Raw genomic sequence first — 56,999 nt, 5'->3', positions numbered from 1 at the left:
CCTGGAGCGCGCATGGTGGTCATGGTAGCAGCGGCGCCCGGACCCACTGGAGCAGGGTCACGCGCGGTGTACGGCGACGAGGAGTGTCCGGCCGGAGAGGATGCAAGGAGGCGATGTCGCCGGCCGGACGAGTGGATGGCGGCTAGATGGGCTGCGCCATGGTCTTGAGGACGTGGTTCGTGGCGGAGACGTTGTCGAAGTCTTCGAGCCGACCCATCTCCCATTCGCCGATGGCCAACGAGGTCTCCACGATCAGCTTGCACCGCTCGTATCTCCGTTCCGTGTACTCGGCGAAAGCTGCCTCGTAGTCGTCGTGGCGGGTCAGGCTGTCGGCGAGGACGACGCCGTCCTCGATCGCCTGGGCGGCGCCCTGTCCGAGGTGGGGCGTGATCGCATGGACGGCGTCGCCGAGCAGCACGATGCGTCCCTTGTGCCACGGGGCTGAGGCGATCAGGGTCTCTTCGGGACGGAGAACGATGTCGCTGTTCTCGTCGATGTAGTTGTCGCGGATGCGCGCGGTCAGTCCGCCGAACGGCGCGAGGTGTGCCTTCAGCACGGCTGCAAGGTCGGCATCATCGGGGCGATCTCCGCGTTCCATCTGCGCGTTGTAGAAGAGGTACGCCAGGTCCGGTCCGATCGGCACGAAGCCGGCCATGCCTTCCGGTCCCGCCTGCAGGATGATGCGGTCGATCTCGGGCTCGCGCGGGATGTTCACGCGGAACGCGGACTGTCCGATGTAGCGCGGCTGGATGTCTTCGTCCAAGACATAGGACCGCACCTGCGAACGCACTCCGTCTGCGCCGACGACGAAGTCCGCGCGCAGTGTGCTGCCGTCGGTCAGCGTCACTTCGACGCCGTTGTGGTCGGGGGAGAGGGTCGTGAACGTCGTGGAGTACCGGATCTCAGCACCGACCTCTACGGTCCGATCAGTGAGGATCTCGTGCAGCTGCGGTCGGGTGAGCCCGTTCATCGGTGGGAGATCCGACCCCTCGATGCGCGTGCCGGGCATCTCATGGAGGAATTCGCCGTCGACGTCGTACATGCTTCCCCATGCCTGTGCGGGAAAGCCGACTGCCATGCACGCCTCCGCGCATCCGATGGCCGCCAGAGCGCGCAGCGCGTTGGCCGGTTGGATGATGCCGACTCCGTAGACAGAGGAGTGCACATTGGCGTGCCGTTCGATCACAGTCACGTCGTAGTCGGCGGTGCGCAGCGCGATGGCGGCGGACAATCCGCCGATGCCTCCGCCGACGATCAGGACACTTCCACGGCTCATTGCTTTCCCCACGTCTTCGTCAGGTCTTGGATCCCGCATCGATGCGGGGCGGAGTCATTTCCGAGTCGCCACGCTACGCCGGGAACGGTGTGGCGACGAGGCTTCTCGTACAACATATGTGTGCATATATATGTACTTGTCGCGACATGCTTCGCGACTATACGTTTCTGACGCTGGACCGCGACGTGGCGGTCAGTCTCGCATCGGCGGTCCGACCGCTCGAGCGAACCGGAGCTGCGAAGGTGCAGGAGCGAGAAGTGACATTCCAAGAAGTCGCGGATGATGCCCCCGAGGGGAGTGCCGCCGGCGTCGACCCGATCCTCGCGCTGGTCGGGGTGTCGAAGGCGTTCGGCGGCGCATCGGCTCTCCGCGATGTCAGCTTCGACGTGCGGCCGGGCGAGGTCCACGCGTTGGTCGGCATGAACGGCGCCGGCAAGTCGACGTTGGTGGGGGTGATGAGCGGCGCGATCGTCCCCGACGAGGGCATGATGACCCTCAAAGGGCAGCTTCTGCACGCCCTGACTCCCCGACGAGCGCGACAGCACGGCATCTCGACCGTCCCGCAGAAGCGGGACCTCGTCTCCCATCTCACCGTCGCGGAGAACCTCTTCCTCGGTGCGCTCCCGCGACGGGCCGGCATCGTGTCGTGGCGCCGCGTCGAGCGCGAGGCACGTGCCGTCCTGGACGCCGTCGGTGTCGCCATCGATCCCCGACGACAGGCGGGGGCGCTCTCGACCGCGGAGCAGACGATGGTCGAGATCGCCCGCGAGGTGCACCGCGGCGGAAAGGTGCTGATCCTCGACGAACCCACCGCGACCCTCGGCGGCGCGGCGGCAGAGGAGGTTCGGGCGCTCGTTCGTCGGCTGCGCGATCAGGGCCGGGCCGTGGTCTTCATTTCGCACCACCTCGATGAGATCCTCGAACTCGCCGATCGGGTCACCGTGCTGCGCGACGGCCGCCGGCGACTGACCGTCGACCGCGCACACCTCGACACCGCCTCGCTCGTCTTCGCGATGGTCGGCGATCATGTCGATACCGAGCGGTCGGAGAGTGCTCGCGCCCCGGGCGAAGTGGTGCTGCGCCTCGCCGGGCTCACGGTGCAGGACCGACTCGACGGTCTCAGCCTCGAGGTCCGCGCGGGCGAGGTCGTCGCGGTGCTCGGCCCCGCCGGGGATGGGCAGACGGTGCTGTTCGCCGCGCTCGCCGGACTGACTCGACCGGATGCGGGGACGCTCAGCGTGCACGGATTCGACGTGCCGTGGGGCAGCATCCGTCGATCGCTCGACAGCGGTCTGCGCTGCGTCACGGGGGATCGTCTCGCTCGCGGGCTGGTCGGCGAACTCACGGTCGACGAGAACATCACGATGGCCCAGGACCGCCTCGCGCGCCGCACCTGGGTCAGCTGGCGGGGGCTGCGCGCCCGCGCTGCCGACCTGCGCCGTCGCTTCGGCGTCGTGACCCTGCAGGACAACCCGCCGATCGGGCGCCTCTCGGGTGGCAATCAGCAGAAGGTGCTGTTGGCGAAGTGGCTGGAGAGCGCCCCGAGCGTGTGCCTCCTGGAGGAGCCGACCAACGGCGTCGACGTCGCCGCGAAGGCCGACATCCATCGGCTCATCGATGATCTCGCACATCGAGGTTCGGCCGTGCTGCTGACCTCGTCGGACGTGCACGAGGTGCTGCGCCTCGCCGATCGCATCGCCGTGGTGAGCGCCGGACGCCTGATCGCCGTGCGCGAGGTGGACACAGTGACCCGCGACGAGCTCGTCGCGCTGACCGTAGGAGATGCCACGTATGACCGGAACTGAGACCCGCGAGCCGATGACGGCCGCACTTGCCCTGCGCACCGGGCCGGCACGCTGGTGGTCGCTCGGTGGCCACGGCGGACTCATCCTCGTTCTGATAGTCGTCGTGGTGATCACCACCATGGGCTCGGATGCCTTCCTCACCACGAACAACGTGCTCAACGTGCTCCGGCAGGTGAGCGTGGTGACGGTGATCGCCGCGGGCCTGACAGTGCTCATGATCTCCGGTGGCATCGACTTCTCGATGGGGAGCAATGCCGCCGTGACGATGGGGCTCGTCGCCCAACTGCTCGCCGGGGGCACGGACGCCGTCTGGGCGATCGTCGCCGGGCTGGCGACCGCCACCGGCATCGGTCTGGTGAACGGTCTCGTCATCACTTTCACTCGGGTCGCGCCCTTCGTCGCCACCCTGGCCACGGCCACGATTCTGGACGGACTTGCGCTGTTCATCATCAACGGCATGAGCGTCTCGTCCGGTGCGGCCTTGACCGCTTTCGGCAGCGGGGCGCTCGGGGGGATCCCGTATCTCCTCCTCACCGCCGTCGTGGTCTGCCTGGTCCTCGGACTCGCGCTGCGGTACACCGCATTCGGGCGCAACGCCTTCGCCATCGGCGGCAACGAGGACGTCGCCCGGCTCAGCGGCATCCCGGTCGTGCGCAGCAAGCTCCTGCTGTACTCCCTGACGGGTTTCCTCGCGGGCGTGGCCGGATTGATGCTGCTGGCGCGGCTCGGCGCGGCGAGCCCCGGGGCGGGAGGTCTCACGCTCGAGCTGCAGGCGGTCGCCGCCGTCGTGATCGGCGGCACCTCGCTGCAGGGCGGCAAGGGGACCATGGTCGGCACCGTTCTCGGCGTCCTCCTGCTCGGGGTGGTGGCGAACGCATTGAATCTGCTCGGCGTCTCGAGCTACTTCCAGCTCATGTCGGTCGGGGCCGTCCTTCTTCTCGCGGCGATCGCGAACTCTTGGCGTCGGCACTCCCGCTGACGCACTCCCGCGTGGCGCCCGAGGCCCGCGCTTCCTCACATATGAAAGGCACGTCAATGATCAAGAAGGATATGAAGACCGCCGCGGCGCTCTTGTTCACGATCGCGTTGAGCACGTCGCTCATCGGCTGCAGCGCCTCGAGCGACACCCCGGCGGCATCCGGTGAGCCGGACGCCGGTGACAGCGTGACGATCGGGTTCATCAACGGGGCCAACAACGAGTGGGGGACGTGCCTGCAGAAGGGCGTCGAGGACGAAGCATCGGCCGAGGGCGTCGACCTCATCGTCGCGAACTCCGACACAGACCCGGCCAAGGAGATCGCCAACGTCGAGGACATGATCTCGCGTGACGTCGACGCGATCGTGCTGAACACTGTCAGCGTCGACGCACTGGCCGGCGGCATCGAGCGCGCTGCGGCCGCCGGCGTGCCGCTGTACCTGGTCGCCGTCGTACCCGAGGATCTGACCGACATCCTGGGCGCGACCGTCGTGGACCTGGGCGGCGTCGGAGCAACGGCGGCCGGGTGGATCGGCGAGGATGCCGGCGACGCCGACGTCACCGTCGGCGTGATCGCCGGCGCTCCCGGTGCGGCATCCGACTATGTGGTCGGCGGCTTCACCGGCGCCCTCCCCGCGACCGTCGAAGTCGTCGCGAACCAGCCCGGCATGTTCAACCGTGCCAAGGCCCAAGAGGTCGCCGAGAACATGATCCAGGCCGATCCCGACCTCGATTACGCCTTCGTACTCAACGAGGACATGGCCTTCGGCGCCCGCGCCGCCTTCGACGCCGCGGGGCGCGCCGACCTGCAGATCGTGACGCTCAACGGCACCGAGCCCGGACTGCAGGCCGTCGAGGACGGACAGTTTTCCGCGACGGTGTCCGACTCGGCCTTCCAGCTGGGAGCCGAATCGCTCGGCCACACGATCGCACTGCTGGCGGATCCGAACGGCGAGAAGATCTTCCAGAAGCCGACGACGCTCATCACGAAGGACAACATCGCCGACGCGACGCCGTTCTGCGGCTGATCCGTCATCGCGAGGGGCTCGGGTTTTGGCCCGGGTCCCTCGTGCTAGGCGTCGCGGCCGGCGCCTTCCGACGGGGTCACGGTGAACAGGGTCGGGGCGCGGAAACCGGATGCCGCGAACGCCGCGGTCGCGGCATCCTTCACCGTCTCGACCCGATCGTGGGGGACGAGGGCGATCGCGGCACCGCCGAAGCCGCCGCCGGTCATCCGTGCGCCGATCGCGCCCGCGCCCATCGCGGCCTCCACCGCGGTGTCGAGCTCGGGGACCGAGATCTCGAAGTCGTCGCGCATCGACGCGTGCGAGGCGAGCAGGAGGTCGCCGATCGCCGCCGGACCCTGCTCCCGGAGCGTCTGCACCGTGTCGAGCACGCGCTGGTCCTCCGTGACCACGTGGCGGACACGGCGGAAGGTGACGTCGTCCATCACACCGCGCGCCCGGGGGAGGTCCTCGGCCGACAGGTCGCGCAGCGCGGCGACGCCCATCAGCTGCGCACCGCGATCGCACGCTTCGCGGCGTTCGCGGTAGCCGCCGGTGGAATGGGCGTGCTGCACGCCGCTGTCGATCACGAGCAGCTCGAGACCGGCTTCGGCGAACCCCAAGTCGATCACGGTCGCATCGAGCGACCGGCAGTCCAGGAAGATCGCGGCATCCGCCCGTCCGAGCATCGAGGCCATCTGGTCCATGATCCCGGTGGGGGCGCCGACGGCGTCGTTCTCCGCCGTGCGACCGACCTGTGCCAGGGCCACCGGATCCAGGCCGAGGCCCCACGTGTCGTTGAGCGCGGCTGCGGTCGCGCCCTCGATCGCAGCCGAGGAGGAGAGTCCGGCGCCGACGGGTACGTCGGACGCGATGGCGATGTCCACTCCGGTCAAGGACGCGGCATCCGCTCCGGATGCCGCGATCAGCGCCCACGCGACACCGAGCGGGTACGCGGCCCACTCCGGTACCTCGTCGGTCGGGAACGGGCCGGTCAGGCTCGCGAGGGGCAGCTGCACCGGCTCGGCGGCGAACGTCGAGGCCACGCGGATGACGCCATCGGCCCGCGGGGCGAGCGCGACATGCGTGCGACGGTCGATCGCGAAGGGCAGCACGAAGCCGTCGTTGTAGTCGGTGTGCTCGCCGATCAGGTTCGCCCGCCCGGGGGCCGACCACGAGCCGAGCGGCTCGGTCGTGGTGAGTCCGGACAGCAGCGCGCGCGCGACGAGGGCCGCGCTCACAGGGGCACGCCCTCGACGGCGGCGCGCAGGCGGGCAGCGGATGCCTCGGGCGGGATCTCTGCGGTCCACGCCCACATCGCGGCCTCCGAGCCGGCGAGGAACTTGAGCTTGTCGGCGGCGCGGCGGGGGCTGGTCAGCTCGAGGCGCAGCCGGGTCGTGTCGCGACCGACGCGAACCGGCGCCTGGTGCCACGCGGCGATGTACGGCGTCGGCGTCTCGTACAGGGCGTCCACGCCGCGCAGCAGGCGCAGGTAGAGCCCGGCGAGCTCGTCGCGCTCGGCGTCGGAGGTCTCGGTGAAATCCGCCACGTGCCGATGCGGCATCATGTGGACCTCGAGCGGCCAGCGTGCCGCGAACGGCACGAACGCCGTCCAGTGCTCGCCCGCGAGGATCACGCGCTCGGACGCGCGCTCGAACTCGAGCATCCGTGCGAGCATGTCGGGCCCGGTGGCGGCGATCGAGTCCAGCATCCGCTGGGTGCGCGGGGTGACGTACGGGTAGGCGTAGATCTGGCCGTGCGGATGCGGCAGCGTGACGCCGATCGCCTCGCCCCGGTTCTCGAACGGGAACACCTGCTCGATGCCGGGCAGCGCCGACAGCGCGGCGGTACGGTCGGCCCAGGCCTCGATGACCGTGCGGGCGCGCACGACGGACTGGGTGCCGAAGGACCCGGTGCTCTCCGGGCTGAAGCACACGACCTCACAGCGGCCGACGGAGGTGCGCGTGCGCCCCAGGCCGAGGGCGGCGAGATCGTCGAGCCCGCGCGGGGGATCGGGGGCCGCCGGCGCGGCATCCATCGCTGCGGCGAGTGCAGGGCCGAACGCGGCGGAGCGGTTCTCGAACACGGCGACGTCGTAGCGCGACGGGATCTCGGACGGGTTGGTGGGCGTCTGCGGCGCCAGCGGGTCGAGGTCGGCACCGGGGAGCATCACCCGGTTCTGCCGGGACGCTGCGACCGTGATCCAGTCGCCGGTGAGCACGTCGAGACGCATCGTCGCGGTCTCCGGGCGGGCATCGAGCGTGCGTGCGTCAATGGCACGCTCGGCCGGGAGGGTCGTGTCGCGGTCGTCGAAATAGATCAATTCGCGTCCGTCGGCGAGGCGCGTGGCGCGTTTGACGACACCGGCGCCGAGAGACTGCGAGTCGAGATGAGGCATGTTCACGTCAACACGATATCAACAGCGCTGTGTTAGCGTCAACAACGGAGAGTTCAGCACACGGGAGGGCGCACTGTGGGGTCGAAGATCGAAGAGCCGACCGAAGTCTCAGCGGAGCGCCGTCGTTCGGGCCGACCGGACAAGCGCGTCTCGATGGCGGATGTCGCCGCCGAGGCCGGGGTCTCCGGGCAGACCGTCTCGCGCGTGGTCAACGACAGCCCGCGGGTCGACCCCGAGACGCGCGTCCGCGTGGAAGCGGCGATGGAGATGCTCGGCTACCGCCCGCACCGGGCCGCGCGAGCCTTGCGCACCGGTCGCACACAGACCATCGGGCTGATCGTCTCCACGCTCGCCACCGTCGGCAACTCGCGGATGCTGCAGGCCGTGGCGGATGCCGCATCCGCGCGCGGCTACGCGCTCGTGGTCATGACGCTTGCGGGCCCTGATTCGGTCGTGGCGGTCTTCGAGCGGCTGCGCGATCAGGGCGTGGACGGCGCGATCGTCCTGAACGAGGCCACCGCCTTTGCGCGCGATGCCGGTGCGCCCTCCGGCATCGAAGTGGTCGTCGTGGACTCTCCGCCGGACAGCCGATTCGGCATCGCCCAGACCGATCACTTCACCGGGGCCGTCGATGCCACCCGGCACCTGCTCGATCTCGGGCATTCCACCGTGGTGCACGTTGCCGGGCCGGCGAGATCGTTCGCAGCGGCGGAGCGCGAGCGCGGCTGGCGCGCCGCACTCGGCGATGCGCCCGTCCCCGCGCTGCTGCGCGGCGACTGGAGCGCCCGCTCCGGCTACGCCGCGGGGCTGCAGCTCGATGCCGACGCGACCGCGGTGTTCGCCGCGAACGACCAGATGGCCCTCGGTCTGCTGCGCGCGCTCGCCGAGCGCGGGCGACGCGTACCCGAAGACGTCAGCGTGATCGGGTTCGACGATCTCGAGGACGCCGCCGACTACCGGCCGCCGCTCACCACCGTGCGGCAGGACTTCGACACCCTCGGTGCCGCGGCCGTCGAGATGCTCGTCGAGGCGATCGAGGGAGCCCGGACGCCGGCGTTCTCCAGCATCCCGGCATCCGTCGTCATCCGAGCCAGCACCGCGCCGCGCTGACACGCGGCGCGGCCCGCTCAGGCGTAGGCGGCCTGCCGTGCTTCCCAGCCGCTGCGCACCATCTCGTCGACCGAGTAGCGCATCTTCCAGTCCAGGTCGCGCGCGGCCAGAGCGCCCGAGGCGACGATCCGGTCGGGATCCCCGGGGCGGCGCGGGGCGCCCTCGGGGATGAACGGGATGCCGGTGACCGAGGCCATCGCGTCCATGATCTGTCGCACCGACAGCCCGTCGCCGGAACCCAGGTTGTAGGCGGCCTCGATGCGCTTGCCTGTCACCAGGCGCTGCGCCGCGGCGACGTGGGCGAGGGCGATGTCGGCGACATGCACGTAGTCGCGCACGTTGGTGCCGTCGGGGGTGGCGTAGTCCTCGCCGTTGATGCGGGGTGTGCGGCCCTCGATCAGCGCCTCGAAGACGAGCGGGAACAGGTTGTGCGGGCTCGTGTCGTACACCGACGGGTCGCCGGAGCCGACCACGTTGAAGTAGCGGAGGGACGTGTGTCGCAGCGGATGCTCCGACTCGGCCGTCGCGATGCCCTGGTCGCGCAGCAGCCACTCGCCGATGAGTTTGGACTCGCCGTAAGGGGAGGCCGGGGCTTTGGCGGTGTCCTCGGTCACGAGGGCCACGTCTGGGGTTCCGAACACTGCGGCGCTGGAGGAGAACACGATGTTCGCGACACCCGCGGACTCCATCGCCGCCAGGACCACGCGGGTGCCCTCGACGTTCTGCGCGTACGTGTGGAGCGGCCGCTTCACCGAGACGCCCGCGTACTTGAAGCCGGCGACGTGGATGACACCCTGCACATCGTGGGCGCGCAGGGTCTCCTCGACCGAGGCCTCATCGAGGATGCTGCCCTCGATGAACGGCACACCATCCGGCACGAAGCTCGCGTGACCGCTGGACAGATCATCCAGCACCACAGGGGGCAGTCCCGCCGCCGCAAGGGCCCGAACGATGTGCGCTCCGATATAGCCGGCGCCGCCGGTCACAAGCCAGGACATGGTGCTCCTCTGGGGACGATGTGCGAGCGCCCAGGGTATCGCGTGCGCATCGACGGAGCGTGCAAAGGCCCTAGACGACCCCGGCCTCGTGGAGGTTGCGGATCTCCGCCGCGTCCAGCCCCAGGATCCGACTCAGCACCTCGTCCGTGTCCTCCCCGTAGCAAGGCGCGTGCCGGTCCTTGGTGCCGCCGATGTGGGTCGGTGGAAGTGCACGAAAGCATTGACACGTCCGCCGCGGATGCGGTCTACTTCTTCTAGATAGGAAACTTTACTAACTTGGAGGTCGGTCACATGCGCTTCAACTCACATCGCACGCACGGTGCGATGCTCGCCGTCGTTGCTGTCGCAGCGGCCGCCACCCTCGCGGGCTGCTCGAGCGGCAGCGACCCGGACGCCGTGACCATCAGGGTCGCCATGGGCTCCTCGGGTGATGCCGTCGATCAGGGCTTCGAGGTGCTCAAGGAAGAGTACGAAGCCAAGTACCCCGGGCGGACTGTGGAGATCATCATCCAGGAGGATGACGTCTACCAGACCACCGGGCTCGCAACGCTGCTGTCCAGCCGCGAAGCGCCCGACGCGTACTTCGAGTGGTCCGGCCCGCGCATGCGCGGGCACGTCGCCGACGGCGACGGGGCCGACATCAGCGACGCCCTCCAGGGCGAACTGTTCGCCGGCCGCTTCGACGAGAACGCGTTCAACAACATGGACGTCGACGGGTCGGGCATTTACATGGTGCCGTGGACCGGAGACGTGACCAACGTCGTCTGGTACGACGTCGACGTCTTCGACGACCTCGGACTGGATGTGCCCGCGACGTGGGACGAGTACCTCGAAGCCAATCAGGCGATCCTCGATGCGGGTCTGCTCCCCATGGTCGAGGGCAACAAGGACCAGTGGCCGGTCGGGAGCATCGCGTCGCACATCGTGTCCCGCATGGTCGGTGAGGAGCAGTACGCCGCAGTGATGGACGGCGACGCACCGATGAACTCGCCGGAGATGGTCGCGGCACTGGAGAAGCTCGCCGAACTGACCCCGTTCGTCAACCCGAGCATCAACGCGCTCGCCGACGATGAGGCGATGACCCAGTTCTTCCTGCAGAAGGCGGTCACCCACCAGATCGGCAGCTGGCTGATGGCGGATGCCGGAGAGAACGCGGGTGACCTCAACTTCGACTACTTCAACCTGCCCGCCTTCACCGATGGCGCCGGCGATCAGGAGAGCGTGCTGGGCATCTCGACCGGCTTCATGGTGAACGAGAAGTCCGCCTACCCGCAGGAGACGCTCGAGTTCCTGGCGCTCCTGGCAGATGAGGACGGTACGAAGATGTGGGCCGAAGCAGGCCTCGCCCCGATGACCATCGACCCGTTCAAGGGCGTCGACGCAGACCCGCGCACGGTCGCCCTGGCCGAGATGATGGGCACCGCGAGTGCGCTCGTCGCCCCCGCCGACAGCGGGCACGACATCGAGATCGCCGCCGCGTTCTACGATGCCGCCGCCTCGGTCATCGGAGGCACGGCGACGCCGCAGGAGGCCGCAGACACCGCGCAGTCGCGGATCGACTCCGCCAACTGATCACGGGGTGCGGGGCGGGGCGGGCGACGTCTCGTCCCCGCCCCGCACCGTCTCGAGGAGTCCTGTTGTGAAACCCACCCGTCCCTGGTCGCCCTATCTGCTGGTGGCGCCCGCGATACTCGTCTTCGGGTTCGTGGTGCTCATCCCGGCCATTGCGAACACCTTCCTGAGCTTCGCGAGCTGGTCCGGCACCGACGCCATCCAGTTCGTCGGGCTGGAGAACTACTTCCGCGCCTTCCGCGACGAGATCTACCTGATGGCGTACCGCAACACGTTCGTCTACATCCTCCTGACCCTCGTCCTCGAGGTCGTGGTGGGCCTGCTGCTGGCGGGTTTGGTGACGATGGCCGGGCGCCGGACGACGTTCTACCGCGTCGCGTTCTTCGTACCCGTCACTCTGCCGATGATCGTCATCGCGATCCTGTGGAGCTTCGTCTACAGCGACGACATCGGCCTGATCAACTCCGGTCTGCGGGCATCCGGTCTGGACTCGCTGACGCGCGTGTGGCTGGGTGACCCCAACACCGCGCTGCTGGCCGTGAGTGTCGTCTCCGGCTGGATCTATGCCGGGTTCTACATGGCGATCTTCTACGCGGCGCTGCAGCGCATCCCCAAGCACCTCATCGAGGCCGCAGTCCTGGACGGCGCGAGCCAATGGCGCGTGTTCTTCAGCATCAAGGTGCCGATGATCCGCCCGATGATCGAGGTCGCGGTGCTGCTGTGCATCACCGGCGCCTTCCAGAGCTTCGACCTCTTCTACGTGATGACCAACGGCGGGCCCGATCATGCGACCGAGATCATCACGACCTACCTCGTCGAGGTCGTCTTCCGATACCGAGACCTCGGCTACGGCGCCGCGCTGTCGACGATCATGACCGTCGTCGTGGTCGCCATCGCACTCGTGCTGGTCAAGATGCGCACGAAGGGTGGGAGCAATGACATCGAGTACTGAGCGCCGTCCCCAGCGCCGCCGCACCACGCAGGTCATCGCCGTCGCGGGCAGCAGGACGCTGTACCACACGGTGATGATCGTGCTGTCGTTGATCTACATCGTGCCGCTCGCCTGGATGGTCATGTCGTCGTTCAAGACGAAGCGCGAGATCTTCGACTCGCCGTTCGCGCTGCCGGCCGAGCCCGACTTCAGCACATGGGGCAAGGCGTGGGAACGGGGGGACCTCGGCGGCTACATCCTGAACAGCGTCATCGTGACCGCCGCTGCGGTGACGATCATCCTGCTCTGCGCGCTCGCGGCCGCGTACGCGTTCAGCCGGTTCGAGTTCCGTTTCAAGACGCTGCTGCTTGCCCCGTTCATCCTCGGCCTCCTGCTGCCCGTGCAGTCGTACCTGACGGCGCAGTCGCGCATCTTCGATTCGGTCTACCTGCTGAACACTCGCTGGGTGTTGATGATCTCCTACGCCGGGCTCGGGCTCTCACTCGCGGTCTTCCTGCTGAAGGGATACCTCGACACGATGCCCAAGGAGATCTTCGAGGCGGCACGCGTGGACGGCGCCGGAGACTTCCGCACCCTGGTCCAGATCGTGCTGCCGCTGATGGCTCCCGGCATCTCGACCGTCGCGGTGTTCTCGGTGCTGTCGGCGTGGAACGAGTTCCTTCTCGCGATGCTCTACGTGCAGGATGACTCGTTGCGCACCATCCCGGCGGGGCTGCTGGCCTTCACCGGGCGGCACGCGACCGACTATCCGATGCTGTTCGCCGCGCTGTCCCTGGTCACATTGCCCGTGATCGCCGTGTACACGGTGTTCCACAAGCAGGTCATCGCCGGCGTCACCGAGGGTTCGGTGCAGTGAACGGGGCGGCTCGACGCGCCCGGGCGCTACAGCCCGCGGCTCATCACCAGTTCGTCGCGACCCGACGCGGACGGTTCCGCGGCGAACCCGAGGTGCTCGTAGAACCCGATAGCGCGAGTGTTCGCCGGAGACACCCCGAGGTGGACGCCGCGCGAGCCCGCCGCCGTGAGCGCGTCGAGCAGGGTGCGGATCATGGCGCCACCGCGCCCGCCGCCCTGCACGTCGGGAAGCATGTCGATGTGCAGGTGCGACGGATACGCCCTCACGAGGTCGGCGGGACGGGACTGCGGGTGGTGCAGGTGGTGCACGATCTCGCGGTCGTGCGGGTTCGCACGCTCGGGCAGCAGCGGATGCCGCTCCTGCAGCTGCGGCCACCACGCGGTGGCCAGCACCTCCTCGAACGACGCCGTGTCGAGCACGCCGAGCACGTAGCCGCGCGCTCTGTCGTCGTCGGCGGCGTAGACCCAGGCGAATTCGGGGGAGTGGTGCAGGTAGGGGCCGACGAACACCTCGCCGAGCAGGCGCGGATCGTCGAACACACCGGTCGCGTCCGCTCCGTCGGCGCCGGTGCCCAGACAGACCGCGTAGAGGTCGTCGGTGTCTTCGTCGCGCAGCCGGCGGATGCCCATGTCTCCCCGTTCCGAATCGTCGTCGATACGACCCCCAGCGTAGTGAGGGCGGGCTGATGCGCGGTCTGGATGTCGCGGTGGACGGCGGCCAGTCGGGTGTGCGGGTGCGAGTGACCGGAGTCACCGAGCCGCTCGTCGCCGAGGGGCTGGGGCGTTTCGAGGGCGACCTCGGAGCGGGGCTGATCGATCGCATCCGCACGTGTCTGGTGCAGCTTCCCGGTGGAGTGCCTCCGGTCGAGCGGATGGTACTCGGGCTCACGACCCTGCCCGCGTCGAGCTCGGAATGCATCGACCTCGCCGCCCGGGTGGGAGAGGCCTTCCGGGCGGAGCACGTGCAAGTCGCCGGTGATGCTCTCACCGCGCACGCCGGGGCGTTCGCGGGAGAGGCCGGAGTCGTGCTCACCGTCGGCACCGGCATCGCGTGCATCGGGTTCGACCCGGACGTGGATGGATTCCGCCTCGTCGATGGGGATGGGTTCCTCCTGGGGGACGCGGGGGGCGGCTTCTGGATCGGGAGCCGGGGGGTGGAGGCGGTCCTGCGTGCAGGGGATGGGCGCGCAGGACCGACTTCGCTGACCGATGCGTGCCGTGTTCGATTCGGTGACGAGGCCGGTCTGGCCGCACGGCTGCACTCGCTTCCGCGGGCGGTTTCGGCGATCGCCGCGTTCGCCGTCGACGTGCAGGATGCTGCGCGCACCGGGGACGCCGTCGCCCGTACCATCGTCGAAGACGCTGCCGATATGCTCGCCGACACCGCGCGTGCGGCATCCGCCGTCGTCACTTCCAGACCCGTCCGCATCGCGATGAGCGGCCGTCTCGTCTCGCCGGGGATGCCGCTGCGCAGCGCCGTGGAGGAGCGGTTCGCACGCGACGATGACCGCGAGATCGTTCCGGCTGCCGGCGACCCTCTCGATGGAGCGTGGGCGTTGGTGACGGACACTCTCGGTGCCGCCTACGATCACCACATGACCGGATGGAGCGCTTCATGACCGATGCACACGCCGACGGGTCCGCGACATCGAGCGGCTTCCTCGCCCAGGTGGCGTCGCTGCTGGGCCGGCTGGCAGACGAGCAGAAGGACGCGCTGGCCGCAGCAGCCCAGGCGGTCTCGCGCACCTTGATCAACGACGGGCTCGTGCACGTGTTCGGGTCGGGGCATTCGCACATGGTGGCGCTGGAGGGCTTCTACCGCGCCGGGGGTCTGGCCGCGGTCGACCCGGTCCTGGTCGAATCGTTGATGCTGCACGGCAACGCGGTGCTGTCCACCGCAGTGGAGCGCACGGCGGGCATCGGGCGAGCGGTTTTCACCGACCTCGCGCCCGGGGGCGATGACACCTTCATCCTCGTGTCCAACTCGGGTCGCAACCAGGTGGCCGTGGAGCTCGCCCTCGCCGCGCGGGCGCAGGGGCTCACCGTGATCGCCATCGTCAGCCGCGCCCACGCGGCATCGACGGCACACCTCCACCTGAACGACGCGGGTCTGGTCGAGCTCGCCGACATCGTCATCGACAACCTCGGTGCTGCAGGTGACGCCGCCACGGCAGTGCCCGGCGTCGCCGCCCCCATGGGGCCGACGTCCACCGCGACGGGAGCAGCCATCATCCACGCGATCGCGATGGACGCGGCCGCGATCGCCGCTGCCGCGGGGCAGACCCCTGCGGTGTTCACCTCCAGCAACGTGCCCGGCGGCGACGAGCTCAACGTCGCCGCGATCGCACGCTATCGCGGCCGGGTGCGATCGCTGTGAGCAGGATCGAAACACGGGGCATCGTCGAGGGGTTCTACGGGCGGCCGTGGACCACCGACCAGCGGCTGGACATGGTCGACTTCCTCGCCGAGATCGGTATGAACACGTACGTGTACTCGCCGAAGGACGACCCCTTCACCCGTCGGCGCTGGCGCGAGTCGTATGCGGGCGAGGCGGCCGAGCAGCTGCGGGCCCTCACCGCCCGTGCGCGGGCCGCGGGCCTGTCGCTCTCGTACGGGGTTTCTCCCGGTCTGTCGATGCGGTACGCGGAAGCGGCGGATGCGGAGGCCGTGCACGCGAAGCTCGACACCGTGCGCGAGCTCGGCGTCACCGACTTCGCGCTGTTCCTGGACGACATCCCCTGGCATCTCCAGCATCCCGGTGACGTAGCCGAATTCCCGGACCTCGTGACGGCTCAGCTCTCGCTCGTCGGATCGCTGGAGGCACGGCTCGAGCGCGACGGAGGAGCCGGTGGCCTCACGGTCTGTCCGACCCTCTACTGGGGGCGCGGCGACGAGCCGTACATCGCCGCGCTGGGTTCCGGCCTGGCGCCGCGAACTCAGCTGTTCTGGACGGGGCGCGCGATCTGCTCGCCCGAGCTGGATGCCGATGACGCCGAGGTCTTCGCTCGCGCGACCGGTCGCCGACCGCTGTACTGGGACAACTTCCCCGTCAACGACGTCGCGATGACCGGCGAACTGCACATCGGTCCCTATCTCGGACGAGACCCCCGCCTCGGCGCCGCCGCGGCGGGCATCATCGCCAATCCGATGCCGCTTGCCGAGGCATCCAAGATCGGTCTCGCCAGCATCGCCGACTTCTGCCTCGATCCCGATGGCTTCGATCCGGAGCAGAGTTGGGAGAGCGCGCTCACCCGCATCGCGGGTGCTCGCGATGCCGAGGCGTTCCGGGACTTCGCCGATGCGTTCCGCGGCTCGGCGCTGTGCACGGACGATGCGCCGCGCCTCGGCGAAGCCCTCGACAGGTTCGCCTTCCGCTACGAGTTCGACGACCGGGGTGCGGCCGTCGCCGAGATGCTCGCCGAACTGCGCCGCTTGGTGGAGGTGTCGCGTCGGATGTCGCAGCTCGACAATCGCGCCCTCGCGACGGAGATCGCCCCCTGGGCGCAGCAGTACGCGCGGGGGATCGACGCCGTCATCATCGCCGTGGAGTCACTCGACACCCGGGGATCGGGCGGGCCGCCGGAGTTGATCGGCCCCGCTCGCGAGACGGTCGCCGCTCACTTGCGCAATCTGCGCTCGACCGGTCTGCGGGCGTTCGGCGACCGCGTCGACATGTTCCTGTCCGACATCGTCGGCGAGTTCAGCTCGCGCTGATCGGCACCCGGACCCGTTCGCGCCACGAGCGGGTGGCTGCTTCGAGGACCACGGCCTGCCGGATCGCATCTTCGATCGGGAACAGCAGCTCGCCCTCCCCGCGGACGGCCGCATCGAAGCGGGCCACCTGCAGTGCGTAGTGATCGGCGGGTGCCACGGGAATCACTCGCGTGGTCTCACCCTCGCCGACGATGATGTCAGCGTCGTCGGTGGCACCGCACAGGAATGCGCGGGGAACCTCGATCCACCCGCGCGCGCCGATGACCGTCACGGTGTCGCGGTCGCCGTTCCACATGCCCAGTTGTGCCGTCGCTCCGACGCCGCCCGGGAATTCGAGCAGCAGCGTGGTGCTCATGTCGACGTCGCCGTGCACGGTCGAGCGCATCGCGTGGGCCGTGACCGCTTCCGGTTCGGCACCGGTCAGCGTGCGGGCGACATGCACCGCGTAGCAGCCGACGTCGTAGATCGCGCCGCTGCCCGGAGCGCCCTGGAACCCGGAGTGCCCGAGCTCATCGGAGGCGTCGAAGGTGAACGTGACGTTGATCGACCGAAGTTCGCCGATCACACCGTCGGCGATCAGCTGCCGGACGAGGGCGTAGCGGGGATGGTGGGCGTACATGAACGCTTCGGCGAGGTGCACCCCGGCGGCGGCCGCGGCATCCGCCATCTCTCTGGCCTCTGCCGCGGTGACGGCGAGAGGCTTCTCGCACAGGACATGCTTGCCCGCCGCAACCGCTCGGATCGTCCACGGCGCGTGCTGGGCGTTGGGCGTGGGGAGATAGACGGCATCGACGGAGCCGGCCTCCAGCAACGCGTCGTATCCGACGAACGGCTGCGTCTGCGCGGCCGCGGCGGCCTCCCGGGCGCGCCGCTCGTCGCGGCTCGCGATTCCCACGAGCTCCGCGCCGTCGCAGGCGTGGATCGCCGGCACCATGGCCGCGTTGATGCCCGCGACGCCCAGCACTCCCCATCGCACGATGTCGGTCATCTCCGGCTGCTCCAATCGATCAGCACGCCGAGGTGGGTGCTGCGGTCACGCTCCAGTGCGCGATAGGTGTCGGGGGCCTTATCCCAGGGCACGCGGTCGGTGATGAGCGGAGACAGGTCCATCCGTCCATCCATGAGGTACCCGAAGAACACCGTGAGCATCGCCGCCGTGCTCCACGGGTCCGCCGGAGTCGGGATCTCCGCGGCGGTCCCGGCGTGCACTCCGATGATCGAGATGCCGTCGGCGACGATCCGCGGGCCGAGGTGCTGCAGGCTGGGGCGCGGCGCGTCCCCGACGAGCACGAGCCGGCCCAGGGGGCGCACGAGCTCGGAGGCGTCCGCGAAGGCGGCGGGATGGCCGGTCACATCGAAGACGACATCGAAGGATCCCCCCAGATCCTCGATGGCGTCCCCGACGTGTGTCGAGACGACCTCGTCGGCCCCGCCTTCCCTCGCCAGAGCGAGTCGGCGACCGTCGGTGTCGATGGCGACGATGCGGCGAGCACCGGCGATGCGGAGGTATCTGACGAGCAGCTGCCCGAGCAGTCCGAGCCCGACGACCGCGGCGCTCTCTCCGAAGACGAAGCCCGCGCGCCGCAGTGCCCACTGGGTCGTGACCGCCAACGATGCCCACGTCGCGTCCTCGTCGGAAACGCCGTCGGGAATCGTGACGAGCTCGCGGGCAGGAGCGATGAACACCTCCGCGTGCGGAGTGAAGGAGAAGACCCGGTCTCCGGGATGGACGGCGGTGACGCCGCTGCCCACCGACTCGACGAGGGACACCATCGAGTAGCCGGGGGCGAAGGGGTATTGCACCCATTCCTCCCAGAACGTCCGCGGATCGAACTGTCCGCGCAGGCAGGTCAACTCGGTTCCGACGCTGACGAGCGAGACCTGCGCCGTGCACCGAGCCTCGTCCGGGCCCGGGGCATCCACGTCCGCCGCCAGGATCTCGATCTCACCGGGCGCGGGGAACCGCAGACTGCGCGAGCGCATCAGGTGGCCGTTGCGATCTGGGCCTCGGCCTCGGCGAGGACACGGACCACGTCCCGTCCGAAGCGCACGTCGCACTCGTGCGCGCGGTCTCCCGACTCGATCAGCCGGGCGAGGTCCTCGTATGCGGTCACGAAGGCCGTCTTGGCATCGACATCGTCGACGGTGATCTCCTGGCGGCCATCGACGCCCCAGAGCAGGGTGGAGAAGCCATCGGCCGCATCCGGAGCGCGCAGCGTCATCGAGGCAGTCGAGGTGCGGCCCTCATCGTGGGTCATGACCAGATGCACCAGATCCCCCAGGCCGGCCTCGGCGTGGACCGCGCGGACCGGCCCGACGGTCTTCCAGAGCACCGACACCGCGTGCGGTCCCAGATCCCACAATCCGCCCTTCTCGTGACGCCACGGCGTATTGAAGGGATTCTCGTCGTTCAGTGCTGACCCGAGCCACAGCCCCGTCCCACCGGTCCATCGGCGTCCGGCGCGCACGTCAGCCATGAGCGCGCGGACGCGGGGGTCGTAGAGCATGGTGAACATGACGATCGTGGCGACGTCGTTCGCCTCGGCTACCGCGACCAGGCGTTCAGCGTCCTCCAGGCTCGTCGCGATCGGCTTCTCGAGGGCGACGTGCTTGCCCGCCTCGATCGCCCGCAGCGCGAGTTCGGACTGCAGGTGCGGCGGTACTGCGAAGGTCACCGCATCCACCTCGGCCAGGAACGCGTCGAAATCGGTTCCCGCGTGGGCGGCGCCGTGGTGATCGGCGAGGACTGCCGCGCGCTCGGCATCTCGTCCCCACACCGCGGCGAGGTTCCACGACGGTGCAGCTACCGCTGCCGCAGCATGCGTGACATCGGCCCAGTAGCCGGTGCCGACGAGTCCGAGTCGGAGGGGCGAGGTCATGCGCGGGATTCCTGTCGTGTCGAGAGGCTGAGTCGCAGATTCCGTCGGCGTGCGCCGGAATCACCGGTACGGCCGGTGATGGTGTCCAGGTGTTCGAGGCCGAGCAGGGCGGAGCCGAGCACGGGCTCGGCGTCCACGATCCGGATCGTGGCCAGCGGCGCCACGGAACGGATGGCCGCGCGCACGGGCTCCAGGAGCGCGGGATGCCGGCTGGTGAGCATGCCGCCACCCAGCACGACGTCCACCGGCTCCTGCAGCAGATCCAGGCGGTGGAGGGTGTTGGTCACGAGCAGGCCGATCTCCTCGGCCTGCTGTCGCGCGATGGTCTCGGCGATCGCATCGCCGGCGTCCACCGCTTGGAACAGCAGCGGGACGATCTCGTGCATCCGATCGCGGTCGACCGTGCCGAGGTGCATCCCCGTGGCGACACCAACCGCCGTCTCCCGGTCGAAGTGCTGGGCCACCATGTCGGCGAGTCCGGTGGTGGGTCCGCGCCCGTCCTCGGCGCGAGTGGCGTACCAGAGGACTTCCTTGCCGATGCCGAAGCCGCCGCCCCAATCGCCGGTGATCCGGCCCAACGCCGGATAGCGCACGGTGGGACGCCCCGGGGCGATCCCGACGCAGTTGATCCCGGCGCCGCACACGACGGCGACCGCGGTCGCGGCATCCGTTCCGGTGCGCAGCATGGCGAGCGTGTCGTTGCCCACCACGACGTGATCGCCCCACCCATGCGTGGCGATGGCGTCGGCGATCGCGAGTTCTTCCTCGGGAAGGTCGGCGTTGGCCAGGTATCCGGCGACGAGCGCGGCACGTCCGTCAGGAGTCGAGGCGAGCACTTCGGTGACCGCGGCGGCGAGGGAGGCCACCGCCGCGGTGGCGCCGACGATGTGCGGGACGAAGGCGCCGGCCCGCGCGCGGGAGATGACGGTGCCGTCCTCCGCGACGAGGAGCACATCGGTCTTGCTGTTGCCGCCGTCCAGTGCGAGCAGGTGCGGTTCGTTCAACGTGCCCACGGCAGCCACTCCAGGTTCTCCGCGATGAGCCGATCGGCGAGTGCCTGAGCGGTGTCGTACTGCCCTACGAGGGGGTGCGCGAGCAGCGCGCGCACCACGCGATCCCGGCCACCGTGGATCGCCGCATCGACGCCGAGTTCCTCATAGCGGGCGACGTGCGCGATCAATCCGGACGCGAGCGGCGGGACGGGCGGCACGGGACGGGAGCGCAGCCCATCGGGGCCGACCTCCGCGCGGGTCTCGATGATCGCGTCCGCATCCAGGAACGGCAGGGTGCCGCGGTTGCGCACGTTCACGATGTGATCGCGGACGGGACCTGTGCCGAGCAGGCTGGACAGGAGTCCGATCGCGGCTTCGGAGTAGAAGGCGCCGCCGCGCTGCGCGAGCTGCGCGGGCTTCGCGGCGAGATCCGGGTCGGCGTACAGCCCGAGCAGCTCACGCTCGATGGCAGCGACCTCGACAGCGCGTGACGGGGTCGAGCGAGCCTGCTCCACGAGCGCGTCATGCTCCAGGTAGTACCGCAGATAGTAGGACGGGATGAACCGTTCGGTGCGGAGCAGATCCAGCGGCAGCTCGGTCTCTGCGACGAGGGCCTCGCCGTGCTCGTCGATGAGCCTGTCGAGCACGTCCGTGGCGCTGCCGTCCGCATGGCGCACCCGTACGCCGAGCTCCCAGCTGAGGTGATTGAGACCGACGTGATCCAGCTCGACCGCGTCGGGGGCGACGCCGAGCTCCCTGGCGAAGAGACGCTCGAAGCCGATCGCGACGTTGCACAGCCCGATCGCGCGGTGTCCGGCATCCAGCAGTGCACGGGTGACCATCCCCACCGGATTGGTGAAGGTCACGATCCAGGCGTCCGGGTTGACGGCCCGCACGCGCTCGGCGATGTCGAGCACGACGGGGATCGTCCGCAACGCCTTCGCGAGACCTCCCGCGCCCGTGGTCTCCTGGCCGATGCATCCGCACTCCAGCGGCCACGCCTCATCCCGCCCGCGTGCCGCCTGACCGCCGACGCGGAGTTGAAGGAGCACCGCGTCGGCGCCGGTCACTGCGCGTTCGAGGTCGGTGGTGGCCTCAACGGTGCAACGGCTGCCGGCTGCGGCGAGGATCCGTGCGGAGAGGCCCGCGACGAGCTGCGTGCGTGCCAGATCGGGGTCGACGAGGATCAGCTCGCGCACGGGCAGGGCGTCGCCGAGTCGAGCGATGCCGTCGGCGAGCTCGGGCGTGTACGTGGATCCGCCGCCGACCACCACGATCCGCAGGGCACGCGGCGAGGAGGCGCTCACGTCGTGAACACCGATTCCCTGGCGTGCTCGAGACTCAGCAGCATCGCGCCCTCGAGGATCGGCGCATCGGCCACGATGGCCAGGTCCAGCGGCGGAGCGCTGATGAGCAGCCGGTCGAGATGTGTCGACACTGCGGTGCGCAAGCGATCCCCGCCGACACGGGCGACCTCACCGGCGAGGATGATCCGCGTCGGATCGATCAGGGCGATGACGGATGCGAGTCCGAAGGCGTAGCGTTCTGCGATTCCCTGCACAGCCTCCGCGGCGGAGGGGTCCGCCAGCAGCGCCTCGATCGCGTCGGCCGTCGAGCTCACGTCGTGTCCGGCATCCGCCGCGAGCTGCCGCAGCGCGTCCGAGCCGACGAGGCCTTCGAACGCACCCATCGACCGATGCTGTCCGTCCAGGCGGGATCCCGGCGGGAGCAGGAAGGCCGCCTCGCCGGCAGCGCCACGGCTGCCGCGGAACAGGGCGCCGTCGATCATGAGGGCGCCACCGATGCCCTCGTCGATCCAGAGGAGGAAGAAGCTCTCGCCCTCGACGCCGGAGGCGCGCTGCTCCGCGAGGGCCACCAGGTTGACGTCGTTCTCGAGGGATACGGCGGCGCCGCCCAGGCTCCGTCGCAGTTCCTCACCGATGCCCGGGTGCTGCCAGCCGGGGAGGTGCTCTGCGTAGCGCAGGAGATCCTCGGCGACATCGTAGGAGCCGGGCACGGACAGGACGATCGAGTCGAGGTCGGCGACGGTGAGTCCGGCCCGTGTGCACGCGTCGGACAGCACGTACGCGATGTTCTCCGGCCCGCGTGGATCGGGCAGAACGGTGAACTCCGACTCGCTCACCACGGCGCCGCTGATGTCGCAGATACGGGCCGCGATCGACTCCGGCCGGACGTCCACGGCCGCGGCATGGCCGACGCTCGGGTTGATCCGGTACAGCTGTGGAGCTCGTCCGCCGGGGCCGGTGTCGCCGTACCCGCTCGGCACGACGAGCCCGCTCTCTTCGAGGCGGGTCAGCAGCTGGGAGGCGGTCGGCTTCGACAGTCCGGTGAGCGCGCGCACGTCACCGCGACTGAGGGAACCGAACTCGATCAGGAGGTCCAGGACCACTCGGTTGTTCATGCTGCGGAGCAGCCCGGGCTGAGCCGGTGCAGGTGCTCGGCCATCGCCCCTGGAGTTGGGATTCACCGACGCCTCCACGTGGTTAGGAAACTTTACTATCTCAACGCTAGCCGCGTGTCGTGCCCGCTGTCAACGCATCGTGACGCGCGTTTACGCGCAGTTCGACGGTCGACGCGGCGTTCCCCGGGAAAGCACGGACGCGGGCCTGCCATGATGCCGGAGGGAGGTGCCGTCCGTGACCCAGCGCATCGTCGTCATCGCCGTCGACTCGTTCAAGGGATCGATCGACGCAGCCGCCGCCGCGGACGCGATCCGCGGCGGCTGGTTCGAGGCTCGCCCCGGCGACGAGGTCGTGCTGCGACCGATGGCCGATGGCGGCGAGGGCACCCTCGACGCATTCGAGGCGGCAGTGCCCGGTGCCCAACGCGTCCCGGTGACCGTCACAGGTCCGGAGGGTGTGCCGGTCGCAGCCTCCTGGCTCCTGCTTCCGCCGACCGATGGCGCGCCCGCCGGCACCGCGATCGTCGAACTCGCGAACACCTCGGGAATCGAGCTGCTCGGCGCCCCGCCGCGCCTGAATCCGCTCGGTGCGCACACGCGCGGGCTGGGGGAGGCCATCGCCGCCGCGCTGGAGCATGGCGTCTCGCGCATCGTCGTGGGCATCGGCTCGAGCGCATCGACCGACGGCGGCACCGGGATGCTGGCGGCTCTCGGAGCGCGGTGGACGGATGCCGCGGGCCACCCGATCGCGGACGGTGGCGGCGGACTCGCCGACCTCGCCGCGGTCGACCTCTCGGGGCTGCCGGCCATGCCCCCGGGCGGAGTGACCGTGCTCACCGACGTCACCCATCCGCTGCTCGGACGGCGTGGCGCGGCCGCGGTGTTCGGGCCGCAGAAGGGGGCATCGGTCGCCGACATCGCCCTGCTGGATGCCGGACTGGCGCGATTGGCCGCACTGCTGGACGTCGATCCGGCCACGCCCGGAGCAGGCGCCGCCGGGGGAACAGGATTCGGACTGCTGGCATGGGGCGCGCGACTCGTGCCCGGAGCCGAAGCCGTGGCGGAGCTCATCGGTCTGCGCGACGCGGTGGCCGCGGCATCCGTCGTCATCACGGGGGAAGGATCGTTCGACGGGCAGTCCGCCGGCGGCAAGGTGCCCTCCTACGTGTCGAAGATCGCGGCCGAAGAAGGCGTGCCGGTGGCCCTGGTCGCGGGCCGGATCGCGACGGACGCCGCTACCGACGGATTCATCACGACCGTCTCGCTCACCGATCTCGCCGGGAGCTCCGACGCGGCGCTCGGCGACGCGTCGCGGTGGCTCGGGGAGGCCGGATCCGCGCTCGGCGCGATGCTCTGACCTGCGCCCTCACAGGCCCGCATGTTAGGGTAGAGGACGGCGCCGCTTTTACCACGCGGTGCCACTGTTGCGCAATAGTGTTGCGAAAATTGTTCTGCGACTGGTGCAACAGCGAACCATCACGTCAGAGTGCTCGGTGCGCAAAAGGCCCGCTTCTGCAGCTGACGTTGCTCAATGGCCGACGGCCGGAACAGGAAACGGTTTGACTTCACGCGTCGCAATCATCGGAGCCGGCCCTAGCGGGATGGCACAGCTGCGAGCCTTCGAGGCCGCTCGAGACACCGGTCGGGACATCCCGGAGATCGTGTGCTTCGAGAAGCAGGACGATTGGGGCGGTCAGTGGAACTTCAGCTGGCGGACGGGCAGCGACGGCAACGGCGAGCCGGTGCACTCGAGCATGTACCGCAACCTGTGGTCGAACGGTCCGAAGGAGGCGCTGGAGTTCGCCGAGTACACCTTCGACGAGCACTTCGGTCGCCCGATCTCCTCATACCCGCCGCGTGCGGTGCTGTGGGACTACATCAACGGGCGCGTCGAGCACAGCGACGTCAAGAAGTACGTCCGGTTCAACACGTCTGTGCGCTGGGTGCAGTTCGACGAGGAGACGCAGAAGTTCAGCGTGACCGTGGAAGATCTCGTCGCCCACACCACCGAGACGAGCGAATTCGACCACGTCATCGTCGGCAGCGGCCACTTCAGCTACCCGAACGTGCCCGAGTTCGACGGCATCGAGACCTTCACGGGCAGCCTGCAGCACGCCCACGACTTCCGCGGGGCCGAGGCCTTCGCCGACAAGGACGTGCTGCTGATCGGCGCGAGCTATTCGGCCGAAGACATCGGCGTGCAGGCCTACAAGATGGGCGCCCGCTCGGTCACGCTCAGCTACCGCACGAAGCCGATGGGCTTCGACTGGCCGGAGGGCATGCAGGAGGTGCCGCTGGTCGATCGCTTCGACGGGTCGACCGTGCACTTCAGTGACGGCACCAGCCGCGACTTCGACGCGGTCGTGCTGTGCACGGGCTACCTGCACCACTACCCGTTCCTGCCCTCGGATCTCGCCCTGGACTCGCCCAACTGCCTGTACCCCGACACGCTCTACCGCGGCGTCGTCTCCGAGGCCAACAACAAGCTCTTCTATCTCGGTGCGCAGGACCAGTGGTTCACCTTCAACATGTTCGACGCGCAGGCCTGGTTCGTGCGCGACGTCATCCTCGGCGAGGTGCCCTTGCCCACACCCGAGGCGCAGCGCCGCCACATCGACGCGTGGCTCGAGCGCTTCGCCGAGCTCAACGGTCCCGCCGACGAGATCCGGTTCCAAGCCGACTACATCCGTGACCTCATCGAGCTCACCGACTACCCGATGTTCGACCTCGACGAGGTCGTGCGCATCTTCCTGGAGTGGAAGCACGACAAGCAGGAGAACATCCTCGGCTATCGCGACGAGGTGTACCCCTCAGTGATGACCGGCACGATGGCGGTCGTGCACCACACCCCGTGGATCGCCGAACTCGACGACAGCCTGGAGCGCTACCTGTCCGACCCCGAGCCCGACGAACTCGACGGACTCGTGAACGCCGAGGGCGCCCAGACGAAGTGACCGGAGCCGCGGAGGCGGTGGGCTACCCGCCCAGCGCCTCCGTGACCACCGCGCGCGCCTCCGCCTGCACCTCGGCGAGGTGGTCTGGGCCGCGCAGCGACTCGGCGTACAGCTTGTAGACGTCCTCCGTGCCGGACGGGCGCGCGGCGAACCACGCGTGCTCGGTCTGCACCTTGAGCCCGCCGATGGCGGCGCCGTTGCCGGGCGCGTGCGACAGCTTTGCGGTGATCGGCTCGCCGGCCAGCTCGACCGCGGTCACGGCATCCGGCGACAGCTTTCCGAGCAGCGCCTTCTGCGCGGGCGTCGCGGGAGCGTCGACACGCTGATAGGCGGATGCCCCGAATCGGGCCTCGAGCTCGGCATAGCGCTGCGACGGGGTCTTGCCGGTGACCGCCAGGATCTCCGCCGCGAGCAGGCATAGCAGGATGCCGTCCTTGTCGGTCGTCCAGACCGCGCCGTCCTTGCGCAGGAAGGATGCTCCGGCGGACTCCTCGCCGCCGAACGCGACCGAGCCGTCCAGCAGCCCGGGCACGAACCACTTGAACCCGACGGGCACCTCGAGCAGCGTGCGGCCGAGCGACTCGGCGACGCGGTCGATGATCATCGACGAGACGAGCGTCTTGCCGATCGCGGCATCTGCCGGCCAGCCGTCGCGATGCGAGAACAGGTAGTCGATCGCGACCGCGAGGTAGTGGTTCGGGTTCATCAGCCCGCCGTCGGGCGTGACGATGCCGTGGCGGTCGGCGTCGGCGTCGTTGCCGGTGAGGATGTCGTACTCGTCGCGGCGGGCCACGAGCGAGGCCATCGCCGAGGGGGAGGACGGATCCATGCGGATCTTCTCGTCCCAGTCCAGCGTCATGAACCGCCAGGTCGGATCGACGTCCGGGTTCACGACGGTCAGGTCCAGCCCGTAGACCTCCGCGATCAGCGCCCAGTACTCGACGGATGCACCGCCGAGGGGGTCGGCGCCGATGCGCACCCCGGCCTTGCGGATCGCGTCGATGTCGATGATGTGGATCAGATCGCGCACGTACGCGTCGCGGAAGTCGTACGTCCCGAGCGCGTCGGCGTCGAGGTCCTTGAACGGGGTGCGGCGCACGCCCTCGAGGCCGCCGGCGATCAGCGCGTTCGCGCGGTCGGCGATCCATCCGGTCGCGTCGGTGTCGGCGGGGCCGCCGTTCGGCGGGTTGTACTTGAAGCCGCCGTCGCGCGGCGGGTTGTGGCTCGGTGTGACCACGATGCCGTCGGAGCGACCCGGGTCATCGAGTGCGCGACCGCGGTTGTAGGTGAGGATCGCGTGGCTGAGCGCCGGCGTCGGCACCCACGAGTCGCGGGAATCCAGGCGCACGTCCACCCCGTTGGCGACCAGCACCTCGACGGCGCTGCGCTCGGCCGGCAGCGACAGCCCGTGCGTGTCGCGGCCGAGGAACAGCGGCCCGGCGATGCCCCGCGCCGTGCGGTAGTCGACGATCGCCTGGGTCGTTGCGAGGATGTGCTCCTCGTTGAAGCTCGTCGACAGCGAGGACCCGCGATGCCCGCTGGTGCCGAACGCGACCCGCTGCTCGGGCACCGAGGCATCCGGTCTGAGGTCGTAGTACGCGGCGATCAGCTCATCGATGTCGATGAGGTCGGATGGTTCGGCGGGAGATCCTGCGCGGCTCATGACTCCCAGTCTGCCCCGTGTTCGGCGCCTCGCGCACGGATCGTCGCGATGGTGTGCCGTTCGCAATTCAGTCCGCCCATGTCCACGGCGGCACAACGACCGCGGAATTGCGCGGGCGGTCCACGCCTGGGCTCGCGCGGAGACTGAATTGTGAACGCGGCTAGGCTGAGCACCGTGACATTCGAGCCCGCCGAACCGCTCCGACGCACCTACAGCTATCTGGGTCCGGCCGGCACCTTTACCGAAGCAGCACTCGCGCAGGTGCCCGAAGCCCGCGGACAGCGCTGGACGTCGGTGCGCAACGTCGGCGAAGCGCTCGCCGACGTGATCGAGGGTCGCTCCGATGCCGCGATGATCGCGATCGAGAACTCGGTCGACGGCGGCGTCTCCACGGCACAGGACGCACTCGCGACCATTCCGGGTCTGCGCATCGTCGGCGAGTACCTGGTGCCCGTCAACTTCGTCCTGGTCGGGCGTCCCGGCGCGCGGCTGCAGGACGTCTCGGTCATCGCGGCCCATCCCGTGGCCTACGCGCAGTGCCTGCAATGGCTCTCGCAGACGGTGCCCGCCCACGCGCACATCCCGGCCTCCAGCAACGTCGCGAGCGCCGTCGGGCTGCTGGACGGGACGAGTGATGCGGATGCCGCGATCGCTCCGCCCGGCATCCTCGAGCACCACGACCTCGAGCTGCTCGCCGAGCACATCGGCGACAACCCCGACGCCGTCACGCGCTTCGTGCTGGTCAGCCGCACCACAGCGCCGCTGCCGCCCACCGGCGCCGACAAGACCTCGCTGATCGCCGAGCTGCCCGATGATCACCCCGGCGCGCTCCTCGAGATGCTCGAGCAGTTCTCCACCCGCGGCATCAACCTGTCGCTGCTGGCTTCGCGGCCGGTCGGCGACGCCCTCGGTCGGTACCGTTTCATCATCGATGCCGACGGCCACATCGAGGACGAGCGGATGGCCGACGCGCTCCTCGGACTGCGTCGTTTCAGCCCGGGCGTCACCTTCCTCGGGTCCTACCCGCGGGCGGACCGCGCCGTCGTGCACTACCCCGAGCGCTACTCCGACGAGGTGTTCGTCGAGGCCCGCGACTGGTTGCGCGGACTGATCAGCGGGGCCCCCGAACAGTAGGGCGATCGCGGGTCTGCGAGAATTCCGGCATGCCCAGCGCCGTCACCCTCATCCGTTCCGCGACCCTCTCCGATGTGGCCGAGTACGCCTACGCGGCGACGGCGCCGAGCAACGCCCGCCTGGTGTTCCTCGCCGGAGCGTGCCCGCTCGACGACGACGGCACTACGGCCGCGATCGGAGACTACGTCGGCCAGGCCGCCGCGTGCGTCGACACCATGACCCGGGCGCTGGCCGATGCCGGCGCCACGCTGGAGGACGTCATCAGCACGCGGGTGCTCGTCGCCTCGTCGGATCGGGCCGATCTCGGCGCGGTGTGGGAGGTCGTGCGCGACGCCTTCGGAGCGCACGACGTGCCCAGCACGCTGCTCGGCGTCACGGTCCTCGGCTACGAGCACCAGCTCGTCGAGATCGAGGCCGTCGCGGCGCTCGTGGACTGAGGAACCCCGCGCTGACGTCGCGTCAGGCCCGCGCGACGTCGAGGTAGGGCGCCAGGTAGCGCTCGATCATGAGGTGCGTCTGTGTGTGCACGCCGGGCGCTTGATCGGGTGCGTCGTTGACGAGGTCGAGCAGCCGCGTCACCGTGCTGACGACCACGAGGGCGACATCGTGCGCATCCGTGGGGGTGAGTGACGGGTTGACCCTGCGCAGGAACGGGGCGACGGCATCCGCAGTGCGCACGACGACGTCGTGATCGAGGTCCCACAGTGCGGGAGATGACTGGAGGGCACGACGGATGGCGCGCGCGCCGGGCCGGGCACGGCGAAGACTCGCGACGGCGTCGATCGCCTCCCGCACCGGGATCCGCCAGTCGGAGTCGGACGAGAGCTCCTGCAGTGCTGCGATCGAGACATCCGACCGTTCGAGCTCCAGGCTCTCGGCCAGTTCCCGCACGATCGTGAACTTGTTCGGGTAGTAGCGATAGAGCGTCGCGATGTTCACCCCGGCGCGCTCCGCGATCGCGGAGGTGGTGAGACTGTCGAGGCCCTGTTCCTCCAGCAGCTCGCTCGTCGCACTCAGGATCGCCGACACGGCGGCGCGGCCGCGCGCCTGCTGCGGCTCTCGACGGGGGACAACGTCTTCTTTCGGCATCCTGCACATCCTCGCATCCCGGGGAAGAAGTCGACCATTGACGGGGGAACCGTCACCAGACAGACTAAAGCAAATACTTACTTACCTTTTGGAGGAAGCGTGTCGCAGCGCCGAACGATGCCCCTGCCCACGATCGTCGAGCACGTCGGAAGCACATTCTTCGAGTCGCCCTGGATGTCGGTGGATTCCGAGCACCTGGGTCAGTTCGCCGTCGCCACCTACCTGGACCCCGCGCACACCGACCTCACCGCCAGCAAGAACAACCCGCTCGGCGCCACGCTGGTGGACGGCTTCCTGCTGCTGAGCATGCTCACCTCGTTCCACTTCAACGAGAGCCCGCTGTCGGGCGAGGGTATCTACGGCTTCAACTACGGGCTGGATCGCGTGCGTTTCGCGCACCCCGTCTTCGTCGGGCAGCGCATCCGCTGCGTCTCCGTGCTCGTGGAGGCCGAGGCCCGCGGCGACGGCACATGGCTGGTGAAGACCGACAACACCATCGAGATCGAGGGTGAGGACAAGCCCGCGATGGTCGCCCGCTGGGTCTGCCTGTACGCGACCCGCGACGACGGGCGTGACGTCGTCCCCACGCAGGACTGAGCTGCCGGATGACCCTCTCACTGCCGCGACTGACGACGTTCGCGGACTACCTCGATCTGCACGCCGTCGAGCGGCCTGACGCAGACGCCGTGTGGCACGACGGCGTGACGCTGTCGTATCGGGTTCTGCGCGAGCGCGTGGACGCCTTGGCCGCGGCGCTGGCCTCTACCGGCGTCGTCGCGGGGGATCGCGTGGCGGTGCTGAGCACGCCGCGTCCGGAGTACCTGATCTCGCTGCTCGCCGCAGGGCGGATCGGCGCGGTGTGGGTCGGCCTGAATCCGAAGTACACCTATCGGGAGCTCGCTCATGTGATCGCCGACTCCCGGCCGCGGGTCATCCTCTCCCTCGCGCAGGTCGACGGTCGCGCGTACGACGACGACATCGCGCTGCTGGCGCAGGAGTACGACGTCGCCGGCGCCTATCGCCTCGACGCCGGGCCTGCAACCGGCGCACTGGCCGTCCTCCCGGACGGCAGAGCGCTTCCGCACCATGCGGCGGCCGCCGATGACGCGGCGGTGATCGTGTTCACCTCCGGCTCCAGCGGTACACCCAAAGGGGCGGTGCTCAGCCACCGCGGTCTCGTCTACGCATCCGTCGTCGAAGCCGAGGTGCTCGGCATCGATGCGCCGCGGGTGCCGTGCAACCTGCCGATCAATCACGTCGCGTGTATCGCCGACCTCACCGGCACCACGCTCGTGGCCGGCGGCATGCTCGCGCTGCTGGAGCAGTTCGATCCGGCCGAGATGCTGGCGTGCATCGAGACCCTCCGGCTGACGAATCTGATGACGGTGCCCACGGTGCTGCAGCTGCTGACCATCCACCCGGACTTCGCGACCCGCGACCTGAGCAGCCTGCGATGGATCGTCTGGGGCGGCGCCCCGCTGCCGATCGACGTCATCCGCGTGTATCGCGAGCGCGGCATCGGGCTGATGACCGTGTACGGCATGACCGAGACGACCGCGTCGATCACGTTCACCGACGCCGACGCCACCGACGAGGTGCTCGCGCACACCGTCGGGCGATTCGATCCCGGCATGCGCGTGCGCCTCATCGGTGACGATGATCGCGAAGTATCGCCCGGTGAGCAGGGCGAACTGCAGGTGCGGCACGAGGGGCTCTTCGTGGAGTACTTCGGCCGCCCGGAGGCGACGACGGATGCCTATGCCGCTGACGGATGGTTCCGCACCGGTGACATCGGCGTGGTGCGTGCGGACGGCAACCTCCGCCTGGTCGGACGCCGGTCCGACATGATCAAGTCCGGTGGCTACAACGTCTACCCTCGGGAGATCGAGCTGTGCCTCGAGTCCCACGATGACGTCGCCCAGGCCGCCGTGATCGGTCGGCCCGACGACATGTTCGGCGAGGTGGGCGTCGCCTACGTCGTCGCCGCGGCAGGACGTCTGCCGCACGCCGAAGGGTTGCGCGAATTCAGCCGCGCGCACCTGGCGAACTACAAGGTCCCCAAGGAGTTCGTCATCGTCGACGATCTCCCGCTTCTGCCGGTCGGCAAGGTCGACAAGCAGGAGCTGCGGCGTCGGGCATCCCGCTCGGCGTCGTCCGCAGGCTCACCGTCGAGCCCTGTCCCCTTGGAGCACACACCATGAGCACAGCCACCCCGGTCGCCACCACAATCACCGAAGGGATGCGACGCGCTCGGGTGAGCCTGTTCGTCGTGTTCTTCGCGCAGGGCCTCGGCTTCGGGTCGCTCTTCGCGCGCCTCCCCGCAATCAAGGAGCGGTTCGAGTTCACCGACACCACGCTCGCGCTGCTCACTCTCGCGCTGCCTCTCCTGGCCGGTGTCGCGACGCTCGTCACCGGCAGCGTCGTCCAGCGCGTGCACAGCGACATCGTGCTGCGGATCGCGATCATCGCCGAACTGGTCGCGCTCGTCGGCATCGGAATCGCCCCGAACCTGGGCACGCTGCTGGTCGCCTGGGTCGTGATGGGCGTCGGCTTCGGCGTCGTGGACGCGACGATGAACATGAAGGCGGTGTCGCTGCAGGTCCGGTACGGACGCAGCATCGTCGTCGCCTTCTATGCGATCTACAGCACCGCGGGCATCGTGGCTTCGCTCGCCGCCGCAGGAACGGCGCATGCGGGGCTGCCGCTGTGGGTGTTCTTCGGCATCGAGGCGATCGTGCTCATTCCGATCCTGCTGGTCACCGGGCGTGCGCTGGTGCATGCCCGCGTCGGCGGCGCGGGGGCGGATCGTGCGAAGAAGGGTTCGCTGCGCGTGCGGGTACCGTGGCGCCCCGTCATCGGGATCGGCGTCGTCCTGACCTCGGCGTACTTCATCGAGTCGTCGATCTCCAGCTGGGGGTCGGTCTTCGTGAAGGACACCCTGCTCGCGCCGGAGAGCATCGCCGCCTTGGCGTACGGCGGCTACAGCGCGGCGATGCTGATCGGACGCCTGAGCGCCGATCGGCTGATCCGCCGGTTCACGGCCACCCGTGTCATCCAGGTCTCCGCGCTGATGGCGCTGGTCGGCATGATCGCCGTCGTCGTGGCGCCGGTCCCGGCGGTCGCCCTGATCGGCTTCTTCCTCGCCGGCGGCGGGCTGTGCGTGATCGCTCCGCTTGCGTTCGCCGCAGCGGGAAGCCTCGACCAGAGCGGTGTCGCCGTCGCGCGGGCAAACTCCTTCACCTACGTGGGCTTCCTGCTCGGAGCCGCGGTGATCGGCCCGGTCGCCGACCTGAGCTCGATGCGGATCGCCTACCTGATCTCGGTCGTCCTGGCGGTCGTGATCCTGCTGAGCGCCCGCAACCTCAGCCGACGCGTGGAGGCCACGACGGCACCCGCCGCGCACTGACGCAGCGGGGGGAGCGGCGGGCGGCGCCGCTCCCCCCGCTCGCGGGTCAGCCCGCCAGTGCCGCCGCGATCAGTTCGAGCGTCTGCACTCGTCCGGGTGCGGCATCCATCGGCTCTCCGTCGTAGGAGCCCGCGATCGGCGAGATCATCACTTCGTCCACGCCGTGCTTCGCAGCGAACGTCGACAGAGCGGATGCCACGTCCGCCCCGGTCCCCACGAACCACTTCGCGCGTGCCGACGCCATGACCGATTCGGCGAGGGCGTCGAAGTCACCGGCCCCGGCGATCGCCTCTTCGACGGTCTCGATCGGGACCATCGGACGGTTCGTCCGCAGCCGCGCCATCATCCGCTGGTTGGGGAGGGAGCGCGCTTCGGCCTCTTCGAGGGTCGGTGCGGCGACCGCGTTGACCGTCAAGAACGTGCGCGGCGCAGCGAGGGTCTCGGACGGCTGGAATCCGGTGCGGTACAGCTCGAGCGCGCGCTCGAGGCCCTCGCCGGAGAAGTGGTTCGCGAACACGTACGGCAGGCCGAGGGATGCCGCCAGCTGGGCCGAGTAGTCGCTCGAGCCGAGCAGCCAGACCTCGGGCGTCGTGGTCGCGGCGGGGGTCGCGCGCACGGCGTACTCGCCACCGGTGGTGTACCGGACCGTGGCGCCGTCGGGCGAGACGAGCGAGATGATGTCGCTGACGTGGTCGGGGAACCGTTCCACGTCGCTCGTGGTGCCCGCCATCCGCAGCAACCGGCTGATGACCGGGTCGCTGCCCGGCGCCCGACCGAGGCCGAGGTCGATGCGACCCGGCGCGATCGCCTCGAGCGCCGCGAACTGCTCGGCGACGATCAACGGCGAGTGGTTGGGGAGCATGACGCCGCCGGAGCCGACGCGGATCCGCTGCGTGCGTCCGGCGGCGGCCGCGATCAGCACCGGGGGAGTCGTCGACGCGACCGAGGGCATGTTGTGGTGCTCGGCGAACCAGTACCGGCGATACCCGAGGCGGTCGGCGTGCGCGGCGAGGTCGAGCGATGCCGCGACGGCATCCCGACTCGTCTGCTGCGCGCGCACCGGCACGAGATCCAGGACGGACAGGGCGGGGGCGGTGAGCTCAGTCATCCTCAGTGACAAGCGTGACCGGCCGTGCGATATTCCGTCGGCCGACAGGGGACTCAAGTCCATTTCACACATGTGTGGGGGACATTAGCGTTGCGAAGGGATGTGCCCGCAAGGCGGATCCGGGAGCGGGATGGGGGATGCCGCGCAGAACGCGTGCGCGCGTGTGGGGCGTCGACGAGGCAGCAGTCGCACTGGGGGAAGGCATTGCTGCTTGCGGCGTGCGCGGCGTCCCTCCCGCTTTCAAGCGTCGATGGCTGCGAACAACTTGCGAGATTTCGCAAGTTCTTGCGTACACTGACGTCATGTCCAAGCGCCTCGCAGAAGTGGCCCGCAAGGTCGGAGTGAGCGAAGCGACCGTCAGTCGTGTGCTCAACGACAAGGCCGGTGTCTCGGATGCCACGCGTCAGGCGGTGCTCACAGCCCTGGATGTGCTCGGCTATGAGCGACCGACCAAGCTCCGTGGTGAGCGCGCCCGTCTGGTGGGGCTCGTGCTCCCCGAACTGCAGAACCCGATCTTCCCGGCGCTCGCCGAGATCATCGGGGGTGGATTGGCCCAGAACGGCTACACGCCGCTGCTCTGCACGCAGAACGCCGGTGGCATCACCGAGTCCGACTACGTGGATCTCCTCCTGCAGCAGCAGGTCTCGGGTGTCATCTTCCTCGGGGGGAACTACAGCCAGGCGGACGCCGCGCACGAACACTACGAACGGCTGCGCCAGGTCAATCTGCCCACGGTCCTCGTGAACGCGCGGATCCCCGAGCTCGCGTTCGCGACCGTCTCCACGGATGACGCGGCTGCCGCCGAGCAGGCGATCCTCCACCTGCATCAGCTCGGGCATCGACGCATCGGCATGCTCATGGGCCCGCACGATCACATCCCCTCGCAGCGCAAGCTGGCGGCCGCTCGCCGGGTGCTGGACCGGCTGGGCTCTCCCCTCGACGACTCTCTGATCGTGCGCGGCCTCTACTCGTTGGAGTCGGGGCAGGCCGGGGCAACCCGTCTCTACGCGAACGGTGCGACCGCGATCGTGTGCGCCAGCGACCCGCTCGCGTTGGGCGCCGTCCGCGCGGCGCGTCGCGGCGGTCTGCGCGTGCCGGCCGATGTGAGCGTCGTCGGGTTCGACGACTCCGCGCTGATGAGCTGCACCGAGCCTCCGCTGACCACGGTGCGACAGCCGATCGAGTCGATGGGCCGTACCGTCATCGAGCTGCTCCTGTCGCAGATCTCGGGAACGACCGAGGCGGGCGACGAGCTGCTCTTCGAGCCCGAGCTGGTCCTGCGGGCCTCCACGGGGCCGATCGCCTCCTGAGCCGCGCTGGCCGTCGGTCGTGAGACCGCGCTGTTCGGCGCGCCGCGAATCATCGGGAGGCGGGGCGCGACCGTTACGAAATCGCGATCTTGCTATTAGTAGTTCAGTACTTGCGAACTTTCGTCGGAAAAGTTACATTGGCTCCACACCCCGACGACGAGGAGTTCCGTGGACAGTGACGTCCTCACCAGAGAAGGCCAGGCGGCAGAGGATCCCGTAGGGCGGGCCTCCGTGACACCGGTGCTCGCGCCGTCGGTCGCCGACCCGGCGTGGTGGCGCACCGCGGTGATCTACCAGCTCTACGTGCGCAGCTTCGCCGACGGAAACGGTGACGGCACCGGTGACCTCGCAGGGGTTCGTCAGCGCCTCGGCTATCTGAAGTCCCTCGGCGTCGACGCGATCTGGTTCACTCCGTGGTACCCGAGCCCGCTCGCCGACGGAGGCTACGACGTCGCCGATTACCGCGACATCGATCCGCGGTTCGGCACGCTGACCGAGGCGGAGGCGTTCATCCAGGAGGCCCTGGCCCTCGGCATCCGCACGATCATCGACGTGGTTCCGAACCACATCAGCGACCAGCATCCCTGGTTCCAGGAGGCGCTGACAGCCGGCCCCGGCAGTCCCGAACGCGAGCGGTTCTGGTTCCATCCCGGGAAGGGCGCGAACGGCGACGAGATGCCGACGAACTGGGTGTCGAACTTCCAGGGCGACACCTGGACGCGCACCACGAACCCCGACGGCTCGCCGGGCGAGTGGTACCTGCACCTCTTCACTCCGGAGCAGCCCGATCTCAACTGGAATCACCCCGACGTGCGTCGCGAGCACGAGGACATCCTGAAGTTCTGGTTCGACCGCGGCGTCGCCGGCGTGCGCATCGACTCCGCGGCCCTGCTGATCAAGGACGCCGAGCTTCCCGAGGTCGGCGAGAAGCAGGGCCCCGGCGCGCACCCCACCGAAGACCGCGACGAACTCCATGAGGTGTACCGATCCTGGCGCGCCATCGCCGACTCGTACCCGGGCACCCGCGTGCTGGTCGGCGAGGTGTGGGTGCCCGATATCGTGCGCTTCACGAACTACCTCCGCCCGGACGAGATGCACACCGCGTTCAACTTCGACTTCCTCGCGCGGCCCTGGGGTGCGGCATCCTTCCGCGACTCCATCGAGGGGACGCTCGCCGCGCACGCACCCGTCGGCGCCCCGAGCACGTGGGTGCTGAGCAACCACGATGTGACCCGTCCGGTGACGCGCTACGGCCGCGAGGATTCCGCCTTCGCGTTCCTCAAGAAGCGCTTCGGCGTGCCCACCGATCCGGACCTGGGACACGATCGCGCTCGTGCCGCGGCGCTGCTGGTGGCGGCGCTGCCGGGGAGCCTGTACATCTACCAGGGCGACGAACTCGGCCTCCCCGAGGTCGAGGATCTGCCGCGCGAACTCATCCAGGACCCGATGCACTACCGGTCCGGGGGTGTGGATCCCGGACGAGACGGATGCCGCGTGCCGCTGCCGTGGACGGGGGAGGCGCCGCCGTTCGGATTCAGCCCCGGAGAGGTCGAGCCCTGGTTGCCGCAGCCGGCCTCCTGGCGGCGCCTCACCGTCGAAGCGCAGGACGCCGATCCGAATTCGACGCTGAACCTTTACCGTGCGGCATTGCGGCTGCGCCGCGAGCTGGTCGAGCTGGCGCAGGCACCGCTGGTCTGGTGGGACGACGCGACCGGCTCCGCCGAGGTGCTCGCCTTCCGCCGCGGCGACGGCTTCGCCTGCGTCGTCAACACGAGCGAGGACCCCGTGACGTTGCCGCCGCTGAGGTCGGGCGCGACGGTCCTGCTCTCCAGCGCACCCCTCGATGGAGATGCCCTCCCCGGCAACTCGGCCGCTTGGCTGCGCCTTCCCGACACGATCCCGAACACCACCCTCACCCCCGGGACGGGGCGTCGCGAGGCCGACGCGCGTCCGCAATGAAAGGAATGACGATGAAGTCACCAGCAAGAGTCCTGCTCGCCGGTGTCGCCACGGTGGCGACGCTCGGCGCACTCGTCGGCTGTTCGGCCGGGGGAGGCGACTCCGACGATTCGAAGGTCGAATTGCGCGTCGCGACGTTCCCCCCGGGCGCGGACGCTGCCGCCTACGAGGCATTCGCGGCTCAGGAGAAGCAGTTCGAGAAGGAAAACCCCAACATCGACATCATCGGTGTCGAGTACGAATGGGAGGGCCCGACCTTCGCCGTGCAGCTGGCCGGCGGCAGCCTGCCCGACGTGTTCACCGTGCCGTTCACCGACTCCAAGACGCTGCTCGAGAACGGGCAGCTGATGGATGTCACCGCCGAGATGGAGGAGCTGGGCTACACGGACAGCTTCAACCCGATCATCCTCGACGGCGTCACCGACGGCGAGGGCCACATCTTCGGCTTCCCGCGCCAGGCCTACGCGATGGGGCTGCACTACAACCGCGACCTGTTCGAGCAGGCGGGCCTGGACCCCGACCAGCCGCCGACCACGTGGGACGAAGTGCGCGAGTACGCGAAGATCATCACAGACAAGACCGGCAAGGCCGGCTACTCGCAGATGGCGATCAACAACACCGGCGGGTGGCAGCTGACCGCGCAGACCGTCGCACGCGGCTACCGCACCCAGACCGACAACCAGGACGGCTCGGCCACCTCGACGATCGACAACGAGGGCACCAAGGAGACGCTGCAGTTCCTGCACGACCTGAAGTGGGAGGACAACTCCTTCGGCTCGAAGGTCGACCTCGACTGGGGCACGATCAACCAGGAGTTCGCGGCCGGCAACATCGGCATGTACACGACGGGGTCGGACATCTACACCGCGCTCGTGCGTGACTTCGGGCTGAGCCCCGACATGTACGGCATGACCGTGATCCCGACCGACGGACCCGAGCCGGGCACCCTCGGCGGCGGCGACATCGCCGTGATCAGCCCGACCGTCGATGATGCGACCAAGGCCGCGGCCGTCACCTGGATCGACTGGTACTACATGCAGAAGCTGCTGGACAAGGATGCCGCGGTGCTGGACGCGAAGACGCTCAGCGAGTCCGGCCAGGCCGTCGGCACCCCGCTGCTGCCGGTGCTCAGCCGCGAGCTGTACGAGGAGTCCCTCACCTGGATCGAGCCGTACATCAACGTGCCGCGCGATCAGATGACCGGATTCATCGACGGCATCTGGGAGCAGACGCCCGTCGGCGAGGCGAAGAAGTCCACGCAGGACATCTACGCCCTCCTGGACAACGTGGTGCAGTCCGTCCTGACCGATCAGAACGCCGACATCGACGCGTTGCTCGCCCAGGCGCAGACCGACGCCCAGGCGAAGCTCGACGACTGACGCACGGATGCCGCGGCCCCACCCCTGGCCGCGGCATCCCCTCGCATCCGTCCCAGCCCGTTCACTTGCCCTGTATGTACGCCGCAACCCGTGGGTACCGTACATACAGGGCAAGTGGGATCCCGAAGAGGCCGATGATGACCATGACTCAGGAGCGTGCAGCGCAGCCCGAGGGCGCTGCGGCACCGCCGCCCGCCCACGTGCCGAGGCGCAGCAGATCGAAGCACAACCCCCTCACCTGGTACCGCGGCGGAGGGCTCTGGAACCTCGTATTCCTGCTGCCGATGCTGTTCGTCTTCATCTTCTTCAGCTGGTCGCCGATCGTGCAGTCGGTGGTGATGAGCCTGCAGAAGACGAACCTGATCGTCTCCGAATTCGTCGGGTTCGACAACTACGTCACCGTCCTCACCGACCCCGAGCTCGGGCGCGCGGTGCTGAACACCCTGTACTTCGCCGTACTCGCCCTGCTGCTCGGCTTCCCGCTGCCCCTGTTCATGGCCGTGCTCATGAGCGAGGTCAAGCGCGGCAAGGGCCTCTACTCCGCGCTCGCATACCTTCCGGTCGTGATCCCACCGGTCGTGGCCGTCCTGCTGTGGAAGGTCTTCTACAGCGCCGACCCCAACGGCGTCTTCAACACCGTGCTCGCCTGGTTCGGCATCCCGCCCCAGCCGTGGCTGAGCAGCACCGTCCAGGCCATGCCGTCGCTCGTACTCGAGGCCACGTGGGCGGCCGCCGGTGGCAGCATCATCATCTACCTGGCCGCCCTGCTGTCCGTGCCGCCGGAGCTGTACGACGCCGCCGAGGTGGACGGCGCCGGCATCTGGCGCAAGGTGTGGCATGTGACGCTGCCGCAGCTGCGCGGCATCCTGTTCATCATGGTGATCCTGCAGGTCATCGCGACCGCGCAGGTTTTCCTCGAGCCGTTCCTGTTCACCGGGGGCGGGCCGGCCGGAGCGACCAAGACGATCCTGCTGTACATCTACGACAAGGCGTTCCGCAACAGCCTCGGTGGCGACTACGGCGAGGCGACCGCCGTGTCCGTGCTGCTCGCCATCGCGCTCGCGATCCTGTCCTGGCTGTACTTCCGGCTCACCAACCGCTGGAGCACGCAATGACCACGTCGATCACGCAGGCGCAGCGCAAGGAAGGCCTGCGCGGATTCCTATCCCGACGCTCGAAGCGCGACTCGATCGACGATCTGGCGGAGCGCTCGATCGTCTCCGACTCCGAGCGGGGGCGTAGCGGCACGCGGATCGGGATGACGCTGACCCATGTCTTCCTCTGGGTGACCCTCGTCGTGGCCGGGCTCGGTCCGGTGCTGTGGCTCGCGAAGTCCGCCGTGACGCCGACCCAGGACACGCTTTCTCAGCCGTTCGCGCTGTGGCCGAACGGCATCGACTGGGCGAATCTGTCGACGGCGTGGAACGACATCCACATCGACCAGTTCTTCTTCAACACGATCGTGATCGCGGCCGGAGCATGGTTCACCCAGCTGTTCGTCGCCACGACCGCCGGCTACGCGCTGTCGGTGCTGCGTCCGAAGTACGCGCCCATCCTGAACGCGCTGGTACTGGCGACGCTGTTCATCCCGGGAATCGTCCTGCTGGTGCCGCTCTACCTGACGATCGTCAACCCGCCGCTGCTCGGTGATGTCAGCCTGCTCAACAACTACCTCGCGGTCTGGCTCCCGATGGGCGCGAACGCGTTCAACATCCTGCTCGTGAAACGGTTCTTCGACAATCTGCCGCGGGAGATCTTCGAGGCGGCCAAGACGGACGGCGCGGGGCCCTTCCGGCTGTTCTGGTCGATCGTGCTGCCGATGTCCAAGCCCATCCTCGGGGTCGTGTCGGTGTTCGCGATCATCGCCGCCTGGAAGGACTACCTGTGGCCGATGCTGGTGCTGCCCGACCCGGCTGTCCAACCGCTGTCGGTGCGGCTCCCCGCGGTGCAGTCGCAGACCGAGCTCGACGTGTTCCTGGCGGCCCTGGCGATCTCGACGCTCATCCCGATCGCCATGTTCCTGGTCTTCCAGGGCGTGTTCCTGCGCTCCGCCGGACTCGGCGGGGCGGTCAAAGGCTGAGTCGCCGGGTCAGAGGGTCGAGGTGTCGTGTCCGTGCGGGACGACCGCGAGCAGGCCGCCCGCCTCGACGCGGCAGTCCATCTTGACGGCCAGACCGAACTCGTCGCCGTCCAGCTGCACGGGCTGCGGTGCCGAGGTCGCCACCTCGATCCCGGTGCCGAGCGAGTAGAGCACCGAGTTGTCCTTGGTGCGCAGAGCGAGCACGCGACGACCCGCGCGGAAGCGGCGCAGAAAGCTGTTGTCCCACGCGACCCGTCGCCACACCAGGATCCAGCCGAGTGCGTTCTTCGGCTGGAAGATGACGATATCGAGCTGGCCGTCCGAGACCGACGCATCGGGGATGAGTTCCAGTCCGGCCGGGAGCGATCCGCAATTGGCGATGAGGATGCTCTGCACTCGCGCGGAGTGCAGACGACGCCCGGGGATCTGGTACATGATGCGGAACGGCTTCGCGCCGGCAAGCGACCGCGCGGCACCGTCGACGTAGGCGATCCATCCGACCCGCTTCTTCAGGTCGCCGCTCGTGTTGGCGATCATCGCGGCGTCCAGCCCCATGCCGCCCATCACGACGAAGGCGTGCTCCTCGGTCGAGCCGTCTTCGCGCTTGAGCGCGGCGAAGCCGACATCCAGGGGCAGCGTGTCGCCGTCGAACGTGGCGCGGATCATCGCTTCGGCATCGGTCAACGGGAGAAGCAGGTTGCGGGCCAGGAGGTTGCCCGTGCCGCTGGGCACGATCGTCATCGGCACACCGCTGCCGCACAGGGCCTCGGACACGGCGCGCACAGTGCCGTCTCCGCCGGCGACGAGCACGGCATCCGCCTTCTGCGCCAACGCCTCACGGGCGACCCCGGCGCCGAGGTCCTCGACCGTGGTCTCGAAGAACAGCGGCTTTCCCCAGCCGGCATTCGCCGACAGTCGGGTGACGGAAGCGCGGAGGCTCTTCTGGTCGACCTTGATCGGGTTGTAGATGAGCGCCGCGTGCCTCTGCGAGGAATCTGCGGGAGCGGCGGTCATGGACTTACTCTAGGCCGCGGATGCCGCGACCTCGCCCGGTCTGTGCCGCACCTCTTGGCTAGACTTGACGGATGATCGATCCCGTGCTTCTCCGTGAACAGTCCGAGTTGGTCAAGCGCTCGCAGGAGGCGCGTGGCGCTTCGCCCGACACGGTCGATGAGGCGCTCGCCGCTGACCGCGCCCGTCGCGCTGCGATCACGGCCTTCGAAGACCTCCGCGCGGCGCAGAACGCGCACGGAAAGCTCGTCGCTCAGGCGCCCAAGGAGGAGAAGGCAGCGCTGGTCGCTGCCGCCAAGGAGCTCAGCGTCCAGGTCAAGGAAGCCCAGCACGCGGTGACCGCCGCGGAGGCTGCCGCAGACGAGGCGTTCGCCCGGATCGAGAACATCGTCATCGACGGCGTCCCGGCCGGCGGCGAGGAGAATTTCGTCACGCTGCGCACGCACGGCGGCACACCCAGCTTCGACTTCACCCCGCGCGACCACCTCGAACTGGGTGAGCTGCTCGGCGCGATCGACATGGAGCGCGGCACGAAGGTGTCGGGCAGCAGATTCTACTTCCTCACCGGCATCGGCGCGCGACTCGAGATCGCGATCATGATGCTCGCGCTGGACCGTGCCCTCCAGGCGGGCTTCACGCCCCTCATCCCTCCCACGCTGGTGCGGCCGGAGGTCATGAAGGGCACCGGATTCCTCGGGCAGCACGCCGATGAGATCTACCACCTCGAAGCCGACGACCTCTACCTCGTCGGCACGAGTGAAGTGCCGCTCGCCGGCTTCCACATGGGGGAGATCCTCAACCTCGACCGTGGTGCGAAGCGGTACGCCGGATGGTCGACCTGCTATCGCCGCGAGGCCGGTTCGTACGGCAAGGACACCCGCGGCATCATCCGCGTCCACCAGTTCAACAAGCTCGAGATGTTCGTGCACACCACGCCGGAGGACGCCGAGACCGAGCATCTGCGTCTCGTCGCGATGCAGGAGGGGATGCTGCAGGACCTCGGGCTCTCCTACCGGGTCATCGACGTCGCAGCAGGCGACCTGGGCTCCAGTGCGGCGCGCAAGTACGACGTCGAGGCGTGGGTGCCGACGCAGGACGCGTACCGCGAGCTGACCAGCACGAGCAACTGCACCACGTACCAGGCGAGGCGCCTGGATATCCGGTACCGCCCCGAGGTCGAGGCGGGCGAGAAGTCGAAGACCGCGTTCGTCGCGACCCTCAACGGCACCCTCGCCACCACCCGGTGGATCGTCGCCCTGCTCGAGACGCACCAGCGCGCGGACGGGTCGGTCACCGTCCCCGAGGTCTTGCGGCCGTACCTCGGCGGGCTCGAAGTCATGGAGCCCGTGGCGTGACGTCCGCCACGCACGAGCCGGGGCATCCTGCGCACCTTCCCGACACCGGCAGCATCGATGTCGTGCGGCGCTCCGAAGCCGCCGACCTCGTCGAGGAGATCGCGGCCGACGCCGAAGATCCCACCACCACCACCGAAGCCCTGCTCATCTGCCTCGACATCGACGGCACGATCCTCCTCGAGGACGAGACGCTCAGCCCCGGGGTTGTCGAGGCGGTGCGCCATGCCCACGCGGCGGGCCACGAGGTGATGCTCGCCACCGGACGCAGCTGGAGCGGCACCCGCGGCATCCAGCACGTGTTGGAGATCGCCCCCGAGTACGTGGTGTGTTCCAACGGCGCGGTCATCATGAAGCGTGAGGACACCGGCGAGCACGGTGAAGTGCGTTACGAGCGCTTCCACACGGAGCTCTTCGACCCCGCCACGGTGCTGACCCTGCTCAAGGAGCACCTGCCGGAGGCGCGGTACATGGTCGAGCGCGAGGACGGCGAGCGGTTGTACACCGACTACCTCGCCGACTGGAACCTCGTCGAGGGTCGCCGGGTGTCGTTCGATGAGCTGGGGGCGGAGCCTGTGAGCCGTGTGGTGGTGGTCTCGCCCGGTCAGACCGAGCAGGATTTCCTCGAGCTCGTCTCCGGCATCGGTCTCAATCAGGTCTCGTACGCGATCGGCTGGACCGCGTGGCTCGATATCGCCCCGATGGGCGTCGACAAGTCTTCGGCGCTCGAGCGGGTGCGCGGCTGGCTCGGCATCGACCCGGCGCACGTGCTGGTCATGGGCGACGGGCGCAACGACGTCGGCATGTTCCGCTGGGCGCTGGAGAACGGCGGTCGCGCGGTCGCGATGGCGCAGGGCCCGCAGGAGGTGCGGGATGCCGCGGGGGAGCAGACCTCCTCCGTGGCGGATGGCGGCGTCGCTGCGGTGCTCCGTCGCCTGTAGCGCCGTGTGACGGGGCATCTACCGCGTTGACACGCCGTTCAGCACCTCCACAGACGCGGTTGCGAGAATCGAGGATGGGTCAGTCGGCTAGACTCGACGCCGTTCGACGGATGCCTCGGCATCGGTCGGGAGGGTTGTCCGAGCGGCCGATGGACCTGGTCTTGAAAACCAGTGGGCAGCAATGTCCCGTGGGTTCGAATCCCACACCCTCCGCTAGCGCGGCGGAGGCCCCTAGGGGTCACCGCCGCCACCTGTAGAGGGCCCGTGCATTCCGAGAGGACCCGAGTGAGCCAGACGACCAAGCCCGCGAAGCGCGGCCGTCGCACGATTGCGCGACACGGCTTCCTGAAGTCGCCGCATCCGTTCGGCCAGCTGATGAAGATCGTCGGCGTGGTGCTGGCTGTCGTGCTGGTCTCCGGCGCGGGCGTCGCCGCCTACGCGCTCACCGACCTCACGACGGACTTCACCGACGACGCGGTCGCGCTCGAAGGCCAGGCTCCGGTTCCGCCCGACATCGGGGCGATCGAGGGAGGCGTCAACCTCTTCATCGCGGGCACCGACGAGTGCCTGCCCGAGTTCGCGGCGTACTTCGGCGACCGATGCACCGGCGCTGACGCCAGCGGCGAGCTCAACGACGTCAACCTGCTGGTGCACATCTCGGACAACCCGCGGCGCGTGACGGTCGTCTCCTTCCCGCGCGACCTGATGGTCCCCATCCCTGCCTGCACCCGGGCCGACGGCTCGCAGTCCTCGGCGATGAGCAAGCAGCAGATCAACTCGGCATTCATGTACGGCGGGCTGTCATGCGTCGTGAACACCGTCTCCGAGCTGAGCGGGATGAACATCCCGTTCGCGGCGAAGGTGAACTTCGGCGGTGTCATCAACATCACCGACGCCATCGGCGGAGTGGACGTCTGCATCGGCAACGGCGGCATCCGTGACTTCTACACCGGCATCGACTGGCCGGCCGGCGCCCGCACGATTCAGGGCATCGAGGCGCTGCAGTTCCTCCGTACGCGCCACGGCCTCGAGAACGGCAGCGACCTGGCACGCATCTCGAACCAGCAGCAGTACATGTCGCGCCTCGCGCACAAGCTGGTGAGTGAGGACGTGCTGTCCAACCCGGCAACGCTGTACAAGCTCGCCAGCGCTGCCGTGAAGAACGTCACGCCCAGCCAGAGCCTGACCAACCCGCTCACGCTCGTGCAGATCGCCCTCGCGGTCAAGAACGTACCGTTCGACGAGATCGTCTTCGTGCAGTACCCCGTCAACGCGGACCCGGCCGACCCCAACCGGGTTGTGCCGAACCGTGCCGCGGCCGACCAGCTGTGGGCCGCGCTGGCGGCGAACCAGCCGATCGTCCCGACCAGCGACCCGAACGCCGGAGGCGGCGTCATCGTCGTCGAGCCGACGCCGGGTGAGGCCGTGACGCCGGACCCCGCGGCGACGCCCGGAGACACCGCGGCCCCGGCACCGAGCCAGACGGCGATCGAGCTGCCGGACTCGATCCCGGGCACTACCGCTGCGCAGCAGACCTGTTCGGCGGGCAACCTCCGCGGTTGACGTGGTTTCGCGTGAGCGTGGTTCGGCGAGAGCCGTTCCAGCGGTTATGATTGCTGGGCGCATCCGCTACTCGTGAGCACTGGATGCCTGGAGACGTCGCATAGTTCGGCCTAGTGCACCACCCTGCTAAGGTGGAGACCTCGCAAGGGGTCCGAGGGTTCAAATCCCTCCGTCTCCGCAGAAAAACCCCCGGTCAGCCGGGGGTTTTCGCGTTGATGTGGGTGCCTTGGAGCCAGGGATCACGGGCCACAGTTCTGCCCTCGGCGGCATCATCCCCCGCGGCGCGCTGGCCGCGCGAACTCCGCCCATAGCCGCCGTCGATGCAGGGCATCAGCGATATCCCGTTTGCCGCATGATGGCCAGCCGCTGTACTGGGAGAGCCTCGCCATCGGTGCGGCCGCGCGACGCATCCGACGTCGCTGCGAACAGGCGTCCTCGATGTGGAGCACGCCCTCTGAGGAGGTTCGATGACGAACGTCACTGTAAACAACCAGGAGAGCACGCCGCTGCGGCGGGCGGGCGGGTGGCAGGCGGTCCTGCTGCTCGCGGGCAGCTGCATGCCCGTGCTCGGCTCGGTGCTGATCACTCCGGTGCTGCCGCAGCTGTCGGCGCACTTCGCCGATGTGCCGGCATCCGAGATCCTCGTGCCGATGATCGTCGCGATCCCGGCGCTCATCATCGCGATCTTCGCGCCTTTCGCCGGTCAGATCGTGGACCGCTTGGGGCGCAAGACGCTGCTCATCATCGCGATGTTCGCGTACGCGGTCGTCGGCACGGCGCCGGCCTGGCTCGAGGGCCTGCCCGAGATCCTGCTGAGCCGCGTGCTGGTGGGGGTGTGCGAGGCAGCGATCATGACCGTCTGCACGACGCTCATCGTCGACTACTTCCACGAGGAGCGTCGACGCAACAAGTACCTGGGGCTGCAGACGGTGACCACCACCCTCGCCGCGACCGTCTTCATCATCCTGGGCGGAGCGCTCGGCGTCGGGGGCTGGCACACGCCGTTCTGGGTGTACGCCGTGAGCATCGTGATCGCAGTGCCGATGATCTTCTCGCTGTGGGAACCGACGCCGGCCGAAGCCGGCGACACCCGCGTGGAGACCGTCGCGAAGACACGCATCCCGTGGCGGCGCATCGCCGTCCCGCTCGTGGTCACTCTCTTCGGTGGTTTCACCTTCTACGTGATCATCATCGAGGCGAGCTACCTCGTCGTCGGCACCGGGGTGGCCGCGACGGATACCGCGACGATCGGGCTCGTCGCCGCAATCGCATCGCTGGCCACCGCGATCGGCGGACTCATCTTCGCGCGCCTTCGGCGACTGCGCGCGGGGAGCCTGACCCCCGTCGCGTTCGCATTGCAGGCGATCGGGATGCTGGTCATCTGGGTGGTGCCCGGGCTCGCCGGGATCATCATCGGTGCCGTCATCGCCTCCTTCGGCGCGGGGCTGCTCCTGCCTTCGCTGGTCACCTGGGTCGTCGCGACGACCACCTTCGAGGACCGTGGACGGGTGACCGGGTGGTGGACGGCGGCGTTCTTCCTGGGCCAGTTCCTGACGCCGATTCTGATGGGCGCCATCGGAGCGGGCGTCGGCGGCCTCTCGGCCGCCGTGGGGATCGTCGGCATCGCCGCCGGTGTCGTCGCCGTGCTGGTGTGGTTCGCGACGCGTCGCAAGGGGGCACCTGTCGCGGCCGCATGAGCCACGCAGAGCGGCCGGGATCGTCGAGATCCCGGCCGCTCTGCGTTCATGCGCTGGTCGGTGGATCGTGCATGGCCAGGCTCTGCGCGGCCTCCGCGAACAGTCCCCGCATCCAGGCATGCTCGGGGTCGCGACCATGGACAGGATGCCACCACATCGCGTTGAGCACCGGCGTGGCATCGAACGGCGGCTCGTACAGTCGGATCCCTCCGCCGGCGAGGGCGACGTGTGCCAGCCCGGACTGGATCAGCCCCAGTCGATCCGTGCCCGCGATGAAATGCGGCAGGGCGAGGAAACTCTCCACGACGGCGTCGATCTGCGGCTCGATCCCCAATTGCTGGAGCTGACGGCTGGCAGAGGTGAACGCGGTGCGCGACTGGTAGGTGAACACCCACCGCGAGTGCGCCATGAGGTCCATCGTGAGTCCCTCGGCCGCGCGCTCGTTCGTGTCGGAGGCGACGATGAGCCATCGGTCCCGCCACAGGTCGAGGTACGGCAGATCGGTCAGGAAGCCGTGCGGGATGAGCAATCCATCGACGGAACGCAACCGGGCATCGACCTCGTCGATGACTGTCGGTGAATGCAGCACGAACCGGAATCTCACTCCGGGCGCGCGCTCCGCCGCGAGCGTGGACACCGCGGCTCCGATGGTCGCGAACGCGTAGTCGGAGCCGTAGACCGAGAACTCGCGGGTGGAGTGCTCCGGGGTCCAATCGGCTTGGCTGTCGAAGACGCGGCGTGCGGATTCCAGCGCGGTGGAGGTGTGATCGGCGAGTCGAATCGCGAGCGCCGTGAGCTCGTACGCGTTGCCGCGTCGTGCCAGCAGAGGGTCGTTGAAATGCGTCCGCAGTCGTGCGAGTGACGCGCTGAGGGCCGGCTGGCTCAGGCGGAGCCGCTCGGCCGCCTTCGTGACGCTGCGCTCGGTGAGCAGGGCGTCGAGGGCGACCAGGAGGTTGAGATCCAGTCGGGACAGTGGGGGGCGATCGGGCATTTCACGTTCTCCCTGTGACCGTGTGGGTCATAGATGACATCTATGTCGGGGATAGCTAACCACGGATTCCCTGATGCGCAACTCCCGCGCAGAGTGGACCGCAGAGACCCGCTCGAAAGGATCGAAGATGATCAAGCTGTTGTCCCACCTCTCGTATGTCGCGATCACGACGCCGGACGTGGAGGCATCCGTCGCGTTCTATGAGGCGCAGGTCGGCCTGACCGTCGTCGAACGCATCGACGGTGCCGTCTACCTCCGCTGCTGGGGGGACTACTACAAGTACTCCGTCGTCGTCCTGCCCGGCGATGAGCCCGCGCTGTCGACGATGGCCTGGCGGACCTCCAGCGCTGAGGCGCTGGTGGAGGCGGCGTCGCGCGTCGAGGCCGCGGGCATCCAGGGCGAGTGGTTCGACGGCCCCGCGATCGGCCGTGCCTACCACTTCACCGGGCCGTGGGGGCACAGTATGACCCTGCACTGGGACGTGGAGCGTCACCAGGCTCCTGCTCAGGACGTGTCGATCTACCCCGATCGTCCCGAGAAGCGCAGCAAGGTCGCGGGTGCGCCTCGCCAGCTCGACCACGTCACGGTCGCCACCAGCGATGTCGACGCGTTCGCCGCCTGGTACAACGAGGTGCTCGGTTTCCGCATCATGGCCAAGACGATCCTCGACGAGGCGCCCATCTCGGTCTTCTCGGTGCTCACGACGAACGAGAAGTCCCACGATCTCGGTGTCGTTCTCGACGGCTCCAGCCGTGCCGGCCGTATCAACCACTACGCCTTCTGGGTCGACACTCGCGAAGAGCTCCTCATCGCCGCCGACGTGCTGATGGAGAACGGGTACCCGATCGAGTACGGGCCCTCCATCCACGGCATCGGTGAGCAGACCTTCCTCTACTATCGCGAGCCGTCGAGCCTGCGCATCGAGCTGAACACGGGCGGCTACCGCAACTACGTGCCGGACTGGGAGCCCAACACGTGGAAGCCGTCGCTCGGCTCGAACAACTTCTACCGCAACGGTGCCATGCCGATGTCGATGACCGAGTCGTTCCCTGCCGCCGACGGTCCCAGCGCCACGGAAGAAGGCGTCCCCGACGAGATCAAGGACGCCCTGTTCAACCCCTACGCCAAGCAGGGTCGGGGCTGACGATCGTGGATGCACCTTTCGCCCTCGCCCGCTTCCGCGACGGTGCCGGTGTGCGCCTCGGGCTGGTCGCGGGGGAGCGTATCCGCCCGCTCACCGCCGACGAGCTCGGAGCCGCCGACCTCAACGACTTCCTGTCGGCGCCGGACTGGGACCGGCTCGCCGCGCTCGCTGCGGTGAACGGAGACGAGTGGATGCCGCTGTCGGACGTGACGCTGACGGCTCCGGTGCAGCCGCGCCAGGTGCTGCAGGCGGGGGCGAACTACCGGGAGCACGTGATCGAACTGGTCGCAGCGGGTCTGACGCAGAACTCGGACCGCACCCCGGAGGAGGCTCGGGAGTTCGCCGCGAAGATGATGGACGATCGAGCGGCGAACGGCGAACCGTACTTCTTCATCGGACTGCCCGCCTGTGTGGTGGGCGATGACGTCCCCCTGGTCCTGCCCGCCTACAGCGAGGTGCACGACTGGGAACTCGAGCTCGCGATCGTGATCGGCCGCGAAGCGTTCCGCGTCTCACGGGAGGACGCTCTGGACCATGTCGCGGGCTACACGATCGTCAACGACGTCACCACGCGCGACCTGGTGTTCCGCAAGGACATGAAGGAGATCGGCACCGACTGGTACCGGGCCAAGAACGCCCCGGGATTCCTGCCGACCGGTCCGTTCCTGGTACCGGCGCCCTTCATCGATGGGGGAGACCTCGAGGTACGCCTCGAGCTCAACGGCCAGGTGATGCAGGACGGGCGCACCAGCGATCTGCTGTTCGACATCGCCGCGCTCATCTCGGGCGCGAGCCAGACGATGCCGCTCCTTCCGGGAGATCTGCTGCTGACGGGGAGCCCCGCAGGCAACGGCCAACACTGGAAACGGTTCCTGCGCGACGGCGATGTGATGACCGGCTTGATCAGCGGACTGGGCACCCAGGTCGTGCGCTGTGTCGCCGAAGAGGCCGGTCGGTGAACGAGCGCGGCGAGACGAATCGCCCGTCGGAGAACCCCGCAGACATCGACCGGTCGAATCCTGAGGTGGAGATCGTCGCGCGTGCCGAAGCCTTCCGGAACTGGGGGCGCTGGGGCGAGGATGACGTGCTCGGCACGCTCAACTTCATCGACGCGGCAAAGCGGGTCGAGGCCGCTGCACTGGTCACTGAGGGCACGGTGATCTCGCTCGCGCAGTCGTTCGATACCGACGGCCCGCAGAAGGGCTGGCGTCGCCGCACGAATCCCGTGCACACGATGACAGACACCGGCGTCGATGCTGAGCGTGGCAACCAGGGGTTCCCGCACGGCATCGGCGGGGCCGATGACGTCATCGCCATGCCGCTCCAGTGCTCGACCCAGTGGGATGGGCTCGGCCACATCTTCGATCACGGCGTCGCCTGGAACGGGCGTCGTGCGGGTGACGTCGTCACGAGTGAGGGCGATCTCGTCACCGGTATCGAGCACGCGGCATCCGTCATCGTCTCGCGCGGGGTTCTGCTCGACATCGGCGCGCACCTGCGACCAGAGGACGGCGAACTGCCCGACGGACACGCGATCAGCGCGGCCGAACTCGACGCCTGCGCCGCCGCCCAGGGCGTGGCCATCGGCCGCGGCGACATCGTGCTCGTGCGCACCGGACGTCTCGCCCGCGCGCGCCGCGAGGGGTGGGGCGAGTACGCCGGTGGCCCTGCCGCGGGGCTTTCGCTGACGACGGCGGGCTGGCTGCATCGCACGGAGATCGCCGCGATCGCGACCGACACCTGGGGATTCGAGGTGCGGCCCAACGAGTTCGACGTGCCCTCCTTCCAGCCGCTGCACCAAGTCGTGATCCCCAACATGGGTCTGACGATCGGCGAGATGTGGGATCTGGATGCGCTCGCCGCCTCCTGCCGTGCGCGCAGACGGTGGGACTTCCTGCTGTCTGCCCCGCCGCTGCCGATCACCGGAGCGGTGGGCTCTCCGATCAATCCCGTCGCCGTCTTCTGACGCGCACACTCGTTCAAGAACAGAGAGGTTCTGACATGACCGCAGTACACAAGGTCGCGATCGCCGGCAGCGGCGTGGCGGCGATGGCCGCCGCCATCCAGCTCGCGAAGGGCGGTGTCGAGGTCGACGTGTTCGAGGTGAAACCGGAGTTGAGCGCGCTCGGCTCCGGCATCTCGCTGCAGGGCAACGCCCTGCGCGTGTTCGATGCCCTCGGCGTCTGGGAGGACGTTCGCGCGGCCGGCTATCCCTTCGAGGGCCTGAACCTCCGTGCTCCCGGCCCAGGGGCGCCGATCGTCGCCGAGCTTCCCGATGTGAAGACCGGCGGTCCGGATTACCCGGCAGGGATGGGGATGCCGCGTCCCGAACTCGCCCGCATCCTGCACGAACACGCCGCGAAGGCCGGGGTGCGCGTGCACTTCGGTTCGGGAGTGACCGGACTGGATTCACGCGCCGATGGTGTCGAGGTGTTCGTGAACGAGGCGTCCACCGGAGTGTTCGATCTGCTGATCGGTGCGGACGGGCTCAACTCCACGGTCCGTGGACTGATCGGCATCGAGACCACGCCCCAGCCGACCGGCATGGGCATCTGGCGTTCGTTCGTATCGCGGCCCGCCGACGTCGTCCGCAGCGAACTGTACTACGGCGGCCCGGTCTACATCGCGGGCTATACCCCGACCGGTGAGGACTCGATGTACGCGTTCCTCGTCGAGCAGGCCCAGGACCGCAGCGCCGTCACCGACGCGCAAGCCGTCGAGATCATGCAGGGCGAGTCGATGGCCTACCAGGGGCCGTGGGAGTCGATCCGCGCCGACCTCTCGGCCGGCGCGCACGTCAACTACACGTGGTTCACCTCCCACGTCGTGCCCGCGCCGTGGAATCGCGGGCGCGTCGTGATCATCGGGGATGCCGCGCACAGCTGCCCTCCGACGATCGCGCAGGGCGCCGCTCAGGCGTTGGAGGACGCCTTCGTCCTCACCGAACTCCTCGTCTCCCGTGATGCAGTCGATCAGCAGCTCTGGGACGAATTCCATGCACGGCGTCTCCCGCGCGCCCGGGCCGTTGTCGAGGCATCCGTGCAGCTGGGCCAGTGGCAGCTGGATGGTGTTCGCGACGCGGACGTGCCCGGCCTCATGTTCGCGATCGCGCACCAGATGGCGGAGCCGGCATGAGCGGGACGGGCGAGCGGATGCCGGTCACCGATGTGCATGCGCACGTCCTGCTGCCGGGGCTCCACGCCGAGGTCGAGCGTCGCGATCCCGCAGGAGTGTCCGCTGCAGCCGAGCTCGACCTCCGGCGCAACGGCGCGGAGAGTCAGCGCGTGTCGGGACCCATGGTCGGCGCCCGCGTTCCGAAGCTCACGGATGTCGCCGTTCGGCTGGCCGCGATGGACGCGCAGGGTGTCGATCGGCAGTGGGTGAGTGTGTCACCGAACCACTTCTATCCCTGGGCGAACGAGCAACTGGCGGTGTGGGTGGCGCAGGAGACCAACAGGCTGGTCGCCGAGCACGTCGCCGCCGCGCCCGACCGCCTCATCGGGCTCGGCGTCGTCCCGTTGCAGCACGCTTCACGCATCCTCGAATGCGTCGACGATGCGGTACTCGGACGCGGGCTCGCGGGCGTCGAGATCTCCTCCTTCGCCGGCGATGTCGAGCTGTCGGACCCGCGGCTCGAGCCGTTCTGGTCGCGTGTCGAAGAGCTCGGCGCGATCGTCTTCCTGCATCCGTTCGGTTGCAGCCTCGATGAGCGCCTCGACCGGTTCTACCTCGCCAACACGGTCGGGCAGCCGGCCGAGAACGCGGTGGCGCTGTCTCACCTCATCTTCGCCGGTGTGCTGGACCGCCATCCGGGACTCAAGATCGTCGCCGCGCACGGTGGCGGCTATCTGCCCACAGCGATCGGACGCTCCGACCATGCGTGGCGGGTGCGTCCCGACGCGCACGGCTGCGCCCAGGAGCCATCGAGCTACCTGCGCCGGATCTGGTTCGACACCGTCGTGCACGACGGCCCCGCCCTGCGCCACCTCGTCGAGGTCGCCGGGGCATCTCAGGTGGTGCTGGGCAGCGACTTCCCGTTCGACATGGGTTTGGACGATCCCGTCGCCGCCGTGCGCGCGGCGGGCCTGCCGGACGAGGTCACCGAGCGGATCCTCTCCGGCAATGCCGCGAGTCTGCTCGAAAGCCGGGTGCGCGCATGAGGATCGCGCGGTGGCGGCAGGGGGATGCCGTGGGCGAGGGATTCGTCGACGGCGACGTCGTGATCCCGTTTCCGGACGGCGTGACCGTCGCCGATGTGCTGGAGCTCGGTCTCGTGGCGTTGCCCGGGATCCGTGCCGCATCGACGAGCATGGGCGCCCCGCTGGCCGACGTGCGACTGCTCGCACCGCTCGTTCCGGCGGCGATCCGTGACTTCGTCGCGTTCGAGGAGCACGTCGAGGGCATGAGTGCGTCGATCGACGGCGCGAGCGAGGTCGTGCCCGAGTGGTACCAGGCGCCGACGTTCTACTTCACGAACCCGCACACGGTTCTCGGTCCGGGTGAGCCGGTCGCGCCGCCGGAAACCGAGAAGCTCGACTTCGAACTGGAGCTCGCGGCGGTGATCGGCGCGTCCGCAGGATCAGCAGGGACGAACCTCACGACCGAAGCTGCGGCATCCCATATCTTCGGCTACACGATCATGAACGACTGGTCTGCCCGCGATCTCCAGGCCCGCGAGATGAAAGTGCGTCTGGGGCCGGCGAAGGGCAAGGACTTCGGCACGAGCCTCGGCCCCTGGATCGTCACAGCCGATGAGCTCGCTCCGTTCGTCGACGACGAGGGTTTCCTCACGATACGAGCCGAAGTCTTCGTCAACGGCGCGTTGATAGGAGAGGACCTCATCTCGAACATGGGCTGGCCGTTCGCGGAGCTCGTCGCGTACGCATCGCGCAACTCCCGCATCGTTCCGGGAGATGTGCTGGGGTCGGGGACGGTCGGCAACGGAGGATGCCTCGGCGAACTGTGGGGTCGCGCCGGCGAACTCGTACCCCCGTTGCAGGAGGGCGACGAGGTCCGGATGGTCGTGGAGGGCGTCGGTGACATCGTGAACACTGTCGGCGCGCGCGTCTCTGCGCCGCCGATTCCGCGCGCGCGACAGCGCTCGCGCGCGCGGCGCAAGGCCTGACTTGACGGCAGCCGTGCGCCCACGACCTCCGGCCCGAGAGGTAGTTCCTGCCTCCACTCGGAGGAAGGAGGAGTAGTTCTCGGGCGGCGGCAACGGTTCGACGCGAGTGCATCAGAATCCGCGTTCGGGCGTGGCCGCTCCGACCCGGTGATCGGCGCGCAACGAGGCGCCGGGCACTCGGACCGTTTGCACGGTCAACTCATGCGGCCGAAAGTGGCGTCGATATCGGCCATCTCCATCGCCGCTGTCGCCTCGATCAGCGCGATCAGGTCCTCGTCTGCCCCGGGGGAGAACTCTTCGAAACGCTCGACCGAGATCTCCGACGGCGCGCCTTCCGGAGCCTGCTCGCTGGCGTCGAGCTTGGTGCCGTCTTTCGAAGGAGACATCCCCTGGAAGATCTTTCCCGCCTCGGACTGATCACCCAGGTCGAACGAGTACTGCTTACTCTGCAGCCCGAGATCGAGAAGCCGCTTGACCTCGGGGAAGCGCTCCGCGTTGGTCTTCGGGATCGGCAGCGTCCGCTTCCAGTTGATCCCGAGCGTCTCCAGAGCCTTCGCGTATGCGTTCTCGTGGGCCTGGTCGCGGACGATCAGGTAGGCGATGGTGGAGCGAGCCATCTTGTTGTCTGTCATCTCGTACAGCCGGCACTTCTGCAGTCGCCCGGTGGATTCCAGCATCAGATTGTAGAGGAGGTCGAGAACCAGGTTGCCGGAGTTGTAGACGTAGCTGCCGCTCCAGGGGTTCCCCACCGAGTCGACGGGCAACGCACCCTGCGCTCCCACGAGGTAGTGGTGGATGTTGCCGTGGTCCAGGGCGATGTTCAGGGGGGTGGCGCCGTCGGCTCCCGGCTTGTCGATCGGGTCGCCCTTCTTGCCGTGGTAGGCGGGCGAGCCGTCCAACAGCCGCGAGATCGTGGTGCCGATGAGTTCGACGTGGCTTATCTCCTCGGTGCCGATGCCCTGGATGAGGTCGCGATAGGGCTTCGCGGCGGGGCCACGGAAGTTGATGCTCTGGAACAGGTACTGCATCATCGTGCGCATCTCGCCGAACTGACCACCCAGTCCCTCCTGCAGGGCGTTGGCTGCCGCAGGATCGGGCTCGTCCTGCTCGATGGGGTTGATCAGTTGTTGCAGGTGAAAGTACATGGGGCCTCCTCGATGCGAACGTCATGTCAGTGTGCGCGCCCGGCGCCTCGCGCCCGCAGGGGTGGACAGCCGTGCAGGCGACGCGTATGCTCGCGCGCCGGTGGGAGACGGGTCGTAAGCCGGCCGCGCAACCTCCTCCACTGGGGCACGGTCGGAGACCCCTCGCAGTGAACGTCACGCCGACGGCGTGTGCGGTTCGAGGGGCTCCACCGCGAGGTGCCGATACGGACAGTCACGGCGGGCCGAGCTTCCCTCGGAAGCTCTCACCAGGCCTCTATTGCACCGGACTGGATCATCTCATTCCGCAGTGCGTCTTCGAAGTCGTCGGCTTCGTCCCTCAACTCGGCCATCGATCGAGGATCTGGCCAAGACTCATCCTCGATCGCTCTCGCTACGAATTGCTCGTTCTCCAAGGAGCACTCATCTCCTTCGCTCATGTACTCGGCGTGGTGCGCTCCCGATGCGGCCGCGCTCTGCGTCGAGGTGTCGTCTCAGATCCCGTACCGGGCGGGGGATTCCCGGATCGTCAAGCAGCTTGCGGTACGGGTGCGATCGCTGGCTCCTGGCACGGATCCACGGTGAGGCCGCCGGAGGAGTTGGCGTCCTTCGCGAGCTCCTGCAGCAGGTCCCGGTCGAGTTCTTCAGGCTCAGAGCTGGCGAACACAAACCGGAGAGGGATCGCAGGTTGCAGCCAAATCGTCGTGCGACCGCCGGGCTCATGCTGCTGGTGCCGCCACGTCAGAGTGAAGCTCTCGCCGCGCCGCAGCTTGGTCGTCACCACCACCTTCAGATGCCCGAGAAGGCGATCCGGGATATCGATCGCTTGATCGGTGAAGCCGTAGAAGAGCTGTCCCATTTGTCCCCCCTGTGCGATGAATTTGGATTGCTCGGCAGTGAGGTTACTTGATAAGCTAGTTATCAATCAAGCTCGCAAGAGGAAGATTTTTTATGAGCAGCGAGAGTGCCTTTTTTTACGACAGCGACAAGGAAGTCGC

Annotated in this window: 51 protein-coding genes and 2 tRNA genes (1 of these 53 cut by a window edge); 35 read left to right on the top strand and 18 right to left on the bottom strand. The window is 68.6% G+C overall.

Features of this window, described 5'->3' with window-relative positions; genetic code table 11:
- Window positions 1–142: 142 nt before the first annotated feature.
- Window positions 143–1,276 (bottom strand): FAD-dependent oxidoreductase, encoded by a 1,134-nt coding sequence (locus ASD65_RS09330; RefSeq protein ID WP_056221555.1) that lies wholly within the window; start codon window positions 1,274–1,276, stop codon window positions 143–145.
- Between the two features lie 257 nt (window positions 1,277–1,533).
- Between ASD65_RS09330 and ASD65_RS09325 the strand changes: the two genes are divergently transcribed.
- Genes ASD65_RS09325 through ASD65_RS09315 form a run of 3 tightly spaced genes read left to right on the top strand, consistent with a single transcriptional unit; the run spans window position 1,534 to window position 5,085 of the window.
- Window positions 1,534–3,081 carry a sugar ABC transporter ATP-binding protein gene (locus tag ASD65_RS09325; RefSeq protein ID WP_056224706.1) on the top strand — a complete coding sequence of 516 codons (1,548 nt, stop codon included), beginning with the start codon at window positions 1,534–1,536 and terminating at the stop codon, window positions 3,079–3,081.
- Window positions 3,068–4,060, top strand: a complete 993-nt coding sequence (locus ASD65_RS09320; RefSeq protein WP_056221552.1) for an ABC transporter permease — start codon at window positions 3,068–3,070, stop codon at window positions 4,058–4,060. Before ASD65_RS09325 ends, ASD65_RS09320 begins: the two co-directional genes overlap by 14 nt.
- A gap of 56 nt (window positions 4,061–4,116) precedes the next feature.
- A complete protein-coding gene (locus tag ASD65_RS09315; RefSeq protein WP_056221550.1) occupies window positions 4,117–5,085 on the top strand; it encodes a sugar ABC transporter substrate-binding protein in 969 nt (322 codons plus the stop codon).
- Window positions 5,086–5,129: 44 nt separating this feature from the next.
- Here the strand turns inward: ASD65_RS09315 and galK are convergent, their stop codons facing one another.
- Window positions 5,130–6,302, bottom strand: a complete 1,173-nt coding sequence (galK, locus tag ASD65_RS09310) for a galactokinase (protein ID WP_056221547.1) — start codon at window positions 6,300–6,302, stop codon at window positions 5,130–5,132.
- Window positions 6,299–7,459 carry a galactose-1-phosphate uridylyltransferase gene (galT, locus tag ASD65_RS09305; protein ID WP_056224704.1) on the bottom strand — a complete coding sequence of 387 codons (1,161 nt, stop codon included), beginning with the start codon at window positions 7,457–7,459 and terminating at the stop codon, window positions 6,299–6,301. Before galT ends, galK begins: the two co-directional genes overlap by 4 nt.
- Before the next feature lie 153 nt (window positions 7,460–7,612).
- Between galT and ASD65_RS09300 the strand changes: the two genes are divergently transcribed.
- Window positions 7,613–8,569: a LacI family DNA-binding transcriptional regulator gene (locus ASD65_RS09300; RefSeq protein ID WP_056224702.1), complete on the top strand. Its 957-nt coding sequence runs from the start codon at window positions 7,613–7,615 to the stop codon at window positions 8,567–8,569.
- A gap of 17 nt (window positions 8,570–8,586) precedes the next feature.
- Here ASD65_RS09300 and galE read toward each other — a convergent pair whose 3' ends face one another.
- Window positions 8,587–9,567 (bottom strand): UDP-glucose 4-epimerase GalE, encoded by a 981-nt coding sequence (gene galE / locus ASD65_RS09295; RefSeq protein WP_056221544.1) that lies wholly within the window; start codon window positions 9,565–9,567, stop codon window positions 8,587–8,589.
- 291 nt (window positions 9,568–9,858) lie between these two features.
- Between galE and ASD65_RS09290 the strand changes: the two genes are divergently transcribed.
- The 3 genes from ASD65_RS09290 to ASD65_RS09280 all read left to right on the top strand — a co-directional run bounded on the left by ASD65_RS09290 (window position 9,859) and on the right by ASD65_RS09280 (window position 12,947).
- Window positions 9,859–11,139 carry an ABC transporter substrate-binding protein gene (locus ASD65_RS09290; RefSeq protein WP_156378823.1) on the top strand — a complete coding sequence of 427 codons (1,281 nt, stop codon included), beginning with the start codon at window positions 9,859–9,861 and terminating at the stop codon, window positions 11,137–11,139.
- A gap of 67 nt (window positions 11,140–11,206) precedes the next feature.
- Complete coding sequence (locus tag ASD65_RS09285) at window positions 11,207–12,091, top strand: carbohydrate ABC transporter permease (protein WP_056221537.1); 885 nt, start codon at window positions 11,207–11,209, stop codon at window positions 12,089–12,091.
- On the top strand, window positions 12,075–12,947 hold the full coding sequence (locus ASD65_RS09280; RefSeq protein WP_082561657.1) for a carbohydrate ABC transporter permease: 873 nt from the start codon (window positions 12,075–12,077) through the stop codon (window positions 12,945–12,947). The genes ASD65_RS09285 and ASD65_RS09280 overlap by 17 nt, the downstream gene beginning before the upstream one ends.
- Window positions 12,948–12,973: 26 nt before the next feature.
- On the opposite strand, the gene ASD65_RS09275 is transcribed toward ASD65_RS09280, so the two are convergent.
- Window positions 12,974–13,576, bottom strand: coding sequence for a GNAT family N-acetyltransferase (locus ASD65_RS09275; RefSeq protein WP_056221533.1), 603 nt, complete (start codon window positions 13,574–13,576; stop codon window positions 12,974–12,976).
- Window positions 13,577–13,632: 56 nt separating this feature from the next.
- On the opposite strand from ASD65_RS09275, the gene ASD65_RS09270 reads away from it, so the two are divergent.
- Genes ASD65_RS09270 through ASD65_RS09260 form a run of 3 tightly spaced genes read left to right on the top strand, consistent with a single transcriptional unit; the run spans window position 13,633 to window position 16,660 of the window.
- On the top strand, window positions 13,633–14,565 hold the full coding sequence (locus ASD65_RS09270; protein WP_056221530.1) for an N-acetylglucosamine kinase: 933 nt from the start codon (window positions 13,633–13,635) through the stop codon (window positions 14,563–14,565).
- Window positions 14,562–15,323, top strand: coding sequence for a sugar isomerase domain-containing protein (locus ASD65_RS09265; protein WP_162248478.1), 762 nt, complete (start codon window positions 14,562–14,564; stop codon window positions 15,321–15,323). The genes ASD65_RS09270 and ASD65_RS09265 overlap by 4 nt, the downstream gene beginning before the upstream one ends.
- On the top strand, window positions 15,320–16,660 hold the full coding sequence (locus ASD65_RS09260; RefSeq protein WP_056221521.1) for a protein O-GlcNAcase: 1,341 nt from the start codon (window positions 15,320–15,322) through the stop codon (window positions 16,658–16,660). The genes ASD65_RS09265 and ASD65_RS09260 overlap by 4 nt, the downstream gene beginning before the upstream one ends.
- Here the strand turns inward: ASD65_RS09260 and ASD65_RS09255 are convergent.
- From ASD65_RS09255 to ASD65_RS09230, 6 genes are read right to left on the bottom strand one after another with little or no spacing between them, the layout of a single operon-like run.
- Window positions 16,647–17,648, bottom strand: coding sequence for a Gfo/Idh/MocA family protein (locus ASD65_RS09255; RefSeq protein WP_056221520.1), 1,002 nt, complete (start codon window positions 17,646–17,648; stop codon window positions 16,647–16,649). The genes ASD65_RS09260 and ASD65_RS09255 overlap by 14 nt on opposite strands.
- A complete protein-coding gene (locus ASD65_RS09250) occupies window positions 17,645–18,643 on the bottom strand; it encodes a zinc-dependent alcohol dehydrogenase (protein ID WP_056221517.1) in 999 nt (332 codons plus the stop codon). Before ASD65_RS09250 ends, ASD65_RS09255 begins: the two co-directional genes overlap by 4 nt.
- Window positions 18,643–19,539: a Gfo/Idh/MocA family protein gene (locus ASD65_RS09245; protein WP_056221514.1), complete on the bottom strand. Its 897-nt coding sequence runs from the start codon at window positions 19,537–19,539 to the stop codon at window positions 18,643–18,645. The genes ASD65_RS09250 and ASD65_RS09245 overlap by 1 nt, the downstream gene beginning before the upstream one ends.
- Entirely contained in the window at window positions 19,536–20,552 is a 1,017-nt protein-coding gene (locus ASD65_RS09240; protein WP_200948646.1) for an N-acetylglucosamine kinase, read from the bottom strand. The genes ASD65_RS09245 and ASD65_RS09240 overlap by 4 nt, the downstream gene beginning before the upstream one ends.
- A complete protein-coding gene (locus ASD65_RS09235; protein ID WP_235566647.1) occupies window positions 20,540–21,838 on the bottom strand; it encodes a family 4 glycosyl hydrolase in 1,299 nt (432 codons plus the stop codon). Before ASD65_RS09235 ends, ASD65_RS09240 begins: the two co-directional genes overlap by 13 nt.
- Window positions 21,835–22,953, bottom strand: a complete 1,119-nt coding sequence (locus ASD65_RS09230; protein ID WP_056224694.1) for an ROK family transcriptional regulator — start codon at window positions 22,951–22,953, stop codon at window positions 21,835–21,837. Before ASD65_RS09230 ends, ASD65_RS09235 begins: the two co-directional genes overlap by 4 nt.
- Before the next feature lie 235 nt (window positions 22,954–23,188).
- Here ASD65_RS09230 and ASD65_RS09225 point away from each other — a divergent pair, with 235 nt between their 5' ends.
- Complete coding sequence (locus tag ASD65_RS09225; RefSeq protein WP_235566646.1) at window positions 23,189–24,310, top strand: glycerate kinase; 1,122 nt, start codon at window positions 23,189–23,191, stop codon at window positions 24,308–24,310.
- A gap of 244 nt (window positions 24,311–24,554) precedes the next feature.
- Window positions 24,555–25,907 (top strand): NAD(P)-binding domain-containing protein, encoded by a 1,353-nt coding sequence (locus ASD65_RS09220; RefSeq protein ID WP_056221511.1) that lies wholly within the window; start codon window positions 24,555–24,557, stop codon window positions 25,905–25,907.
- Window positions 25,908–25,929: 22 nt separating this feature from the next.
- Here the strand turns inward: ASD65_RS09220 and pgm are convergent, their stop codons facing one another.
- A complete protein-coding gene (pgm, locus tag ASD65_RS09215) occupies window positions 25,930–27,570 on the bottom strand; it encodes a phosphoglucomutase (alpha-D-glucose-1,6-bisphosphate-dependent) (RefSeq protein WP_056221508.1) in 1,641 nt (546 codons plus the stop codon).
- Between the two features lie 165 nt (window positions 27,571–27,735).
- Between pgm and pheA the strand changes: the two genes are divergently transcribed.
- Window positions 27,736–28,704: a prephenate dehydratase gene (pheA, locus tag ASD65_RS09210; protein ID WP_442922451.1), complete on the top strand. Its 969-nt coding sequence runs from the start codon at window positions 27,736–27,738 to the stop codon at window positions 28,702–28,704.
- A gap of 29 nt (window positions 28,705–28,733) precedes the next feature.
- Complete coding sequence (locus ASD65_RS09205; protein WP_056221502.1) at window positions 28,734–29,141, top strand: Rid family hydrolase; 408 nt, start codon at window positions 28,734–28,736, stop codon at window positions 29,139–29,141.
- Between the two features lie 22 nt (window positions 29,142–29,163).
- On the opposite strand, the gene ASD65_RS09200 is transcribed toward ASD65_RS09205, so the two are convergent.
- Window positions 29,164–29,793, bottom strand: coding sequence for a TetR/AcrR family transcriptional regulator (locus ASD65_RS09200; RefSeq protein WP_056221499.1), 630 nt, complete (start codon window positions 29,791–29,793; stop codon window positions 29,164–29,166).
- A gap of 99 nt (window positions 29,794–29,892) precedes the next feature.
- Between ASD65_RS09200 and ASD65_RS09195 the strand changes: the two genes are divergently transcribed.
- From ASD65_RS09195 to ASD65_RS09185, 3 genes are read left to right on the top strand one after another with little or no spacing between them, the layout of a single operon-like run.
- Window positions 29,893–30,390 carry a MaoC/PaaZ C-terminal domain-containing protein gene (locus ASD65_RS09195; protein ID WP_156378822.1) on the top strand — a complete coding sequence of 166 codons (498 nt, stop codon included), beginning with the start codon at window positions 29,893–29,895 and terminating at the stop codon, window positions 30,388–30,390.
- A gap of 8 nt (window positions 30,391–30,398) precedes the next feature.
- Window positions 30,399–31,994: a class I adenylate-forming enzyme family protein gene (locus ASD65_RS09190; protein ID WP_056221493.1), complete on the top strand. Its 1,596-nt coding sequence runs from the start codon at window positions 30,399–30,401 to the stop codon at window positions 31,992–31,994.
- Complete coding sequence (locus ASD65_RS09185) at window positions 31,991–33,199, top strand: MFS transporter (RefSeq protein ID WP_056221490.1); 1,209 nt, start codon at window positions 31,991–31,993, stop codon at window positions 33,197–33,199. Before ASD65_RS09190 ends, ASD65_RS09185 begins: the two co-directional genes overlap by 4 nt.
- Before the next feature lie 46 nt (window positions 33,200–33,245).
- On the opposite strand, the gene ASD65_RS09180 is transcribed toward ASD65_RS09185, so the two are convergent.
- Window positions 33,246–34,307, bottom strand: a complete 1,062-nt coding sequence (locus ASD65_RS09180; protein ID WP_056221487.1) for an LLM class flavin-dependent oxidoreductase — start codon at window positions 34,305–34,307, stop codon at window positions 33,246–33,248.
- 302 nt (window positions 34,308–34,609) lie between these two features.
- Here ASD65_RS09180 and ASD65_RS09175 point away from each other — a divergent pair, with 302 nt between their 5' ends.
- From ASD65_RS09175 to ASD65_RS09155, 5 genes are all read left to right on the top strand, one after another.
- Window positions 34,610–35,617, top strand: a complete 1,008-nt coding sequence (locus ASD65_RS09175) for a LacI family DNA-binding transcriptional regulator (protein ID WP_056221482.1) — start codon at window positions 34,610–34,612, stop codon at window positions 35,615–35,617.
- 231 nt (window positions 35,618–35,848) lie between these two features.
- Window positions 35,849–37,576 (top strand): glycoside hydrolase family 13 protein, encoded by a 1,728-nt coding sequence (locus ASD65_RS09170; RefSeq protein WP_200948708.1) that lies wholly within the window; start codon window positions 35,849–35,851, stop codon window positions 37,574–37,576.
- A gap of 11 nt (window positions 37,577–37,587) precedes the next feature.
- Entirely contained in the window at window positions 37,588–38,955 is a 1,368-nt protein-coding gene (locus ASD65_RS09165) for an ABC transporter substrate-binding protein (protein ID WP_056224687.1), read from the top strand.
- Between the two features lie 137 nt (window positions 38,956–39,092).
- On the top strand, window positions 39,093–40,070 hold the full coding sequence (locus ASD65_RS09160; protein ID WP_200948645.1) for a carbohydrate ABC transporter permease: 978 nt from the start codon (window positions 39,093–39,095) through the stop codon (window positions 40,068–40,070).
- Window positions 40,067–41,035, top strand: a complete 969-nt coding sequence (locus ASD65_RS09155; protein ID WP_056221479.1) for a carbohydrate ABC transporter permease — start codon at window positions 40,067–40,069, stop codon at window positions 41,033–41,035. Before ASD65_RS09160 ends, ASD65_RS09155 begins: the two co-directional genes overlap by 4 nt.
- 9 nt (window positions 41,036–41,044) lie before the next feature.
- On the opposite strand, the gene ASD65_RS09150 is transcribed toward ASD65_RS09155, so the two are convergent.
- Window positions 41,045–42,049, bottom strand: a complete 1,005-nt coding sequence (locus ASD65_RS09150) for a diacylglycerol/lipid kinase family protein (protein ID WP_056221476.1) — start codon at window positions 42,047–42,049, stop codon at window positions 41,045–41,047.
- Window positions 42,050–42,120: 71 nt separating this feature from the next.
- On the opposite strand from ASD65_RS09150, the gene serS reads away from it, so the two are divergent.
- From serS to ASD65_RS09120, 6 genes are all read left to right on the top strand, one after another.
- Window positions 42,121–43,401: a serine--tRNA ligase gene (gene serS / locus ASD65_RS09145; RefSeq protein ID WP_056221473.1), complete on the top strand. Its 1,281-nt coding sequence runs from the start codon at window positions 42,121–42,123 to the stop codon at window positions 43,399–43,401.
- Complete coding sequence (locus tag ASD65_RS09140; protein ID WP_082561650.1) at window positions 43,398–44,339, top strand: HAD family hydrolase; 942 nt, start codon at window positions 43,398–43,400, stop codon at window positions 44,337–44,339. Before serS ends, ASD65_RS09140 begins: the two co-directional genes overlap by 4 nt.
- 128 nt (window positions 44,340–44,467) lie before the next feature.
- Window positions 44,468–44,552: transfer RNA gene (locus ASD65_RS09135), tRNA-Ser, on the top strand.
- A gap of 72 nt (window positions 44,553–44,624) precedes the next feature.
- Entirely contained in the window at window positions 44,625–45,902 is a 1,278-nt protein-coding gene (locus ASD65_RS09130; RefSeq protein ID WP_056221470.1) for an LCP family protein, read from the top strand.
- Between the two features lie 89 nt (window positions 45,903–45,991).
- A tRNA-Ser gene (locus ASD65_RS09125) sits at window positions 45,992–46,080 on the top strand.
- A gap of 289 nt (window positions 46,081–46,369) precedes the next feature.
- Window positions 46,370–47,599: an MFS transporter gene (locus ASD65_RS09120; RefSeq protein ID WP_056221465.1), complete on the top strand. Its 1,230-nt coding sequence runs from the start codon at window positions 46,370–46,372 to the stop codon at window positions 47,597–47,599.
- Between the two features lie 46 nt (window positions 47,600–47,645).
- Here the strand turns inward: ASD65_RS09120 and ASD65_RS09115 are convergent, their stop codons facing one another.
- The gene (locus ASD65_RS09115; protein ID WP_056221463.1) at window positions 47,646–48,590 is read right to left on the bottom strand and encodes a LysR family transcriptional regulator; all 945 of its coding nucleotides are present in this window, start codon (window positions 48,588–48,590) and stop codon (window positions 47,646–47,648) included.
- A 127-nt stretch (window positions 48,591–48,717) separates the two neighbouring features.
- On the opposite strand from ASD65_RS09115, the gene ASD65_RS09110 reads away from it, so the two are divergent.
- Genes ASD65_RS09110 through ASD65_RS09085 form a run of 6 tightly spaced genes read left to right on the top strand, consistent with a single transcriptional unit; the run spans window position 48,718 to window position 54,859 of the window.
- Window positions 48,718–49,734, top strand: coding sequence for a VOC family protein (locus tag ASD65_RS09110; RefSeq protein WP_056224680.1), 1,017 nt, complete (start codon window positions 48,718–48,720; stop codon window positions 49,732–49,734).
- Window positions 49,735–49,736: 2 nt separating this feature from the next.
- Complete coding sequence (locus tag ASD65_RS09105; RefSeq protein WP_056224679.1) at window positions 49,737–50,693, top strand: fumarylacetoacetate hydrolase family protein; 957 nt, start codon at window positions 49,737–49,739, stop codon at window positions 50,691–50,693.
- Window positions 50,690–51,700 (top strand): cyclase family protein, encoded by a 1,011-nt coding sequence (locus ASD65_RS09100; protein WP_200948644.1) that lies wholly within the window; start codon window positions 50,690–50,692, stop codon window positions 51,698–51,700. The genes ASD65_RS09105 and ASD65_RS09100 overlap by 4 nt, the downstream gene beginning before the upstream one ends.
- A gap of 35 nt (window positions 51,701–51,735) precedes the next feature.
- Window positions 51,736–52,869 (top strand): FAD-dependent monooxygenase, encoded by a 1,134-nt coding sequence (locus tag ASD65_RS09095; protein ID WP_056221460.1) that lies wholly within the window; start codon window positions 51,736–51,738, stop codon window positions 52,867–52,869.
- A complete protein-coding gene (locus ASD65_RS09090) occupies window positions 52,866–53,894 on the top strand; it encodes an amidohydrolase family protein (protein WP_056221457.1) in 1,029 nt (342 codons plus the stop codon). The genes ASD65_RS09095 and ASD65_RS09090 overlap by 4 nt, the downstream gene beginning before the upstream one ends.
- A complete protein-coding gene (locus tag ASD65_RS09085; protein WP_056221454.1) occupies window positions 53,891–54,859 on the top strand; it encodes a fumarylacetoacetate hydrolase family protein in 969 nt (322 codons plus the stop codon). Before ASD65_RS09090 ends, ASD65_RS09085 begins: the two co-directional genes overlap by 4 nt.
- A gap of 194 nt (window positions 54,860–55,053) precedes the next feature.
- Here ASD65_RS09085 and ASD65_RS09080 read toward each other — a convergent pair whose 3' ends face one another.
- Together ASD65_RS09080 and ASD65_RS09075 are read right to left on the bottom strand one after the other, a co-directional pair.
- Window positions 55,054–56,004, bottom strand: coding sequence for a manganese catalase family protein (locus ASD65_RS09080; RefSeq protein WP_056221451.1), 951 nt, complete (start codon window positions 56,002–56,004; stop codon window positions 55,054–55,056).
- A 526-nt stretch (window positions 56,005–56,530) separates the two neighbouring features.
- A complete protein-coding gene (locus tag ASD65_RS09075) occupies window positions 56,531–56,860 on the bottom strand; it encodes a DUF7882 family protein (protein WP_056221448.1) in 330 nt (109 codons plus the stop codon).
- A gap of 92 nt (window positions 56,861–56,952) precedes the next feature.
- Between ASD65_RS09075 and ASD65_RS09070 the strand changes: the two genes are divergently transcribed.
- Window positions 56,953–56,999, top strand: partial view of a MarR family winged helix-turn-helix transcriptional regulator gene (locus ASD65_RS09070; protein WP_082561648.1) — the start only. It continues 499 nt past the right edge of the window; the window shows 47 of its 546 coding nt (coding positions 1–47); it begins with the start codon at window positions 56,953–56,955; the stop codon falls past the right edge of the window.

Origin of the sequence: Microbacterium sp. Root61, from assembly GCF_001427525.1 — a bacterium.
Classification (GTDB): Bacteria; Actinomycetota; Actinomycetes; order Actinomycetales; family Microbacteriaceae; genus Microbacterium.
Note: the sequence above shows the minus strand (reverse complement) of the source record. Positions and strands in the feature narration are given on the sequence as shown.

Coding starts and splice junctions, on each gene's coding strand:
- ASD65_RS09330 (WP_056221555.1), bottom strand. CDS start 1,276: ATGAGCCGTGGAAGTGTCCTGATCGTCGGCGGAGGCATCGGCGGATTG.
- ASD65_RS09320 (WP_056221552.1), top strand. CDS start 3,068: ATGACCGGAACTGAGACCCGCGAGCCGATGACGGCCGCACTTGCCCTG.
- ASD65_RS09315 (WP_056221550.1), top strand. CDS start 4,117: ATGATCAAGAAGGATATGAAGACCGCCGCGGCGCTCTTGTTCACGATC.
- galT (WP_056224704.1), bottom strand. CDS start 7,459: ATGCCTCATCTCGACTCGCAGTCTCTCGGCGCCGGTGTCGTCAAACGC.
- ASD65_RS09300 (WP_056224702.1), top strand. CDS start 7,613: ATGGCGGATGTCGCCGCCGAGGCCGGGGTCTCCGGGCAGACCGTCTCG.
- galE (WP_056221544.1), bottom strand. CDS start 9,567: ATGTCCTGGCTTGTGACCGGCGGCGCCGGCTATATCGGAGCGCACATC.
- ASD65_RS09290 (WP_156378823.1), top strand. CDS start 9,859: ATGCGCTTCAACTCACATCGCACGCACGGTGCGATGCTCGCCGTCGTT.
- ASD65_RS09280 (WP_082561657.1), top strand. CDS start 12,075: ATGACATCGAGTACTGAGCGCCGTCCCCAGCGCCGCCGCACCACGCAG.
- ASD65_RS09275 (WP_056221533.1), bottom strand. CDS start 13,576: ATGGGCATCCGCCGGCTGCGCGACGAAGACACCGACGACCTCTACGCG.
- ASD65_RS09270 (WP_056221530.1), top strand. CDS start 13,633: ATGCGCGGTCTGGATGTCGCGGTGGACGGCGGCCAGTCGGGTGTGCGG.
- ASD65_RS09265 (WP_162248478.1), top strand. CDS start 14,562: ATGACCGATGCACACGCCGACGGGTCCGCGACATCGAGCGGCTTCCTC.
- ASD65_RS09255 (WP_056221520.1), bottom strand. CDS start 17,648: ATGACCGACATCGTGCGATGGGGAGTGCTGGGCGTCGCGGGCATCAAC.
- ASD65_RS09250 (WP_056221517.1), bottom strand. CDS start 18,643: ATGCGCTCGCGCAGTCTGCGGTTCCCCGCGCCCGGTGAGATCGAGATC.
- ASD65_RS09245 (WP_056221514.1), bottom strand. CDS start 19,539: ATGACCTCGCCCCTCCGACTCGGACTCGTCGGCACCGGCTACTGGGCC.
- ASD65_RS09230 (WP_056224694.1), bottom strand. CDS start 22,953: ATGAACAACCGAGTGGTCCTGGACCTCCTGATCGAGTTCGGTTCCCTC.
- ASD65_RS09220 (WP_056221511.1), top strand. CDS start 24,555: ATGGCACAGCTGCGAGCCTTCGAGGCCGCTCGAGACACCGGTCGGGAC.
- pgm (WP_056221508.1), bottom strand. CDS start 27,570: ATGAGCCGCGCAGGATCTCCCGCCGAACCATCCGACCTCATCGACATC.
- ASD65_RS09205 (WP_056221502.1), top strand. CDS start 28,734: ATGCCCAGCGCCGTCACCCTCATCCGTTCCGCGACCCTCTCCGATGTG.
- ASD65_RS09200 (WP_056221499.1), bottom strand. CDS start 29,793: ATGCCGAAAGAAGACGTTGTCCCCCGTCGAGAGCCGCAGCAGGCGCGC.
- ASD65_RS09190 (WP_056221493.1), top strand. CDS start 30,399: ATGACCCTCTCACTGCCGCGACTGACGACGTTCGCGGACTACCTCGAT.
- ASD65_RS09185 (WP_056221490.1), top strand. CDS start 31,991: ATGAGCACAGCCACCCCGGTCGCCACCACAATCACCGAAGGGATGCGA.
- ASD65_RS09180 (WP_056221487.1), bottom strand. CDS start 34,307: ATGACTGAGCTCACCGCCCCCGCCCTGTCCGTCCTGGATCTCGTGCCG.
- ASD65_RS09175 (WP_056221482.1), top strand. CDS start 34,610: ATGTCCAAGCGCCTCGCAGAAGTGGCCCGCAAGGTCGGAGTGAGCGAA.
- ASD65_RS09165 (WP_056224687.1), top strand. CDS start 37,588: ATGAAGTCACCAGCAAGAGTCCTGCTCGCCGGTGTCGCCACGGTGGCG.
- ASD65_RS09160 (WP_200948645.1), top strand. CDS start 39,093: ATGACCATGACTCAGGAGCGTGCAGCGCAGCCCGAGGGCGCTGCGGCA.
- ASD65_RS09155 (WP_056221479.1), top strand. CDS start 40,067: ATGACCACGTCGATCACGCAGGCGCAGCGCAAGGAAGGCCTGCGCGGA.
- ASD65_RS09150 (WP_056221476.1), bottom strand. CDS start 42,049: ATGACCGCCGCTCCCGCAGATTCCTCGCAGAGGCACGCGGCGCTCATC.
- serS (WP_056221473.1), top strand. CDS start 42,121: ATGATCGATCCCGTGCTTCTCCGTGAACAGTCCGAGTTGGTCAAGCGC.
- ASD65_RS09120 (WP_056221465.1), top strand. CDS start 46,370: ATGACGAACGTCACTGTAAACAACCAGGAGAGCACGCCGCTGCGGCGG.
- ASD65_RS09115 (WP_056221463.1), bottom strand. CDS start 48,590: ATGCCCGATCGCCCCCCACTGTCCCGACTGGATCTCAACCTCCTGGTC.
- ASD65_RS09110 (WP_056224680.1), top strand. CDS start 48,718: ATGATCAAGCTGTTGTCCCACCTCTCGTATGTCGCGATCACGACGCCG.
- ASD65_RS09095 (WP_056221460.1), top strand. CDS start 51,736: ATGACCGCAGTACACAAGGTCGCGATCGCCGGCAGCGGCGTGGCGGCG.
- ASD65_RS09090 (WP_056221457.1), top strand. CDS start 52,866: ATGAGCGGGACGGGCGAGCGGATGCCGGTCACCGATGTGCATGCGCAC.
- ASD65_RS09085 (WP_056221454.1), top strand. CDS start 53,891: ATGAGGATCGCGCGGTGGCGGCAGGGGGATGCCGTGGGCGAGGGATTC.
- ASD65_RS09080 (WP_056221451.1), bottom strand. CDS start 56,004: ATGTACTTTCACCTGCAACAACTGATCAACCCCATCGAGCAGGACGAG.
- ASD65_RS09075 (WP_056221448.1), bottom strand. CDS start 56,860: ATGGGACAGCTCTTCTACGGCTTCACCGATCAAGCGATCGATATCCCG.